Annotated in this window: 48 protein-coding genes and 1 riboswitch (2 of these 49 cut by a window edge); of the genes, 33 read left to right on the top strand and 15 right to left on the bottom strand. The window is 57.8% G+C overall.

From position 1 onward, the window contains the following. From CWM52_RS11740 to benD, 7 genes are all read left to right on the top strand, one after another. Positions 1–585: the 3' portion of a muconate cycloisomerase family protein gene (locus CWM52_RS11740; protein ID WP_165785385.1), read on the top strand. The gene continues 582 nt to the left of window position 1, outside the view; the window shows 585 of its 1,167 coding nt (coding positions 583–1,167); its start codon lies off the left edge, out of view; the stop codon is at positions 583–585. Between the two features lie 19 nt (positions 586–604). Next, positions 605–895 (top strand): muconolactone Delta-isomerase, encoded by a 291-nt coding sequence (gene catC / locus CWM52_RS11735; RefSeq protein ID WP_100684273.1) that lies wholly within the window; start codon positions 605–607, stop codon positions 893–895. Positions 896–971: 76 nt separating this feature from the next. Beyond that, positions 972–1,901 carry a catechol 1,2-dioxygenase gene (catA, locus tag CWM52_RS11730; RefSeq protein WP_100684272.1) on the top strand — a complete coding sequence of 310 codons (930 nt, stop codon included), beginning with the start codon at positions 972–974 and terminating at the stop codon, positions 1,899–1,901. 139 nt (positions 1,902–2,040) lie between these two features. Continuing rightward, positions 2,041–3,423, top strand: a complete 1,383-nt coding sequence (locus CWM52_RS11725; RefSeq protein WP_100684271.1) for a Rieske 2Fe-2S domain-containing protein — start codon at positions 2,041–2,043, stop codon at positions 3,421–3,423. After that, entirely contained in the window at positions 3,423–3,908 is a 486-nt protein-coding gene (gene benB / locus CWM52_RS11720) for a benzoate 1,2-dioxygenase small subunit (protein WP_100684270.1), read from the top strand. The genes CWM52_RS11725 and benB overlap by 1 nt, the downstream gene beginning before the upstream one ends. A 9-nt stretch (positions 3,909–3,917) precedes the next feature. Continuing rightward, positions 3,918–4,931 (top strand): benzoate 1,2-dioxygenase electron transfer component BenC, encoded by a 1,014-nt coding sequence (benC, locus tag CWM52_RS11715; protein WP_100684269.1) that lies wholly within the window; start codon positions 3,918–3,920, stop codon positions 4,929–4,931. A gap of 9 nt (positions 4,932–4,940) precedes the next feature. Next, positions 4,941–5,714, top strand: coding sequence for a benzoate diol dehydrogenase BenD (gene benD, locus CWM52_RS11710; protein ID WP_100684268.1), 774 nt, complete (start codon positions 4,941–4,943; stop codon positions 5,712–5,714). Here the strand turns inward: benD and yddG are convergent. Beyond that, entirely contained in the window at positions 5,711–6,589 is an 879-nt protein-coding gene (yddG, locus tag CWM52_RS11705; RefSeq protein ID WP_100684267.1) for an aromatic amino acid DMT transporter YddG, read from the bottom strand. The genes benD and yddG overlap by 4 nt on opposite strands. A 223-nt stretch (positions 6,590–6,812) precedes the next feature. Between yddG and fdnG the strand changes: the two genes are divergently transcribed. Genes fdnG through fdnI form a run of 3 tightly spaced genes read left to right on the top strand, consistent with a single transcriptional unit; the run spans position 6,813 to position 11,417 of the window. Next, the gene (fdnG, locus tag CWM52_RS11700; protein WP_100684266.1) at positions 6,813–9,860 is read left to right on the top strand and encodes a formate dehydrogenase-N subunit alpha; all 3,048 of its coding nucleotides are present in this window, start codon (positions 6,813–6,815) and stop codon (positions 9,858–9,860) included. Positions 9,861–9,871: 11 nt separating this feature from the next. Next, positions 9,872–10,756 (top strand): formate dehydrogenase subunit beta, encoded by an 885-nt coding sequence (gene fdxH / locus CWM52_RS11695; protein ID WP_100684265.1) that lies wholly within the window; start codon positions 9,872–9,874, stop codon positions 10,754–10,756. Next, entirely contained in the window at positions 10,749–11,417 is a 669-nt protein-coding gene (gene fdnI, locus CWM52_RS11690) for a formate dehydrogenase-N subunit gamma (protein WP_100684264.1), read from the top strand. Before fdxH ends, fdnI begins: the two co-directional genes overlap by 8 nt. Before the next feature lie 38 nt (positions 11,418–11,455). On the opposite strand, the gene CWM52_RS11685 is transcribed toward fdnI, so the two are convergent. Further along, positions 11,456–11,887 (bottom strand): VOC family protein, encoded by a 432-nt coding sequence (locus tag CWM52_RS11685; RefSeq protein WP_100684263.1) that lies wholly within the window; start codon positions 11,885–11,887, stop codon positions 11,456–11,458. 352 nt (positions 11,888–12,239) lie between these two features. On the opposite strand from CWM52_RS11685, the gene araJ reads away from it, so the two are divergent. After that, on the top strand, positions 12,240–13,409 hold the full coding sequence (gene araJ, locus CWM52_RS11680; protein ID WP_100684262.1) for an MFS transporter AraJ: 1,170 nt from the start codon (positions 12,240–12,242) through the stop codon (positions 13,407–13,409). Here the strand turns inward: araJ and CWM52_RS11675 are convergent. The 7 genes from CWM52_RS11675 to adhP all read right to left on the bottom strand — a co-directional run bounded on the left by CWM52_RS11675 (position 13,406) and on the right by adhP (position 21,728). Then, a complete protein-coding gene (locus tag CWM52_RS11675; protein WP_100684261.1) occupies positions 13,406–14,500 on the bottom strand; it encodes an alkylhydroperoxidase domain protein in 1,095 nt (364 codons plus the stop codon). The two genes, araJ and CWM52_RS11675, sit on opposite strands and share 4 nt — an antisense overlap. A gap of 8 nt (positions 14,501–14,508) precedes the next feature. Beyond that, the gene (locus tag CWM52_RS11670) at positions 14,509–15,498 is read right to left on the bottom strand and encodes a putative FMN-dependent luciferase-like monooxygenase (protein WP_100684260.1); all 990 of its coding nucleotides are present in this window, start codon (positions 15,496–15,498) and stop codon (positions 14,509–14,511) included. Then, the gene (locus CWM52_RS11665; RefSeq protein ID WP_100684259.1) at positions 15,495–17,099 is read right to left on the bottom strand and encodes an ABC transporter ATP-binding protein; all 1,605 of its coding nucleotides are present in this window, start codon (positions 17,097–17,099) and stop codon (positions 15,495–15,497) included. The genes CWM52_RS11670 and CWM52_RS11665 overlap by 4 nt, the downstream gene beginning before the upstream one ends. Further along, positions 17,096–17,938, bottom strand: coding sequence for an ABC transporter permease (locus CWM52_RS11660; protein ID WP_100684258.1), 843 nt, complete (start codon positions 17,936–17,938; stop codon positions 17,096–17,098). Before CWM52_RS11660 ends, CWM52_RS11665 begins: the two co-directional genes overlap by 4 nt. Continuing rightward, the gene (locus CWM52_RS11655) at positions 17,935–18,879 is read right to left on the bottom strand and encodes an ABC transporter permease (RefSeq protein ID WP_100684257.1); all 945 of its coding nucleotides are present in this window, start codon (positions 18,877–18,879) and stop codon (positions 17,935–17,937) included. The genes CWM52_RS11660 and CWM52_RS11655 overlap by 4 nt, the downstream gene beginning before the upstream one ends. 10 nt (positions 18,880–18,889) lie before the next feature. Next, the gene (locus tag CWM52_RS11650; protein ID WP_100684256.1) at positions 18,890–20,512 is read right to left on the bottom strand and encodes a TIGR04028 family ABC transporter substrate-binding protein; all 1,623 of its coding nucleotides are present in this window, start codon (positions 20,510–20,512) and stop codon (positions 18,890–18,892) included. A 205-nt stretch (positions 20,513–20,717) separates the two neighbouring features. Beyond that, positions 20,718–21,728 (bottom strand): alcohol dehydrogenase AdhP, encoded by a 1,011-nt coding sequence (gene adhP, locus CWM52_RS11645; RefSeq protein ID WP_004861757.1) that lies wholly within the window; start codon positions 21,726–21,728, stop codon positions 20,718–20,720. A gap of 255 nt (positions 21,729–21,983) precedes the next feature. On the opposite strand from adhP, the gene CWM52_RS11640 reads away from it, so the two are divergent. Both CWM52_RS11640 and CWM52_RS11635 read left to right on the top strand, forming a co-directional pair. After that, positions 21,984–22,583 (top strand): inorganic diphosphatase, encoded by a 600-nt coding sequence (locus CWM52_RS11640; RefSeq protein ID WP_004861761.1) that lies wholly within the window; start codon positions 21,984–21,986, stop codon positions 22,581–22,583. 201 nt (positions 22,584–22,784) lie between these two features. Then, on the top strand, positions 22,785–23,762 hold the full coding sequence (locus tag CWM52_RS11635; protein ID WP_100684255.1) for a bifunctional helix-turn-helix transcriptional regulator/GNAT family N-acetyltransferase: 978 nt from the start codon (positions 22,785–22,787) through the stop codon (positions 23,760–23,762). Positions 23,763–23,822: 60 nt separating this feature from the next. On the opposite strand, the gene CWM52_RS11630 is transcribed toward CWM52_RS11635, so the two are convergent. From CWM52_RS11630 to CWM52_RS11615, 4 genes are all read right to left on the bottom strand, one after another. Next, positions 23,823–25,535: an ATP-binding cassette domain-containing protein gene (locus CWM52_RS11630; RefSeq protein WP_100684254.1), complete on the bottom strand. Its 1,713-nt coding sequence runs from the start codon at positions 25,533–25,535 to the stop codon at positions 23,823–23,825. A 339-nt stretch (positions 25,536–25,874) separates the two neighbouring features. After that, positions 25,875–27,572, bottom strand: a complete 1,698-nt coding sequence (locus CWM52_RS11625) for an NAD-dependent malic enzyme (RefSeq protein WP_100684253.1) — start codon at positions 27,570–27,572, stop codon at positions 25,875–25,877. 172 nt (positions 27,573–27,744) lie between these two features. Beyond that, on the bottom strand, positions 27,745–27,885 hold the full coding sequence (sra, locus tag CWM52_RS11620; RefSeq protein ID WP_100684252.1) for a stationary-phase-induced ribosome-associated protein: 141 nt from the start codon (positions 27,883–27,885) through the stop codon (positions 27,745–27,747). A gap of 161 nt (positions 27,886–28,046) precedes the next feature. Next, a complete protein-coding gene (locus tag CWM52_RS11615; protein WP_100684251.1) occupies positions 28,047–28,898 on the bottom strand; it encodes a Vmh family MBL fold metallo-hydrolase in 852 nt (283 codons plus the stop codon). A gap of 113 nt (positions 28,899–29,011) precedes the next feature. On the opposite strand from CWM52_RS11615, the gene CWM52_RS11610 reads away from it, so the two are divergent. The 6 genes from CWM52_RS11610 (at position 29,012) to CWM52_RS11585 (ending at position 36,483) form a co-directional block, all read left to right on the top strand. Beyond that, positions 29,012–29,896, top strand: a complete 885-nt coding sequence (locus tag CWM52_RS11610) for a LysR family transcriptional regulator (RefSeq protein ID WP_100684250.1) — start codon at positions 29,012–29,014, stop codon at positions 29,894–29,896. A 175-nt stretch (positions 29,897–30,071) separates the two neighbouring features. Further along, the gene (locus tag CWM52_RS11605) at positions 30,072–30,503 is read left to right on the top strand and encodes an OsmC family protein (RefSeq protein WP_100684249.1); all 432 of its coding nucleotides are present in this window, start codon (positions 30,072–30,074) and stop codon (positions 30,501–30,503) included. 128 nt (positions 30,504–30,631) lie between these two features. After that, complete coding sequence (locus CWM52_RS11600; protein WP_100684248.1) at positions 30,632–31,501, top strand: oxygenase MpaB family protein; 870 nt, start codon at positions 30,632–30,634, stop codon at positions 31,499–31,501. A 401-nt stretch (positions 31,502–31,902) separates the two neighbouring features. After that, positions 31,903–32,820, top strand: coding sequence for a bestrophin family protein (locus CWM52_RS11595; RefSeq protein WP_100684247.1), 918 nt, complete (start codon positions 31,903–31,905; stop codon positions 32,818–32,820). A gap of 214 nt (positions 32,821–33,034) precedes the next feature. After that, positions 33,035–35,335 carry an FdhF/YdeP family oxidoreductase gene (locus CWM52_RS11590; RefSeq protein ID WP_100684246.1) on the top strand — a complete coding sequence of 767 codons (2,301 nt, stop codon included), beginning with the start codon at positions 33,035–33,037 and terminating at the stop codon, positions 35,333–35,335. A gap of 266 nt (positions 35,336–35,601) precedes the next feature. Then, on the top strand, positions 35,602–36,483 hold the full coding sequence (locus CWM52_RS11585) for a LysR family transcriptional regulator (protein WP_100684245.1): 882 nt from the start codon (positions 35,602–35,604) through the stop codon (positions 36,481–36,483). A gap of 176 nt (positions 36,484–36,659) precedes the next feature. On the opposite strand, the gene CWM52_RS27125 is transcribed toward CWM52_RS11585, so the two are convergent. Then, complete coding sequence (locus CWM52_RS27125) at positions 36,660–36,935, bottom strand: PAAR domain-containing protein (RefSeq protein ID WP_165785383.1); 276 nt, start codon at positions 36,933–36,935, stop codon at positions 36,660–36,662. A gap of 160 nt (positions 36,936–37,095) precedes the next feature. On the opposite strand from CWM52_RS27125, the gene CWM52_RS11575 reads away from it, so the two are divergent. From CWM52_RS11575 to CWM52_RS11550, 6 genes are all read left to right on the top strand, one after another. Continuing rightward, on the top strand, positions 37,096–39,660 hold the full coding sequence (locus CWM52_RS11575) for a type VI secretion system Vgr family protein (RefSeq protein WP_100684243.1): 2,565 nt from the start codon (positions 37,096–37,098) through the stop codon (positions 39,658–39,660). Further along, complete coding sequence (locus tag CWM52_RS11570; RefSeq protein WP_100684242.1) at positions 39,657–41,924, top strand: effector protein Tle3 domain-containing protein; 2,268 nt, start codon at positions 39,657–39,659, stop codon at positions 41,922–41,924. Before CWM52_RS11575 ends, CWM52_RS11570 begins: the two co-directional genes overlap by 4 nt. Next, complete coding sequence (locus CWM52_RS11565; protein ID WP_227521290.1) at positions 41,921–42,637, top strand: hypothetical protein; 717 nt, start codon at positions 41,921–41,923, stop codon at positions 42,635–42,637. Before CWM52_RS11570 ends, CWM52_RS11565 begins: the two co-directional genes overlap by 4 nt. Positions 42,638–42,756: 119 nt before the next feature. After that, positions 42,757–43,473 (top strand): hypothetical protein, encoded by a 717-nt coding sequence (locus CWM52_RS11560; RefSeq protein ID WP_227521289.1) that lies wholly within the window; start codon positions 42,757–42,759, stop codon positions 43,471–43,473. Next, positions 43,470–43,709, top strand: a complete 240-nt coding sequence (locus CWM52_RS11555; RefSeq protein ID WP_100684240.1) for a YceK/YidQ family lipoprotein — start codon at positions 43,470–43,472, stop codon at positions 43,707–43,709. The genes CWM52_RS11560 and CWM52_RS11555 overlap by 4 nt, the downstream gene beginning before the upstream one ends. 51 nt (positions 43,710–43,760) lie before the next feature. Further along, positions 43,761–44,165, top strand: a complete 405-nt coding sequence (locus CWM52_RS11550; protein ID WP_133121744.1) for a hypothetical protein — start codon at positions 43,761–43,763, stop codon at positions 44,163–44,165. 243 nt (positions 44,166–44,408) lie between these two features. Here the strand turns inward: CWM52_RS11550 and katG are convergent, their stop codons facing one another. Next, positions 44,409–46,586, bottom strand: coding sequence for a catalase/peroxidase HPI (katG, locus tag CWM52_RS11545; protein ID WP_100684238.1), 2,178 nt, complete (start codon positions 46,584–46,586; stop codon positions 44,409–44,411). A 565-nt stretch (positions 46,587–47,151) separates the two neighbouring features. Beyond that, positions 47,152–47,250, top strand: a riboswitch (guanidine-I (ykkC/yxkD leader). Positions 47,251–47,306: 56 nt separating this feature from the next. Here katG and CWM52_RS11540 point away from each other — a divergent pair. From CWM52_RS11540 to mrdA, 8 genes are all read left to right on the top strand, one after another. Further along, complete coding sequence (locus tag CWM52_RS11540; RefSeq protein ID WP_100684237.1) at positions 47,307–48,365, top strand: putative urea ABC transporter substrate-binding protein; 1,059 nt, start codon at positions 47,307–47,309, stop codon at positions 48,363–48,365. 24 nt (positions 48,366–48,389) lie between these two features. Next, positions 48,390–49,205 carry an ABC transporter permease gene (locus CWM52_RS11535; protein ID WP_100684236.1) on the top strand — a complete coding sequence of 272 codons (816 nt, stop codon included), beginning with the start codon at positions 48,390–48,392 and terminating at the stop codon, positions 49,203–49,205. Beyond that, positions 49,202–49,981 (top strand): ABC transporter ATP-binding protein, encoded by a 780-nt coding sequence (locus CWM52_RS11530; protein WP_100684235.1) that lies wholly within the window; start codon positions 49,202–49,204, stop codon positions 49,979–49,981. The genes CWM52_RS11535 and CWM52_RS11530 overlap by 4 nt, the downstream gene beginning before the upstream one ends. A gap of 4 nt (positions 49,982–49,985) precedes the next feature. After that, complete coding sequence (locus CWM52_RS11525; RefSeq protein ID WP_100684234.1) at positions 49,986–50,714, top strand: urea amidolyase associated protein UAAP1; 729 nt, start codon at positions 49,986–49,988, stop codon at positions 50,712–50,714. A 10-nt stretch (positions 50,715–50,724) separates the two neighbouring features. Next, positions 50,725–51,360, top strand: a complete 636-nt coding sequence (locus CWM52_RS11520) for an urea amidolyase associated protein UAAP2 (protein WP_100684233.1) — start codon at positions 50,725–50,727, stop codon at positions 51,358–51,360. Positions 51,361–51,528: 168 nt separating this feature from the next. Further along, positions 51,529–55,134 carry an urea carboxylase gene (gene uca, locus CWM52_RS11515; protein ID WP_100684232.1) on the top strand — a complete coding sequence of 1,202 codons (3,606 nt, stop codon included), beginning with the start codon at positions 51,529–51,531 and terminating at the stop codon, positions 55,132–55,134. Further along, complete coding sequence (gene atzF / locus CWM52_RS11510) at positions 55,131–56,930, top strand: allophanate hydrolase (protein WP_100684231.1); 1,800 nt, start codon at positions 55,131–55,133, stop codon at positions 56,928–56,930. The genes uca and atzF overlap by 4 nt, the downstream gene beginning before the upstream one ends. 221 nt (positions 56,931–57,151) lie before the next feature. Beyond that, positions 57,152–57,671, top strand: the start of a protein-coding gene (gene mrdA, locus CWM52_RS11505; RefSeq protein WP_165785382.1) for a penicillin-binding protein 2. The gene runs 1,403 nt beyond the window's last position; 520 of the gene's 1,923 nt are visible here — the first part of the coding sequence; the start codon lies at positions 57,152–57,154; its stop codon lies off the right edge, out of view.

Here is a 57,671-nt window from a genome sequence, read left to right as displayed (position 1 = left end):
CGCCACACCCGGGCGATTGTCGAGGCGCTGGGCGATCGGGCGAGTATTCGCGTCGACGTTAACCAGGCCTGGGACGCCACCGCGGCGGCCAAAGGCTGTCGTGAACTGGCGGCAATGGGCATCGACTTAATTGAGCAACCGGTTAGCGCGCAGGACAGCGCGGCGCTGGTTCGCCTCAGTCAGCATATTGAAACCGCGATTCTGGCGGATGAAGCGGTGGCGACGCATTACGATGGTTATCGCCTGGCGCAGCAGGGCTTTAGCGGTGCCTATGCGCTGAAAATCGCCAAAGCGGGCGGCCCGGCCAGCGTTTTAGCCCTGGCGCATGTCGCGCAGGCGGCGGGTATCGGGTTGTATGGCGGAACCATGCTGGAAGGCACCGTCGGCACCGTCGCATCGCTGCACGCCTGGTCGACGCTGCCGCTGCAATGGGGCACGGAAATGTTCGGCCCGTTGCTGCTCAAAGATGACATCGTCAGCGTGCCGCTGACCTTCGCCAACGGCAGCGTCGTTGTGCCTCAGACCCCGGGCTTAGGTGTCGAACTTGATGAAGATAAATTGCACTTCTATGCCCGCAAAGCGTAGGGCATGACAGGAGAAAAATATGCTGTTTAAAGTGGATATGACCGTCAAGATCCCGCTGGGCTATCCCGCCGCCGAGCTTGAAGACATTAAACAACGAGAAAAAGCCTATTCGCAGCAATTACAACGAGCAGGCACCTGGCGACATATCTGGCGCGTCGCCGGACTGTACGCCAATGTCAGTATTTTTGATGTGCGTGATGCTGATGAGTTGCACCAGATATTAATGGGGTTGCCATTATACCCGTTTATGGAAATCCGCGTGGAGGCCTTGTGCCGCCATCCCTCCTCGATTCGTGAAGACGATAGCTAAAAATAATAAAAACCTCGCGCCGGACAGGCCGGCGTAAACCCTACAAGCCACCTGCAAGCAATAAGTGAGAATCACAATGAAAAATTCTTTCGTACAACAAGAAGCCGTGCAGAAATTATTACGTGAAAGTGCCGGGTTAACCGTTCCCGGCGGTAATGAGCGTTTTAAAGTCATTGTCCATCGTGTACTGGAAGATATATGCACCCTGATCGACGATTATAATATTACCCAGGAAGAGTTCTGGCATGCGGTGAACTATCTGCACGAACTGGGCGGACGTCAGGAAGCGGCGCTGCTGGCGGCAGGTCTCGGACTGGAACATTTCCTCGATCTGCGTCAGGATGCGATCGACGCCGCAGCGCATCGCGAAACCGGCACGCCGCGTACCATTGAAGGGCCGCTGTACGTTGCCAATGCGCCGCTTGTCGAAGGGCACGCGCGGATGGATGACGGTCTCGATGCAGGGGAGGTCATGTGGTTGCACGGTCAGGTTTGCGATACCCAGGGCCGTCCGGTCGCCAACGCGATTGTGGATATCTGGCATGCCAACACCCTCGGGAACTACTCGTTCTTCGACCAGAGCCAGAGTGAATACAACCTGCGCCGCCGCATCCGTACCGGCGCAGATGGCCGCTACAGCGTGCGCAGTATCATGCCTTCCGGTTACGGTTGCCCGCCGGATGGTCCGACGCAAAAGCTGCTTAACCAGTTGGGTCGTCACGGCAACCGTCCGGCGCATATTCACTTCTTTGTCTCCGCGCCGGGCCACAAGCATTTAACCAGCCAGATTAACCTCAACGGCGATAAGTATCTGTGGGACGACTTTGCCTTCGCCACCCGCGATGGCCTGATTGCCGACCCGGTTAAAATTACCGATCGTGAGCTGATTGCGCAGCGTAAGCTCGACGGCGAGCACACCGAAGTTCGCTTCGACTTTACCTTGTGCCCGGCCCTCAACGCCGAAGAAGAGCAGCGTATTTCCCGCCTGCGCGCACAAGAGTCATGACCGGTACACCTCCCGGGCCGGTGCGCCCGGGGCGGTGAGTCATACTATTGCCCGGCCTGCCGCGCGGCCGGGGATATTCCTGAATTGATTATTCTCTCTGACTTTATTAATTCCTGAATTCTGCAGGAGGGCGAAGCTCATGCAAAAAACACTCTCGCTATTAAAAGATAAAATCAGCAATGCATTAATTGTTGACCGGCAAAAACATATTTACCGCTGCCATCGTTCTATTTTCACCGATGCTCAGTTATTTGAACTGGAGATGAAACATATATTTGAAGGTAACTGGGTATTCCTCGCCCACGAAAGTCAAATCCCTGAGCCTGGCGATTATTTTACCCTGACCCTCGGGCGCCAGCCGGTTATTATCACCCGCGATAAAAATAATGCCTTGCATGCTTTAATTAACAGCTGCGCCCACCGCGGCGCGATGCTCTGCCGCCGTAAAACCGGCAATAAAAACGCGTTTACCTGTCCGTTCCACGGCTGGACCTTCGCTAACAACGGTAAATTACTCAAAGCCAAAGATGAAAGCAGCGGCGGATATCCGCAGACCTTTAAACATGAAGGGTCGCACGACCTGAAAAAGCTGCCGCGCTTTGCCGCTTATCGCGGTTTCTTATTCGGCAGCCTCAACGAGGACGTGCAGCCGCTGGAAACCTACCTCGGCGAAACCTGCAAAATTATCGATCTGATGGTCGATCAGGCGCCGCAGGGGCTGGAGGTGTTGAAAGGCTCCTCCAGCTATGTCTACGAGGGCAACTGGAAGCTGGGCGCGGAAAACGGTGCCGACGGCTATCATGTCAGCGTGGTGCACTGGAACTACGCCTCCACAATGTCGCGGCGCAACTACGAGGCTGAAGGGACGCATTCCGTCGATGCCAACGGCTGGTCGAAAAGTCTCGGCGGCGGTTACGGTTTCGAAAACGGCCATATGCTGCTGTGGACCCGGGCGCTGAACCCGGAAGTGCGCCCGGTCTACGCCCATCAGGCCCGCTTACAGGCCGAGTTTGGTGAGCGGCGCGCCGACCAGATGGTCAATGAAACGCGTAATCTGTGCCTCTATCCCAATGTCTATTTGATGGACCAGTTCTCCACGCAGATCCGCGTCATTCGCCCGCTCGCCGTGGACAAAACCGAAGTCACTATCTGGTGCTTTGCCCCGAAAGGCGAGCCGGACCAGGCCCGCGCGCTGCGGATTCGTCAGTATGAGGATTTTTTTAACGTCAGCGGCATGGGAACGCCGGACGATCTGGAAGAGTTCAGCGCCTGTCAGCGCGGTTATCTCGGTGAGAACCTGGCGTGGAGCGATCTCAGCCGCGGTGCGCTGCACTGGGTTGATGGCCCGGATGAGCACGCGCGGCATGCCGGATTCACGCCGCTGCTCAGCGGGGTGAAATCGGAGGATGAAGCGCTGTACATCGCCCATCACCATCACTGGCAAAAGACCATGCTGGCGGCGCTGGAAAAAGAGCAACAGCGCTATGAACAGTCGATAACCCAACGCGTGGAGGTGGTGTAATGCTGACGCTTGCACAGATTCGCCAGTTTCTCTATTACGAAGCCCGCCTGCTCGACGACCGCCAGTGGGATGAATGGCTGACGTGCTACAGCCCAAAAGTGGTGTTCTGGATGCCGGCGTGGGGGGATGACGACAAGCTGACCCGCGACCCGCAGCGCGAAATATCGCTGATCTATTACCCGAACCGCGAGGGGCTTGAAGACCGCGTCTACCGCATCAAAACGGAACGTTCCGGCGCCAGCACGCCGGAGCCGCGCACCACCCACATGATCAGCAACGTTGAGCTGCTCGGCGAACATGAGCAAGGGGTGGAGGCGCGCTACAACTGGGTGACTTACAGCCACCGCTATCAGCACACCGACGCATGGTTTGGCTCGACCTGCGTGGCTTTGACGCTCTGCGACGGCAAACCGCAAATCCTGCGTAAAACGGTGCGCCTGAACAACGATTATATCCGTCAGGTGATTGACGTTTACCATATTTAAGAGGTGGTCATGTTTACTATCGCACTCAATTTTGAGGATGGCATTACCCGTTTTATCCAGTGCAATGCGGGAGAAAAAGTGTTGGACGCCGCCTACCGGCAGAAGATCAACTTGCCGATGGACTGCGCGGACGGCGTCTGCGGCACCTGCAAATGTCACTGCGCCAGCGGCGATTATGGCATGGGGGAAGAGTATCTGGAGGAGGCATTGAGCGAAGCAGAGGCCGACGCCCGTCAGGTGCTGACCTGTCAGATGATCCCGACCAGCGATTGCGTGATTGATGTCCCGGTGGCGGCGGCGCAGTGCAAAACCGCGTTGGCCAGCACCGGCGCGGCGGTGATGCAGGTCAATCATCTGTCGCAGACCGCCATTGAACTTGTGCTCCGCCTGGATGAGCCGCTGGCATTTCTGCCCGGACAATACATCAACATTCAGGTACCGGGCACCCCGCAGGTACGCGCTTACTCTTTCAGCTCGCTTCCGGGCGAGCGCGAGGGGCGCTTCCTGATCCGTAATGTGCCCGGCGGTATAATGAGTCAGTGGCTGACGCGCCAGGCGGCGGCGGGCGATCGTCTCATCCTCAGCGGTCCGATGGGCAGCTTCTACCTGCGTAACGGAGAACGCCCGCTGTTGATGCTGGCGGGCGGGACCGGGCTGGCGCCGCTGCTGTCGATGCTGCACACCCTTGCCCGGCAGGGCAGCACCCGGTCAATCACGCTGCTTTACGGCGTCACCCGCGACGATGATCTGGTGAAAGCCGAGGCGCTGGATGCCTTCGTCGGTCAGCTTTCCGGCTTCCGCTGGCTGCCGGTCGTTGCCGATGAACAGAGCGCCTGCCCGCAGCGTGGGTTTGTCACCGGGCATCTTGATGAGGCGATGCTTAACGATGGCGATGTCGACATCTATCTGTGCGGCCCGCCGCCGATGGTCAACGCGGTCTCCGGCGCGCTTCGCGAGCGGGGAATTAATCCGGCCGGTTTCTGGTATGAAAAATTTCTCGCCAGCCAAAGTGCGGCGGCATAAGGAGGAGCGATGCGTTTTCAACATCACGTGGTGGCTATTACCGGCGCGGCCCAGGGCATTGGCCGTCAGACGGCAGAGCAGGCCGCCCGCGAGGGCGCCCGTTTGCTGCTGATCGACCGTTCGCACTATGTTCACCAACTGGCGGCGACGCTGGCCGAGAGCGGCAGCGAGGTGCTGGCGCTGGAAGCGGACCTCGAACAGTGGGAGAGCACCGAGCAGGCTTTTGCCGCCGGGGTCGCCCGTTTTGGCCGTCTGGACGTGGCGATCAATAACATCGGCGGGACAATCTGGGCGCGCCCGTTTGCCGAATATCAGCCGGATCAGATTGAACAAGAGATTCGTCGCTCGCTGTTTCCGACGCTGTGGGGCTGCCGCGCGGCGCTGCCGTGGATGCTGAAACAGGGCAAGGGTAGCATCGTTAACGTCTCATCCGTCGCCACGGCGGGGATTAACCGGGTGCCTTACTCGGCGGCGAAAGGCGGGGTCAATGCGTTGACCCGTTCGATTGCCATGGAGTACAGCGGCAGCGGGATTCGCATCAACGCCGTGGCACCGGGCGGGACCGAAGCGCCAGCGCGCTTAACCCCGCGCAATCCGCAAACGCCCACGGCGCAGGAGCAGGAGTGGTATCAACAGGTGGTCAGTCAAACCGTGGAGAGCAGCCTGATGCATCGCTACGGCACGCTGGCGGAACAGGCGAACGCTATCCTGTTTCTCGCCAGCGATGAGGCCAGTTATATCACCGGCGTCACGCTGCCGGTGGCCGGAGGCGACCTCGGTTAGCGTCGGGTGGCATACCAGCAGAGCAGGGAGCCGGCGCAAACCATACCGGCGCCCTGCCAGAACGGCCAGGAGAGGGCCGCGCTGAGCAGCACCGCCGCCAGCGCCGAAGAGAGCACCGGGGTAAAGTAAGAGGCGGCCGCTAGCAGGCTGACGTTGCCGTGCAGAATACCGACGTTCCAGGCCGCATAGCCAAATCCCAGCGCCACCGCGCACATCACCAGCTTAATGACCACCGGCCAGCTGAAAATCATCGGCGGTTGATCGCTGAGCATAAACTTCAGCCACAGGGTCAGGGCGGTTAATAAAACAAACAGGGTAATGCCGTTTTTGCCGCGCGCATATTTCGCGGTGACCGTGCAGTAGGTCGCCCAGATAAATGCGCCGACAAAAGCCAGAATATAGCTCAGGGGGCTGGAGACGACGTTGCGGGTAATTTCATCACTATTCAGTCCGTGCTCGCCGCCTAATACCCAGGTGACGCCAAGCAGCGCGAGAAATAAGCCGGGTACGACCAGCCAGCTGGTTTTCTGCCCATTAAAGAGAATGGCAAAGAGTATCGTCAGGCTAGGCCACAGATAATTGACCATCCCGACTTCAATCGCCTGCTGACGGCTGCCGGCAAAGCCCAGCGACAGCGCCAGACATATTTCATAGCTGACGAACAGCAGACTGCCGGCCAGCAGATAGGCGCGCGGCATCTGCCGCAGCCGGGGAAACCCGACGGTGGTCAGCAGCAACAAGCCGCTCAGCGTATAGATCATTGCCGCGCCGCCGACCGGGCCTAACCCTTCGCTGACGCCGCGGATTAATCCGACCATCGTGCTCCACAGTACAATGGCGGCCAGACCGGTCAACGTCGCTTTTTTCTTTTCCATGTCAAACCTGACACCGATATTTATCAAGAGCCGATTTATAACACTTTTTCATTCCGTCTGGCCCCTGTTTTCCTTCGCGCTTAATACCAAGGGGGTAATGAAATCCGCTGACCTTGACTATTAAGGGGGCGACGGTTTTCGACATTGATTTGACGCAAAAAAATCAGGGGCATTGCTGGTAGTTTCCCCCGCGATGAACACGCATCCTGCATGGAGAAAATCAATGGACGTCAGCCGCAGAAAGTTTTTTAAAATCTGCGCAGGCGGTATGGCCGGAACAACAGCTGCTGCCCTGGGTTTCGCACCCAAAATGGCGCTGGCTCAGGCGCGTAATTACAAATTATTGCGCGCCAAAGAGATCCGCAACACCTGCACATACTGCTCCGTGGGCTGCGGGCTATTAATGTATAGCCTCGGCGACGGCGCGAAGAACGCGAAAGAAGCCATCTATCATATTGAAGGGGATCCCGATCATCCGGTCAGCCGGGGCGCTCTATGCCCGAAAGGCGCGGGGCTGCTGGATTATGTTCATAGCGACAACCGACTGCGCTACCCGGAATACCGCGCGCCGGGGTCTGACAAATGGCAGCGTATCTCCTGGGACGACGCCTTCAACCGGATCGCCAGGCTGATGAAAGCCGACCGTGATGCCAACTTTATTGAGAAAAACGAGCAGGGCACCGTGGTTAACCGCTGGCTTTCAACCGGGATGCTGTGCGCCTCGGCGGCCAGTAACGAAACCGGGATGCTGACGCAGAAATTTGCGCGCTCGCTCGGCATGCTGGCAGTGGATAACCAGGCGCGCGTCTGACACGGACCAACGGTAGCAAGTCTTGCTCCAACATTTGGTCGCGGTGCGATGACCAACCACTGGGTTGATATCAAAAACGCTAATGTCGTGATGGTGATGGGCGGCAACGCCGCTGAAGCCCATCCGGTGGGATTCCGCTGGGCGATGGAGGCGAAAAACAACAACGATGCTCTGCTTATCGTCGTCGACCCGCGCTTTACGCGCACGGCATCGGTGGCCGATATCTATGCGCCGATTCGTTCCGGCACCGACATTACCTTCCTGTCGGGGGTGCTGTTGTACCTGATTGAAAACGGCAAAATTAACGCGGAATACGTTAAACACTACACCAACGCCAACCTGCTGGTGCGCGACGATTTTGCCTTTGATGACGGGCTGTTCAGCGGCTATGACGCTGAAAAACGGCAGTATGACAAAACATCGTGGAACTATCAGTTCGACGAAAATGGCTACGCCCTGCGCGATGAGACCCTGCAACATCCGCGCTGCGTATGGAACCTGCTGAAACAGCATGTCTCGCGCTACACGCCGGAAGTGGTGGAGAACATCTGCGGGACGCCGAAAGCCGACTTCCTGAAAGTGTGCGAAGTGCTGGCGTCGACCAGCGCCGCGGACCGGACCACCACTTTCCTGTACGCATTGGGCTGGACGCAGCATACCGTCGGGGCGCAGAACATCCGCACCATGGCGATGATCCAACTGCTGCTCGGCAACATGGGGATGGCGGGCGGTGGGGTGAATGCCCTGCGCGGTCACTCCAACATTCAGGGCTTAACCGACTTAGGTCTGCTCTCTACCAGCCTGCCGGGTTATCTGACGCTGCCATCAGAAAAACAGAGCGACTGGCAGACCTGGCTGAACGCCAACACGCCAAAAGCCACGCTTGCGGATCAGGTGAACTACTGGAGCAACTATCCGAAGTTTGCGGTCAGCCTGATGAAAGCGTTTTACGGCGATGCGGCGCAGAAAGAGAACGACTGGGGCTTTAACTGGCTGCCGAAGTGGGACCAGGCTTACGACGTCATCAAGTATTTCAACATGATGGATAAAGGTCAGGTCACGGGCTATATCTGCCAGGGCTTTAACCCGGTGGCCTCGTTCCCGGACAAAAACAAGGTGGTCCGCAGCCTGAGCAAGCTGAAGTACATGGTGGTTATCGACCCGCTGGTGACCGAAACCTCGACCTTCTGGCAAAACCACGGCGAGTCGAACGATGTCGACCCGGCGGCGATTCAGACCGAAGTGTTCCGTCTGCCGTCCACCTGCTTTGCGGAAGAGGACGGGTCGATTGCCAACTCCGGACGCTGGCTACAATGGCACTGGAAAGGCCAGGATGCGCCGGGCGAAGCGCGTAACGACGGCGAAATTCTGGCTGGGATTTACCATCGCCTGCGCGAAATGTATCGCACCGAAGGTGGGAAAGGCGCCGAGCCGCTGCTGAAGATGAGCTGGAGCTACAAACAGCCGGATCATCCGGAATCGGAAGAGGTGGCGAAAGAGAACAACGGCTATGCGCTGGCGGATCTGTATGACGGCAACGGCGTCCTGCTGGCGAAAAAAGGCCAGCTGTTGAGCAGCTTCGCGCTGCTGCGCGATGACGGCACCACGGCATCGTCCTGCTGGATCTACGCCGGGAGCTGGACGGAGCAGGGTAACCAGATGGCCAACCGCGATAACGCCGATCCGTCAGGACTGGGCAATACGCTGGGCTGGGCCTGGGCGTGGCCGCTCAACCGCCGCGTGCTGTATAACCGCGCTTCGGCGGATATTAACGGCAAACCGTGGGATGCGAAACGGATGCTGGTCCAGTGGAACGGAACGAAGTGGACGGGGAACGATATCCCTGACTTCAATACCGCCGCGCCGGGCAGCAACACCGGGCCGTTTATCATGCAGCCGGAGGGGCTGGGGCGTCTGTTTGCCCTCAATAAGCTGGCGGAAGGTCCGTTCCCGGAACATTACGAGCCGATGGAAACGCCGCTGGGTACCAACCCGCTGCACCCGAACGTGATCTCCAGTCCGGTGGTGCGTCTGTATGAAGACGACGCCCTGCGCTTAGGGAAGAAAGATAAGTTCCCGTACGTCGGGACCACCTATCGTCTGACCGAGCATTTCCATACCTGGACCAAGCATGCGCGGCTCAACGCCATTGCCCAGCCGGAACAGTTTGTGGAAATCAGCGAAGGTCTGGCGCAGGCGAAAGGGATTGCCAACGGCGATCGGGTGACGGTGAGCAGCCAGCGCGGCTTTATCCGCGCGGTGGCGGTGGTGACCCGCCGTCTGCGGACGCTCAACGTTCACGGCCAGCAGGTAGAAACCGTCGGCATCCCGCTGCACTGGGGCTTTGAAGGGGTGGCGCGGAAGGGCTACATCGCCAACACCCTGACGCCAAACGTCGGCGATTCCAATTCGCAAACGCCGGAGTACAAAGCGTTTCTGGTCAACATCGAGAAAGCGTAAGGAGCGATTCAATGGCGATGGAAACACAGGACATTATTCAGCGCTCCGCAACCAACCCGATTACCCCCGCGCCGCGTGCGCGGGACTACAAGGCGGAAGTGGCCAAGCTGATTGATGTCTCCACCTGCGTGGGCTGCAAAGCCTGCCAGGTGGCCTGTTCCGAGTGGAACGATATCCGCGACGAGGTGGGGCACTGCGTCGGGGTGTACGATAACCCGGCGGACCTGAGCGCAAAATCGTGGACGGTGATGCGCTTTAGCGAAACCGAGCAGAACGGCAAGCTGGAGTGGCTGATCCGCAAAGATGGCTGCATGCACTGCGAGCAGCCCGGCTGTCTGAAAGCCTGTCCTTCCGCCGGAGCGATTATTCAGTACGCCAACGGCATCGTCGATTTTCAGCAGGAGAACTGTATCGGCTGCGGCTACTGCATTGCCGGCTGTCCATTTAATGTCCCGCGGCTCAATAAAGAGGATAACCGGGTCTATAAATGTACTCTCTGCGTGGATCGCGTCAGCGTCGGCCAGGAGCCGGCCTGCGTGAAGACCTGCCCAACCGGAGCGATTCATTTTGGTACTAAGAAAGAGATGCTGGAGGTGGCGCACGAGCGCGTGGAAAAGCTGAAGAAGCGCGGCTATCCACAGGCCGGGGTCTACAACCCGCCGGGGGTGGGGGGTACCCACGTGATGTACGTCCTGCACCATGCCGACCAGCCTGAGCTGTACCACAATTTGCCGAAGCAGCCGCAGATAGATACCAGTATTAATCTGTGGAAGGGGGCGCTTAAACCGCTGTCGGCGGTCGGCTTTATCGCCACCTTTGCTGGCCTGATTTACCACTACATCGGCATCGGGCCGAATAAAGAAGTGGATGACGACGAGGAGGAGCATGATGCATAAATCGAAAATGATTGTGCGCACCAGGTTTATCGATCGCGCCTGTCACTGGACGGTGGTTATCTGTTTCTTTCTGGTGGCGCTCTCCGGGATCTCGTTCTTTTTCCCGACGCTGCAGTGGCTGACGGAAACCTTCGGTACGCCGCAGATGGGGCGCATTTTGCATCCGTTCTTCGGCGTGGCTATCTTCATGGCGCTGATGTTGATGTTTGTGCGTTTTGTCCAGCATAACATTCCGGACAAGCAGGACATCCCGTGGCTGAAGGGCATTGTTGAAGTGCTGAAGGGCAATGAACATAAAGTGGCCCGCGTCGGCAAATATAACGCCGGGCAGAAGATGATGTTCTGGACCATCATGAGCATGATTTTTGTGCTGCTGGTGACCGGAGTGATCATCTGGCGTCCCTGGTTTGCCCCTTTCTTCCCGATCGAGGTCATTCGCTACAGCCTGCTGCTTCACGCCACCTCGGCGATTATTTTGATTCACGCCATCCTTATCCATATGTATATGGCATTCTGGGTGAAAGGGTCGATTAAGGGGATGGTCGAAGGGAAAGTGAGCCGCCGCTGGGCGCAGAAGCATCACCCGCGCTGGTATCGCGACGTTGAGCGTCTGGAGGCGAAAAAAGAGAGTGAGGAAGGCATCGCCACGCGCCGTTCCTGATGGTTCTTCATGGCGCGACCGGGTCGCGCCATGTGCTTTCAGCTCTCGCTACGCAGGACTTCCAGCCCGACGCGCTGGCCGTAAGAGAGTTCCAGCGTATTGCCATCCGGGTCGCTGAAAAAGACGTAATAGCCCACCGGCTCCCCGAGCTGCTCCGGCTCCTTTCGCAGCACGCCTTCCCGCCGCGCCATCGCGGTTTTCGTGTCGATCTCCTCTTTGGTCGCGCAGGCGACGCCTAAATGGCCAAACGGCCCCAGCGGGGTATCGGTCGGTTCATCCGCCTGCACCAGCACCAGGGCGAATAAGCGGGTACGATCGCTTAACCACGCCACGTGGCGAGCGGAGGGAAGATCCGGCGAGCGCCGGTGGATCACCTGCATGGCGGTGTAGCGGGTATAAAAATCGATGCTCTTGTCGAGATCCCGCACCATAAAGGCCACATGGGTAAAACCGCTGTCAATCTCATGCATATCATGTCCTTATCGTTATCTGACGGTATGCGTTAAGCGTAAGACCTGAAGTTAAGTTGAGGTAAACGGCGGATTTATCGATTTGAGCTCACCAGAAAAGGGGGGGGATAACCTTTCCCGCCCCGGCAGAAAAGCATGAAGCGGGCAAGGCGGAGTCAGCGCTTTTTCATACTCTTTCTCGCCAGGCGGCTTCAATTTACTCGAACCCACCTTCTTCTCTGCCAGACCATGACTCGCATGAATGGATCGCGTTATTTTATGGACAAACGGGTCAGCGCACGTTTTTGTCTGGTTTGCCGATCCTGAATGGTCAATAATGCCGGCCGAAAAGGCAAAATACGTGATTAACTGAATGAAAAAGACGATTTTTTCGCTCGCGCTGGGCACGTTCGGCCTGGGCATGGCGGAATTTGGCATTATGGGCGTGTTGCCGGAGATCGCTCGCGATGTCGGGATCTCGATTCCTGTCGCCGGCAATATGATAGCCTGGTATGCCTTTGGCGTGGTGATTGGCGCGCCGGTGATGGCGCTGTTTTCCAGCCGCTTTTCATTAAAGTCGGTGATGCTGTTCCTGGCCGCGCTGTGTATTCTCGGGAATACCCTGTTTACCTTTTCCTCCAGCTACCCCATGTTGGCAGCAGGCCGCCTGCTGTCCGGCTTCCCGCATGGCGCCTTTTTCGGCGTCGGGGCGATTATTCTGTCGAAGGTGGCGCCGCCGGGCAAAGTGACCGCCGCAGTGGCCGGGATGATTGCCGGTATGACGGTGGCTAACCTGATCGGCGTTCCCGCCGGAACCTGGCTGGGGCATCAGTTAAGCTGGCGCTATACCTTTCTGGGCATCGCGCTTTTCAACGTTGCGGTGCTGATGGCGATTCTGTGGTGGGTTCCGACGGTCTATGATCGAGCCACGACGCGACTGCGGGAACAGTTTCATTTCTTATCGTCGCCTGCGCCGTGGCTTATTTTCGCTGCGACCCTGTTTGGCAATGCCGGGGTATTTACGTGGTTCAGCTATATCAAACCGTTTATGCTCCATGTCTCCGGGTTTTCCGAAAGCGCGATGATCGCCATCATGATGCTGGTGGGGCTGGGGATGGTTATCGGTAATCTGCTGAGCGGGAAAATCTCCGCTCGCTACAGCCCGCTGCGCATCGCGGCCACCACCGACGGCGCTATTGTGGCGGTGATGTTGCTGATCTTTCTCTTTGGCGACCATAAAACGGCGTCGCTGCTGCTGGCGTTTTTGTGCTGTGCCGGACTCTTTGCGCTGGCGGCGCCGCTGCAAATCTTATTGCTGCAAAATGCGCGGGGCGGAGAGATGCTGGGGGCGGCTGGCGGGCAGATAGCCTTCAACCTTGGCAGCGCGCTCGGCGCATTTTGCGGCGGGATGATGATTACCTCCGGCTTTGGCTGGAATACGATCGCGCTCCCGGCGGCGTTCCTCTCCTTCCTCGCGATGACATCGCTGTTGCTTTACGCCCGCGGCCAGCGGAACCGCCCGATCGCGGGCGCGATGGATTAATCGATTTCCCACGGCTCGCCGAGGGTTAACATCAGCCGGTTGGCCCATGCGAAAAAGGCCGCCGATTGCAGTAAATCAAGCTGAGCCAGGGTATCCAGCCCCTGCTCTTGCAGGCCATGGAGATGCGCGGCGGTCAGGGCCGGCGGCGTGACGGAAAGGGCGGCGGCGAAATCTATTTCCGCCCGCCAGCGCGGCGACTGGCCGTCGCTCAATGTTTCCCCCGGCGTCACCGCCAGCAGCGTTTCTATCGCGCTCTCATCTTTTGCCAACTGCGCCGCCTTGCGGGCATGCACCGATGCGCAGTAAATACAGCCGTTAACCTTACTGGCGACGGTGGCGGCCAGTTCCCGTTCCGCGCGCGGCAGACCGCCGGGCGTATAGAAGATGCCTTTGTCGGTTAGCGTGCGCTGCTCCAGCACCGGCTGATTGCGCGCCAGCAGGCGAAAATAGGGGGAGTCCGTATGGCCAAATTTCGCCAGAATCGCCTGTTCATCATCGCTGAAGGCTTCCAGCGGTTTGGCCTCCAGCCAGGGCTCCCAGTTGAGTTCATCGCGGGTGAAATGTCCTGGGGCCCGCTTGCCGCTGACGGTTTGCCGGGTGGTATGCCAGAAACCGGCCGCCACCGGCGTATCGGCGCTGGCGAAGGGTTTACCGTTCAATAAGCGCAGGCCGTTGAGTAACCGGCTCTGGAAGCTGACGAAGGCGATTAGCTGGGCGAGGGTGACTATCCCACGCGGGGTCCAGCCGGCGCGGGTGAGCGCCTGCAGTGCCGAAGGCGTGGCCTCCAGCGGGCTGAAGGTTAGCAGGCGGGCAAACGCCAGCGCCGGGGTCAGCCGCGCGGAGGTCGGGTCGGCAAGGCCAAAACCGGCATAGTGGGCGGCCAGCGCATCGGCCTGATGCAGCTTCGCCACTCTGGCGGCGACGGCAAAACGCTCATCGGGTGGAAAATCCTCATCCTGCTGGCTGAACAGCACCTCGTAGCTGCCCTGCGCGTGGCGGGTCGCCGCGTCGCGCACGGCCCGGGCCTCGGCTAATGGGGAACCCGGGGAAATCTCTGCCAGCTCTGCCAAAATATCCTGACTCAGTGTCATGGTGACTCCTACCTTAGTTGCGGGGCGATATGTTGAGCGATCAGCTCAAGGGAACGCAGCGTGTCACGGTGCGAGGGCTCAACGGAGTGCACCTGGAACGAAATATCGGTGACGCGGGCCAGCACGCTGTCCCGCGCCAGAGATGCCTGCACATGTTCAACATCGCCGACGTGGGCGTCCAGCTGCGACAAACAATCAGTGACAGTGTCACCGATTGTCTCATGTCCGGCAGCGCGATGTGCCGCCGCCTGTTGGCGTAATCCCGGTTCCGCGACCTGTAGGGCGTACTGCTGGCTGTCGGCAATGAAGGCGGTGCGCGAGGCGAGGATCCTTGGCGCTCTGCCAGCGGGCAGCGCCGCGAGGTAGGCATCGATCAGGGGATTCTGGATAGCATCAAGCGCTAAATCCGGCTGCCCGAGCGGGCGCGGCTGTGTACGGGAGAGCATCAGGCCGTGACCGGCCTTACCGGCGCGAACGGCGCCGTCAATTGAAAAGGTCGCAATCCAGATCCGTTCAGCCAGCTGCGGCGCCGGTGGATAGAGATGATTTTCCGGATGGCCCAGTGAATCACCGCGCCAGGCGCTGTGGATCAGATGCAGGTTTTCGGCGAACACGGCTCCCCGCTGCTCGCTGGTTAAGCCAAACGGCAGAAACGAGGTTGGCGTACCGCCGGAGCCAAAGCCGACCTCAAGACGTCCGTTGGCCAGGAGATCCAGCACCGCCGCGTCTTCGGCGACCCGCAGCGCGTTCTCCATCGGCAGGGTAATAATGGCGGTACCAAGACGAATATGTGCGGTCTGCGCCGCGACATGGGCGAGAAAGACCAGCGGCGAAGGCAGGCCGCCTTCATGCTCGTGGAAGTGATGCTGGGCAATCCACGCACTGTCAAAGCCGAGGCGCTCGGCGTGGCGAATCTGTTCGGTTGCCAACCGGTAGCGCTGTTGCGCGGGGGCAGAGTCCAGCAGGCGGGTGAAAAAACCCAGGCGTTTACGCGTCATGCGATCTCCTTGCTCAGGGTGGATACGTGGGGAATGGCGGCGATGAGCTCGCGGGTATAGGGGTGCAGTGGCTGGCTAAACAGGCGGTTGACCTCGCCGTATTCCACGACCTGACCGGCGCGCAGTACCGTAACGCTCTGCGCGATGCGCCGCACCGTCGCCAGGTCGTGGGTGATAAACAGATAGGTCAGCCCCAGCTGTTGCTGGAGCTGCTGAAGCAGGGCGAGAATCTGCGCCTGTACGGTAACATCCAGCGCGGAAGTGGCTTCGTCGAGAACCAGAATCGTCGGCTCCAGCACCAGCGCCCGCGCAATGGCGACCCGCTGGCGCTGGCCGCCGGAGAGCTCGCGAGCGGTTCGCGTCAGCAACTCCGGTGCCAGCGCGACCCGGGCGGCAACTGCTTCGACGCGGGCGCGGCGGCTGGCCGGGCTCAGCGGGTCGAAATTTTTCAGCGGCTCTTCGATAATCTCAAACAGGGTCTGACGCGGGTCGAGCGAGGCGAACGGGTTCTGATAAACGAACTGAATTTTACGCCGCAGCTGGCGCTGCGCCTCGCGGCTTAAATGACCGGCATCAATACCATCAATGGCGATGTGGCCGCTATCGGCCTGTTCAAAGCCGAGCAGAATCCGCGCCAGCGTGGTTTTGCCCGAACCCGACTCGCCAACTAACGCATGGGTCGTGCCGCGTTTGACCTCAAAGCTGACGGCGTCCAGCGCCTGTAGCCCGGCATCGCCCAGCGAAAAACGTTTACTGATATCGGCGACGCGGATAGCGGGCGTCGCCACAGGGTGGCGCGGCGCTGTCCCGATGGTAGGCTGGATTCCCTGCAGATCGCTCAACAGCTGGCGGGTGTAGGCGTGTTGCGGCGCGCGGATGACATCCGCGGTGAGGCCCTGTTCCTGAACTTCTCCGTGGCGAAAAACCAGCAGCCGGTCGGCGCGTTGCGCCGCCAGCGCCAGATCGTGGGTGACGAGCAGCACCGCCGTCCCGGACTCCCGGCGCAGGGTATCGAGGAGGTCGAGAATGCGTTTCTGGACGGTAACATCGAGGGCGCTGGTTGGCTCATCGGCAATGATCAAGTCCGGTTTCAGAGCAATAGCGATGGCAATTAACACCCGCTGCTTCATGCCACCGGAGAGCTGATGCGGATACTGATAAAAGCGCTGTTCGGGATGGCTGAGGCCAACTTTGCTTAACAGGGCCAGCACCTGCTGCTTACGCACGGCGGCGGGCTCTTTCTGGTGCAGACGAAGTATTTCGCCAACCTGCGCGCCGATCGTTTGTACCGGGTTCAGGGAGTTGCCCGGATCCTGCGGGACCAGACTGATTCGCGCGCCGCGCAGACTATCAAGTCGTTTCCCCGACCAGCCGCTGATATCCTCGCCGTTAATTTCCACTCGTCCGCTGTCGCGCCGGGCATTGTTCGCCAGCAGACCGATAATGGCCTGGGCGGTGGTGGTTTTACCGGACCCGGACTCCCCGACAAAGGCCAGCATTTCGCCGCGTTGCAGGCTGAAGCTGACGTTGTGCACCACTTCCTGCCAGCGGTGCTGCGAGCGGTAGCTGATGCGCAGATTTTCCACGCGTAAGACGTTCATGAGCGCTCTCCGCTAAATTGACGGCTGATACGGTTGGCGGCCAGCACCACGGCAACCACCGCCACGCCGGGGAAGGTGGTCAGCCACCAGGCGGTCGAGAGATAGTTGCGTCCTTCGGCAATCAACAGCCCCCACTCCGGTACCGGCGGCGGCGTACCGTAGCCGAGAAAGCTCAGGGTCGAGAGGGCGAGGATCGCCTGACCAAACTGCAGCGTGGCGAAGGCCAGTACGGCGATCAGTGAGTTGGGTAAAATATGCCGCCAGAACACGGCAAAGAAGGTGCCGCCGCTGCCAAAGGCTGCTTCGATATAGTCGCTACGGCGCACGCGGACCACTTCCGCGCGCGCCAGGCGGGCAAAGCTGGCAATAGCGGCGACGCCCACGGCCACCGCAGCGTTCACGGTGCCGAAGCCGAGCAGAATAATCACCGTTAACGACAGCAGCAGCGACGGGATGGCCAGCAGGACATCAACCAGCCGCATCACCAGCGACTCGACGCGCCCGGCAACGGCACCGGCCAGCGCACCGAGCGCGGTACCGACCAGCAGGCCGATAGCGACAGCCGCCAGCGCGGCGGAAAGCGAGTGCGCCGCGCCATAGACGATCCGCGTCCACAGGTCGCGACCCAGTTGGTCGGTTCCCAGCCAGTGGCCCGCCTGCGGCGCCAGACGCGGCGCGCCGGAGGTGCCATCAAGCGGGTTATAGTCGCTGAACAGCTGCGGGGCGATCGCCATCAACAGCGCGATGAACATGATGCTCCAGGCGAGCCATAGCCCCGGCTGGAAACGACGGCCAGGCGCTCGTCGGCGGGCGGCGGTAGCGTAATCAACGAGGCTCATACCACGCCTCCGGTTACGGTTTTCAGGCGGGGATCGAACAGCGGCATCAGCAGATCCACCAGCAGATTAATCAACACAAATGCGAGGGCGGAGATCATCACCACCGCCTGTAAGACGGCAATATCCTGGTTGTTGACCGCCTGCTGGGTCAACTGACCCAGACCGCCGCGGCCGAAGACGGTTTCGGTAATCAATGCCCCGGCGATCAGCTCCCCCAGCAGCAGCCCGGCGATATTCAACGCCGGTAGCAGGGCGTTGCCGGTGACGTGTCGCCACAGCACGCCGGTTTCACTCATCCCTTTGGCGCGGGCGACGGCGACAAACGGCAGGGCGGCCACCTGGTCCATGCTGCGCATCAGGATCTGCGCCAGCGGGGCGGAAATGGGCACCGCGACGGCGATGATCGGCAGTATCAGCCCCTGTAGCGGGCCAGGATTAATCACCGGGATCCAGCGCAACTGGAAGGAGAAAAGTTGAATCAGCGCAATCCCCAACCAGAAGGTCGGCAGCGAGATAAACAGCACCGGCAAAGACTGTAAGGTATTGCTCAGCCAGCGCAGCCCCGGCAGACGGGAGGCGAAGGCCAGGCTAAAGGCCAGCGCGATAGCCAGTATAAACGCCGGGATTGCCAGACTGAGGGTGTCCGGCAGGTTGCTGGCCAGCAGGGTACTGACCGCAATACCGGCCTGTAACGAGTAGCCAAAATCCCCCTGCAGCATCGCCGCTAAGGTATGGAAATACTGCTTCCAGACCGGGCTGTCGGCGCCGTAGGCGATGCGCATGTCGGCGATTTGCGCCGGGCTGAGACCGAGATCCGGGTTCTGAAACTTGATCAATACCGCATCCCCCGGCAGCACCTGCAGCAGCACGAAGGAGAGGGTAAAGGCCGCCCACAGCACCAGCAAACTCTGGCCCAGACGTCGCAGAAGGTTATGGCTCATCCCAGACTCCTTAGTGTTTTTCCAGCCAGCTGCCGTAGAACGACGGTCGGCCGACGGCTTCAAAGCTTACGCCCTTCACCCAAGGCGCACCGGCAAAGACCTGCGGCTCTTCAAATATCGGGATCACGTAGGCGTTATCCAGCAGATAGCGCTGGGCATCGCCGGTCAGCTGCAGGCGCTTTTGCGCATCGACTTCGGCGGAAATGGCGGTCAGCAGAGTGTTAAGCTTATCGTCGCGAAAGCGCTGTACTTTGTCGCTGGAGCCGCCCTGTTGCAGCAGAGCATCGCGGTTGGTCGGGAAGAACATGCTTTTCACCACGTCCGGGTCGGCGCGACCCACTTCCGAAACGGTCAGCGGGGTCTTCAGCGGATCGAGGTTATCAATAACCCGGCTACCGGCATCGCCGGCTTTTACGCTCAGCGCCACCCCTACCTGGCGCCACTGTTGGGCAATCAGCTGGAGCACCTCTTTGTTTTGCGGCTGCGGCAGAGATTCATAAACCGTCAGCGCCAGGCGCTGGCCATCTTTCTCTCTGATCCCGTCGGCGGCCGGTTTCCAGCCGGCTTCATCGAGCAGCTGCCGGGCCCTGGCCTGATCGAAGGTCAGCTTGTCGCTGAGATTGACGTAGCCTGCCGCTGAACGGGCCAGCACTGACGTCGCCTGTGGATAGTTAGCCGAGAACAGCGTCTCGACCACCTGTCTGGCGTTGGTGGCGTGCAGCAGTGCCTGGCGGACGCTCAGGTCGGAAACCAGCGGGTTATCCGGGCGGAAACTCAGGCTGTCATTGACGCCGCGGGTGGGGGCGGCATAAATCCTGAATCCCTGGTCGGTCGCCTGCTTTTCATCGTAGGCCTGGACCTGGCGGATAAAGTCGGCCTGACCCGCCAGTAACGCCCCGATACGCACGCTGTCTTCCGGGGTGACGATAAAGGTAATGCCGTCGAGGTTGGCCGGCCCCTGTTGAGCCAGGTTTTTCGGCCCCCACTGATAGTCTTTGCGGGCGACCAGCGTTAGCTCGCGACCCGGTTTTTCATCTTTAACGATAAAGGGTCCGGAGCCGATAATATTGCGCGCGTCGCCGAGCTCGTCGAAATTACGCTGCAAGGTGCTGAGAGAGACCAGTCCGGAGCCGATGGTGGCGGTGCCCTGCAGGAAGCCGGGCGACGGCTTTTTGAAGTAGAACTTCACCGTCAGCGGATTGATGACTTCGCTATGGTCGTAGTTGTTGATCACTTCAGAAACCGGCAGCCGCTGGGTTTTATTGCCAAGGCCGTAGGTATCAAAATTTTTGGCCACCGCGTTGGCATCCAGCGGGGTACCGTCGGAGAAGGTGATGCCCGGACGCAGCGTAAAGGTGTATTCGGTTTTGTCGGCGTTCGTGACCCAGCTCTCGGCAATCCACGGTTCAACCGCCAGCGTCTTCGGGTTTTGCCAGGTGAGCTTATCGGTTATCTGATTGAGAATGCCGCCGTTGGGGTAGAAGCCTCCGGCCGGTGGATAGAGATTGGTGTGCGGCTGCTGCTCCAGATAGATTAATGTCCCGCCTTTGACCGGCGTATCGGCGGCCCAGGCGGAAAAAGCGCCGGATAAAAAGAGGGCTGCCAACGCGGGCAGACGAAAACGGCTTTGCATGGTGAATTCCTTTGTTATCTATTGTGTTGCCATCATCGGGCGCGGATATAAACAAAGGAACCAACGAATTGCGCTAAGCATTTGCGGAAAAGGCATTTACCGCGTTGGAGAAATATTCTATGTGGGTAACAGCCGGAGGAATGCGTTCATGCCGGATGGCCAGCGTCATGAAATGGCCTCTCCCTGAGCGGGAGAGGCGCGAGGCTTAGCGGCGGAAATCGATAACCATACGGCCGCGAATTTGCCCCTGTTCCATCTCTTTAAAGATGGCGTTGATGTCGCCCAGCGGACGCAGCGTCACTTTAGGAACGACTTTCCCTTCGGCTGCGAACTGGAAGGCTTCGGTCAGATCCTGACGGGTGCCGACCAGCGAGCCCACCACTTCGATACCATCCAGTACCAGACGGGGAATATCGAGGCTCATGGCTTCCGGAGGCAGGCCAACGGCCACCACGCGGCCTCCGGCGCGAACGGCGTCAACGGCGGAGTTAAACGCCGCTTTGGCGACAGCGGTGACGACGGCCGCGTGAGCGCCGCCGGTTTTTTCCTGAATCACCTTCGCCGCATCTTCATTGCGGGAGTTAATGGTCAGATCCGCGCCCATCTCGGCCGCCAGCGCCAGCTGCGCATCGTTAACGTCGATGGCGATGACTTTGGCATTGAACACGTTTTTCGCATATTGCAGCGCCAGGTTGCCGAGGCCACCAAGACCGTAGATGGCAATCCATTGGCCCGGTTTAATATGGGAAACTTTCACCGCTTTATAGGTGGTAACACCCGCGCAGGTAATGCTGCTGGCGGCAGCAGAGTCGAGGCCGTCCGGCACTTTGACCGCATAGTTAGCGGTGACGATGCACTCTTCAGCCATGCCGCCGTCTACGCTGTAACCGGCATTTTTTACCGAACGGCAGAGCGTTTCGTTGCCGCTGTTACAGTAATCGCAGTGCCCACAGCCTTCGAAGAACCACGCCACGCTTGCGCGGTCGCCCGGTTTCAGGGAGGTGACGCCCGGACCAACCTGCTGTACAACGCCCACGCCTTCATGGCCCAGAATCACGCCGGTTTTATCGCCAAAATCGCCGTTTTTCACGTGCAGGTCGGTATGGCATACGCCACAGCACTCCATTTTCAACAACGCCTCTCCATGTTGCAGGGGACGCAGTGTTTTTTCCGTCACATCAACCTGATGATCGTGGGTAACAACGGCTGCCTTCATGTTTACTCCTTGAATTTTGAAGAAAAAATGGGTGTTTACTCTTAAATAATACTCATTAAGGATTAACCCTTATAGTCAGGAATGCAAGGGAGCTAGTGAAATATGTGGTCTAGAGCAGCGCTAATAGCGCAAAATTCGAGCATGTGTGTGAATTTTGGCTGTTAATAATTATGCAATGAGGTCGTCATATTCTGTTCATGGCTAAGCGGCAGGCTGTTACAGGCAAATTTCTTATAACAACAGAGTGATACTACAATGCATCTGGTAAAAACTATCCTCGCCGCATCGCTGTTCCTGTCTGCCGCCGCTCAGGCCCACAACGTACTGGACTTTCCGCAGCCGGAGAACAACCCGGAAGAGTTTTACGCGGTCACGGAAATTCCGACGGGCGGTATCATCAAATATGAGACCGACGCGAAGACGGGATTTATTATAGCCGATCGTTTCCAGTCGATGCCGGTCGCCTATCCGGCTAACTACGGTTCACTGACCCAGTCGCTGGCGGGAGACGGCGATCCGCTGGACGTGGTGTTCTACACGCGTGCACCGATGGCGCCGGGGACGCTGATTAAGCTGCGGGCAATCGGCGTCCTGAAGATGATCGATGGTGGGGAAAAGGACGATAAGATTATTGCCGTGCCGGCGAGCAAAATCGATCCGACCTATGATGACATCAAGAATATCAGCGACCTGCCTGCCATTGAGCAGGAGCGGCTGCAGGCCTTTTTCCGCGTCTATAAGCAGCTGCCTGACGGGCGTAAAAAGGTGGAGCTGAACGGCTTTAACGATGCCGCTGCGGCAAAACAAGAGATTAAGCAGGCATGGGATGCGTGGAAAGCCAAAAATCCACAATAAGATAAAAACAGGCACCGCACGGTGCCTGTACTTTTTTAGCCGGGCAATGACCCGTTGCGACCGTGTTTAATCCTGACAAAGAGCCGATGAGCCGGTAGGAAATACCGTTCGTGTGCGCGGGCCGAATGGCGGCGTGGATTGACAGGGAGAACGCAACAATGGTTGTATTGTGCAACTATTAACTCACCTGCACCCATCGCCATGACGCATCCATCGCTTATTAACGAATCGCTCATCACTGAAATACGCCGCTCTTCCCGTCTGATGGTTCGTGAACTCGGCTTCATGAATTCAACGCTGGCGGCCACCGACTATTCTCCCTCCGCCGTGCATACGCTGCTGGAAATTTCCGCACACGGGGCGATGACCGCCGCGCAGCTGGTTCAGATCCTCGGCCTGGAGAAATCAAGCGTCAGTCGGATGTTGTCCCGTCTGCTGGCCGCCGGCGAGCTGCAGGAAAAACCCGACGGCGAAGATGCCCGCTTCAAGCAACTCGAACTGACGGAACAGGGACGAGGGACGGTCGGACGGATTAACGATTACGGGGCGATGCGGGTCATTGATGCGCTGATGCATCTCGATGCCGGACAACAGCAAAACGTGGCGCTGGGGCTGACCGCGTACGCGCAGGCGCTGGCGAAATGCCGCGAAGTACAGCGGCCTGCGGCGACTGATAAGGTGACGATTGTCAGCGGATATCGACCCGGGATGATTGGCCGTATCGCGCAGATGCACGGCGAATATTACGCCCGGCACCACGGTTTCGGCCACTTCTTCGAAGGTAAGGTTGCCTGCGGGCTGGCGGAATTTTCCGCCCGACTTAACGCGCAGTGCAATCACATCTGGCTGGCGGTGCAGGAGGGTAACATCGTCGGTTCTGTGGCTATCGATGGCGAAGATCTGGGCAACAACCAGGCGCATTTACGCTGGTTTATTCTCGACGACAGCTGTCGGGGCCGCGGCGTTGGCCGACGTCTGCTGATGGAGGCGATGGCTTTTTGCGACCGCCGCGCTTTTGCTGCCGTCCAGCTGTGGACCTTCAGCGGACTTGACGCTGCGCGCTCGCTGTACGAAAAATTCGGCTTTACGCTACATAAACAGTGGCAGGGCGATCAGTGGGGGATGATGATGACCGAACAGCAGTTCAGCCGCAACAAGACCGATTCTGCTTCGGCCTGACTGCCGTGCGCCGTGACCCCGGCTAAAGTGTCTCCACCTTAGCCGGGGATTTAGCCTCCGTTAACTCAGTCTGGCGGTAATGACCGCTATCTCGTCACGCCACTGGGCCTGCAGGTGCGGCTTCTGGTGCTTAGGTTTACGCGATATATCATCCGCCAGCCGCTGTTCGAGATCGATTAACCGTTCCAGCAGGGCGTCATGGTCGTCGGCGACGATGGCCGTCGTATCCGCTTCGACACGCCTGTCGACCAGGGGCGCCCCCTCGCGCAGGCGGGCATAGACTTCGTCGGCGGTATGCCACTCGCTGAGCCCGTTATCATCAATCAGCCAGAAGCGGTTACAGCTGCTATCAATCAACTGGCGGTCATGACTGACCAGCAGCAGACCGCCGGAATACTCGCGCAGCGAGGCGGCCAGCGCCTCTTTGCCCTCCATGTCCAGATGGTTGGTGGGCTCATCCAGCAGCAGCAGGCTATAGCTGGCCAGCGACAGACCGACAAACAGCAACCGGGAACGTTCGCCGCCGCTGAGGGTGCTGACCTTTTGCCCATGACGGCTCCAGCCGAAACCGGCGGAAATCAGCGCCCGCTTACGGCGTTCGCCAGCGGGTTCAAAGCCCTCCAGCGCTTCCAGCAGCGTGGCGTTATCCGCCAGTTGATGCAGCGTCTGGTCGTAGTAACCCGGATGCAATCGCGGATGCAGACGCAGTCCGGCATCCGGCGCCGCCTGCTGCATTTGCCGCCACAGCAGGCGTAGCAACGACGATTTCCCGCCGCCGTTACGCCCCATAATCGCCACCCGGTCGCCGCTGCGCAGGCGCGCCAGCCCGGCGGTGAACAGGGCGGGCAATCCCGGAGCCGGGGGGACCGGCAATTGCTCCATCTCAAGTAAACGATCGGCCCGCAGGGCGTCGCCGTTGAGCGCCAGACGCCACGGCGTACCGGCGGTCAGCTCGGTTTGACTCTCTTTCAGGCGCGCGACCTGTTTTTCCATCTGTTTGGCTTTACGCGACAGATCTTCGTTGTCGTACACCTGTCCCCAGGTAGCCAGCCGTTTAGCGCTGGCGGTGACGCGGTCGATTTCTCGCTGCTCGGCTTTATGACGCAGGGCATCGCTTTCGTCGCGTTCCGCCAACGCCTGGCGCGCCGCGCTACAGGGAAGAGAGAAGGCGTGCAGGGTTCTGTCGCGCAGGATCCAACTGCTATTAGTTACAGCATCCAGTAAGATGGGGTCATGGGACACCAGCACGAAGCTCCCCGGCCAGGTTTGCAAGAAGCTTTCCAGCCACAACAGGGTCGGCAGGTCGAGATGGTTGCCGGGCTCGTCCAGCAGCAGGAGATCCGGCTGCAGAATTAACGCTCTGGCCAGCAGCAGCCGGGTATGTTGCCCGCCGCTCAGCGTTGCCGCTTGCTGCGTGAACTCCGCCGTCGCGAACCCCATTTCCGCCAGCAGACGTTCTGCCTGCCAGCGCTGTTGTTCACGTCCGCTGGCGGGGAGCCGCGCCAGAACCCCCTCGATCAGCGATTGCTGGAGCAGGGCATCCGGCAGGTGTTGTTCAACCCGCGCCAGCAGGCAATGATGGGCCAGCGCCACGCTACCGGTAGCGGGCGTCAGCGTGCCGTCCAGTACCTGGAGCAGCGTACTTTTGCCGCAGCCGTTATGGCCTATCAGGCCGATACGATCGCCTTTTTTCAGGGTAAAGGAGAGGTCGGTGAAAAGCGGGCCGAATGCCGTTTCAACATGCAGAGACTGCGCGGTAAATAATGTGCTCATAGTGAACTTACTCAAGAGTTACAGGCGTAAAAACGCCTCGTCAAACATCGCTGACGATAACCCGGTAAGCCCGAGGGAAGGGAATTGGTCTAAGTGTCTTCGCTCAAGCTGAAGTTATCGCAGCACGATACCGATAACGCTTGAGTGGGTACGATCGCCAAAGGTCAGTGAAAAAATAAACATTTCACAAGACAGCATGGGGATCCTCCTTTTAAGTTCAGTCAGTTGATGGGTAAAGGCAGTCTAGACGGGAAGAGGATATTTGGCTAGTGACTAAAGATGGTGGGGCGGCGACAGAAAAAACGGGCCGTTGTCAGGCCCGTTGGTGAGTCGCTTAAATCAGATCGAGGTCCGGCGATAGTTGCGATACTCCGGCAGCCAGAAGTTATCGCTAATCGCCTGCAACAGCGCTTCGGCGGAGGTCTTCACCGCTACCCCTTGCTCCTGAGCCGTTTTACCGACGGCAAAGGCGATTGCGCGCGATACGGTCTGGATATCTTTTAGCTCCGGCAGAACCGGACCCTCGCCGTTGTTGACCAGAGGCGAGTGCTTCGCCAGCGTCTCACTGGCCGCCATCAGCATGTCGTCGGTGACCCGCGATGCGCCAGAGGCGATGACGCCAAGACCAATACCGGGGAAGATATAGGAGTTGTTGCACTGGGCAATGACATACTGCTTACCTTTCAGCGTGACCGGCGCGAACGGGCTGCCGGTGGCAACCAGCGCTTCGCCGTCGGTCCAACTGAGGATATTCTGCGGCGTAGCTTCCACGCGAGAAGTCGGGTTCGACAGCGGCATGACGATCGGCCGCGGGCAGTGCTTATGCATCTCACGAATAATCTCTTCGGTGAACAGACCCGGCTGGCCGGAAACGCCGATCAGAATATTCGGTTTAACGTTGCGCACCACATCGAGCAGAGAAAGCACTTCGTTGGTGGTATCCCACTGCTGCAGATTCTCGCGTTTTTGCACCAGTTTGTTCTGGAACGGCAGCAGGTTCGGCATGGCGTCGGTCAGCAGGCCGAAGCGGTCAACCATAAACACACGCTGACGCGCTTCTTGTTCGCTTAATCCTTCACGCTGGATCTGGGCGATAATCTGCTCGGCAATCCCGCAACCGGCGGAACCGGCGCCGAGGAAGACGATTTTCTGCTCGCTCAGCTGGCTGCCCGCACCGCGGCTGGCGGCAATCAGCGTACCTACGGTCACCGAGGCGGTGCCCTGGATATCGTCATTGAAGGAGCAAATCTCATTGCGATAGCGGTTGAGCAACGGCATGGCGTTTTTCTGCGCGAAGTCTTCGAACTGCAGCAGAACGTCCGGCCAGCGGTGCTTAATCGCCTGGATAACGTCATCGACAAACTGATAATACTCATCGTCGGTAATACGCGGATGGCGCCAGCCCATATACAGCGGATCGTCGAGCAGCTGCTGGTTGTTGGTCCCCACGTCCAGCACGATAGGCAGCGTGTAGGCCGGGCTGATACCGCCGCAGGTGGTGTACAGCGAGAGTTTACCGATAGGGATCCCCATCCCGCCGATGCCCTGATCGCCGAGACCGAGAATACGTTCCCCGTCGGTCACGACGATCACTTTGACGTTGTGGTTCGGCACGTTTTGCAGGATGTCGTCGAGGTTGTGCCGGTTCTGGTAGGAGATAAACACCCCGCGTGAGCGGCGGTAGATCTCAGAGAAGCGTTCGCAGGCGGCGCCGACGGTCGGCGTATAAATGACCGGCATCATCTCATCGAGATGATTGCCAATCAGGCGATAGAAGAGGGTTTCGTTGGTGTCCTGAATGTTGCGCAGGTAAATGTGTTTGTCGATCTCGGTTTTAAACCCCTGGTACTGGATCCATGCGCGTTCCGCTTGTTCCTCGATTGTTTCAACAACTTCCGGTAGCAGGCCGAGCAGGTTAAAGCTGCTGCGCTCTTCCATGCTGAAGGCGCTACCTTTGTTGAGAAGGGGGAATTCGAGCAGAACGGGGCCAGCGTAGGGGATATACAGAGAACGGTTTTTCTTATGGGTGAATTGCATCGCACTAACTCCTTGATGTTCACTTCAGACCGTGCGCGGCGATAAGCGTGCGGGCTGGCAGGGAAAGCAGCGCAAGCAGTATAGAGCAGATGTTATCAAAGAGGGGAAATTGAATTAAAAAAACACCATCCTGACCAAAGGACGGTGTTTTTATCATCACTCCGCTGAGAAATTAACCCGCGCGGCGCTTACGCCCGGTGGCATGAGCGTGGTTAATTGTCATTTCTACATCGCCGTCCAGCACCACTTTTTTCTGCTGGGACAGTTTATAGTTCAGACCGAGAAGATGACGTGCCTGATGGTTCGATTTCATTCTTACTCCTTAATCCAGTTCTGTTTCAAGGACAAGCCCGGCGCGGCCGGACGAAATATAACCCTAAGAGCGGCGCGCTGCTAACGCGACCGCGCTATCTATCGTGGTCTATTTTTTCGCCCCTGGCAACTTCATCGCCTGGAATCAGGAATAATCTGCGCTTACCACTTCATCTCGCCGGTGTTTACTTTCGCACTCAGCTCCAGCGAACTGACTTCCGCCAGCTGCGGCCAGCGTTGCTTCATGTCGGCGATCACGCCAGCGGAATCTTTGTGCGTTTTCAGCGCCTGCTCAAACTGCTGCAGATAGTCGCGGGTAAAGACGATCGCGCGATCTGCGGCCGGCGGAGTCCCGAGATAGTGACCGGGAATGACCTGCTGCGGGTGGAGCGCGGCCATATCGTCGAGCGTTTTACGCCACTGCAAGCGGCTTTCGGCGCTCTGGGTATCGGCGGTCCATACGTGCATACCCCAGGCGACGCCGGTACCCCCGAGGATGGTCTTGTTCGCCGGGATCCAGACGAACGCCGCATAGTTCTGGGGTTGCCGAATCTCCACTTTTTCACCGTCAATGGTGAACGAGCTGGCTTCAATCTGCTGCGGTACGTACAGCTGCTTTGGCGCGCCGTCTTTCATCTGTGGGCCCCAGAATGCCAGCTTCGCGGAGTGGGTTGCTTCGATGTGCTTAACCACCTCGGCCGTGGCGACAACTTTTGCCTCAGGGAACGCCTTCACCAGCGGTTCGAGGCCGAAATAGAAATCCGGGTCGCCGGAGGTGATAACAATACGGCTCAGTTTCTTGCCGCTTTGACGGATCATATCAACCAGCTTTTCGCCATCTTTAACGCTAAATTGCGCATCAAACAGCACCGCTTCATGCGGGCCGGAAACCAGCGTCGAGTTCACGGCGAAGATACCTTTATCCTGCGGGTTATAGGTCTGCAAGGTTAAAGGCGCGGCGAACGCAGCGGAGCTGAACAGCGCGGCGGCAACGGCAAGGGCGGATAATTTCATGTCGGTTTTCTCTGTGTCAGGTGAATAACGCTATTTTACGGATTTCCTGATTTGCGAAAATTCCTGAAAAAAGAGATGCTGAGTTTCATAAAACGTGCAGATGGAAGTGAAAGATGGACAGAATTATTGCCGCGCAGGTCTACATGCGGATCTGCGAACTGGGGAGCCTGAGCGCCGCAGCCCGCGCGCTGGGGATGTCGCGCCCGATGGTCAGTCGCTATCTGGAACAGATGGAGCACTGGGCGGGCACCCGCCTGATCCACCGTTCGACGCGCAAATTAACCTTAACCACCGCCGGGGAGAAGGTGCTGCAAAAAACCCGCAGTCTGACGCAGTTGTCGGACGAAATTGCCGGGCAGACCGAGCGGGCGGTACCCAGCGGAACGCTGCGCGTCGCCTGCGCCCACTTTACGGCGATGCACTTAATTTCGCCGTTGTTACCCGATTTTCTCGCCCGTTACCCCCAGTTGCGCCTCGAACTGGATATCAATAACCATCCGGTGAGTCTGATTGGCGAGCGCATTGATGTGGCGATTCGGATAACCGATAACCCGGAGCCTGGCGCGATTGCCCGGCGGCTGGGGGTCTGTCGTTCGGTGCTGTGCGCGTCGCCGCGCTGGCTACAGCTCCATGGCCAGCCGCAGACGCCGGCCGAACTCAGCGAACATAACTGCCTGCACTACAGCCATTTTGTCGCGCCGACCTGGCAGCTTACCGACCCGCAGGGCGAGGCCGTTGCCGTGGCGGTTTCCGGGAACCTCAGCGCCGGGATCTCCTCATTATTGCTGGAAGCGGCGGTAGCCGGATGCGGCATCGCGATGCTGCCGGAACTGGAAGCCCAGCGCGCCCTTAATAGCGGGGCGCTGAAGCCGGTGTTGCCGGGCTGGACGCCGAAAGCCCTCAGCGTCTACGGCATCTATTTATCGCGTGACTACCAGCCCAGCGCGCTACCGCTGTTTCTCGATGAGATTCAACAGCAGCTGACGCAGCTTAGCTAGTCCACGCGCGTCTGTCCCCCCGGCGGTCATGAATTATGGTTATGATGGTGTAAAAAATAACGACACACTGCGCCACTTGATATTTTTTTGTTTTATAAGGAATTTTCTTAATCCACATCCAGGATCCGTCTCACCGTCTATACTGTGGGTTCGACATAGCAACAGGAGCGAATTCATGGCAATCCATAAGAAAGGTCAGGCGCACTGGGAAGGCGATTTAAAAAGCGGCAAGGGGACCGTTTCGACAGAAAGCGGGGCGTTGAGCCAGCAGCCGTATGGTTTCAACACCCGTTTTGAGGGGGTGAAAGGGACCAATCCGGAAGAGCTGATCGGCGCTGCGCACGCGGCTTGCTTCTCCATGGCGCTGTCGCTGATGCTCAGTGAAGCAGGCTACACGGCCACGACGATTGATACGGTGGCGGTGGTGACGCTGGATAAATCCGGCGGCGGTTTTGCGATTACCGAGGTCGCGTTGCAGAGTCAGATTGTCCTGCCGGGTATTGAAGCCGATGTTTTTGACGGCATTATCCAGAAAGCGAAAGCCGGCTGCCCGGTATCACAGGTGTTAAACGCCGAGATTAGCCTCGACTACCAGCTGAATCCTTGACTCTTTGCTGCCCGTTTGTAACGGGCACGCCCTGCGTCTGTCCGCAGTGGATAACGTCACGGCCTGCGCATGAGTCTCGCGCCGAATAGTGGTATGTTTTGCTGTCACGGAGAACATCAGGCAAAACAATGACCAGTATACGCGGAATGATAGAGGCTCAGGTTCTGGGCTTAACCGGCATGGCGCTGAAAGAGATTGATTTTGAGCACCCGAAAGGGGAGCCGGGGCTGTTTGGCCCCCAATCCGCTATCTGGCAGGTACACGGCGACTTTACGTCGATGCTTTGCGGAGGCGTGAGCGCACTATTGTTGCAAATGCTGCATCCGCTGGCGCTGGCCGGCGTCTGGGATCACTCCAATTTCCGTGACGATATCTTCGGCCGCCTGCGGCGCACCAGCCAGTTTATCTCGGCCACCACCTTTAGCACCACCGTCGATGCGCAAAGGCTGATTGCCAAAGTGCAGGGGATTCACCTGCGGGTCAGCGGTCAGGATAAAGACGGGACGCCTTATGAGGCCAGCGATCCGGCGCTGCTGACCTGGGTACACGTGGCTGAATGCAGCAGCTTTATGGCATCGCATTTGCGCTATAAGCGCACGGTGGTAAGCCAGGACCGCCAGACGCAATATTTCCACGAAGCGGCAGAAATTGCCCGCCGTCTGGGTGCCCGCGATATCCCGCTGACGCCGCAGCAGGTGGCGGAATATCTGCAGGATATGCGCCCGCGTCTGCGCTGCGATGAACGTACGCGGGAGGTGGCGAATGTGCTGCTGACCACCCGGTTACCCGGCCGCCTGAGCCAGTTACCTGGTCAGTTGATGATGCGCGCCGGGATTGATCTGCTCCCGCCCTGGGCGCAGGAGATGCTCTCCCTGACGCTGACCCCCTGGCAGCGGCATAGCGCCCGGATCGCGGTGCACGGTATTGCCAGAGTGCTTCGCGCATCGGTACGCAACGGCGCCTATCATTGCGCGATGCGCAGAATGGCGGTGAATTAACGTTTTCACCGGGGATATCGCGCGTCGGCTATTATTTCAGGAGATAAAGGTCGGCGGGATTTATATTTTATGCGCGTTATCTACTCTGCGTGAATTAAATTATCGACAATATCTGCCCCCTGGCATCGCGGGCGCCTCAACGCCCTGCAGGATGCGGATGATGGCAGACGTTATGTAGCCACATTAATGGCAGGGGTGATTTACCGACGTTATACCCCGCATCCCCACAGTGGTTTTCATATTGCCCGATAAATAAAAAGGGACCATAATTCTTCAGCCATTATTCCATCGCATATTAATGGCCAATAACAAACGCACTGTCGTGTTTATGTTCAATAAAATAATCCAATCGGTTAATAGATATTATCTATAGCCAGGCTGGGCATTCAGGAAGTCATACAATGATCATCCGACCAGAACAACACTGGTTCCTTCGTCTGTTTGACTGGCACGGATCCGTGCTGTCAAAAATCATTTTCCGCCTGCTGCTTAACGTTCTGATGTCGGTTGTCGCCATCATCAGCTATCAGTGGTACGAACAGCTGGGTATCCATCTGACCGTGGCGCCCTTTAGTTTGCTGGGGATAGCCATCGCGATTTTCCTCGGTTTTCGCAACAGCGCCAGCTACAACCGCTTTGTTGAAGCGCGCAATCTTTGGGGGACGGTACTGATTGCCGAACGTACCCTGATGCGTCAGCTGAAAAATATTCTTCCGACGGAGCACGCAACGCATCGAAAAATCGCCAGCTATCTGATCGCTTTTAGCTGGAGTCTGAAACACCAGTTACGTAAAACCCACCCCGGGGCCGACCTTAACCGGCTGCTGCCTCCCGATACCGTCGCGGAGATCCTCGGCAGCTCGATGCCGACCAACCGTATCCTGTTGCTGGTCGGCCATGAGCTGGGCCAGCTGCGCGAAGCGGGGAAGGTGAGCGATATCACCTATGGTCTGATGGACAATAAGCTCGATGAGCTGGCCCACGTGCTGGGCGGATGCGAACGCCTGGCCAGCACGCCGGTGCCCTTTGCGTATACCCTGATTCTGCAGCGTACGGTCTATCTGTTCTGCACCCTGCTGCCCTTTGCGCTGGTCGGCGATCTGCACTACATGACGCCGTTTGTGTCGGTCTTTATCTCCTACACCTTCTTGTCCTGGGATTCGCTGGCGGAAGAGCTGGAAGATCCGTTTGGCACCGCGGCGAACGATTTGCCCCTCAACGCCATGTGCAACACCATCGAACGCAACCTGCTGGATATGACCGGGCAGCACCCGCTGCCGGAAACGCTGCAGCCCGACCGCTACTACAATCTGACCTGATCTTTCCCCCGGCGTAACTGTTAAATAAGTTAAATCTAACGCGTGATAGATAACATTGATTATACAGTTACGATCCTGATTGTTATGCTTTCGTTAACAAAAAACGTCCGCCGCGGTGTTCTCCGGCGGACGAACTGTTTTCACGTTGCAAATTGCTCCTTCAGGGCGATTTGCACGTTGTTCTCGCTTATCGACGGCGCATTCTGGAGTAGATATGAATATGAAAAGACGCTCAGTACCTGGCGTGCATCCTTATGATGGCCCGGCTGGCGGCTGGGGCGCGTTGAAAGCAACGGCCATCGCCGTGCGCACACAAATGGATGCTCTGGAGGCGCCCGCCACTCTGCTGCGCACCAACCAGCCTGACGGCTTTGATTGTCCCGGCTGCGCATGGCCGGATAAAGAACACAAGTCCACCTTCCAGTTTTGCGAAAATGGCGCCAAAGCGGTGACCTGGGAAGCGACCAGCAAGCGCGTCACGGCGGAATTTCTGGCGGCGAATACGGTTACCTCGCTACTGGCTAAAAGCGATTTTGAACTCGAAGGGTATGGTCGCTTAACCCATCCGCTGGTCTACGATCGCGCCAGCGACACACTGCGCCCGACCAGCTGGGAAAGCGCCTTTGCGCGTATCGGCGAGGTGGTCAGCGGCATGCAGCCGGACGCCGTCGAGTTCTATACTTCCGGTCGCGCCTCCAACGAAGCGGCCTGGTTGTTCCAGCTGTTTGCCCGTGAACTGGGTACTAACAACTTCCCGGACTGTTCGAATATGTGCCATGAATCGACCAGTGTCGGGCTGCCGCAGTCGATCGGCATCGGGAAGGGAACCGTGTCGCTGGATGATTTTGACAAAACCGAACTGGTGATTTCCATCGGCCATAATCCGGGAACCAACCACCCGCGTATGATGGGGACACTGCACGAACTGGCTCGTCGCGGCGTACCGATTATCGTGTTTAACCCTTTGAAAGAACGCGCGCTGGAGCGTTTCGCCGACCCACAGAATGTTATCGAGATGGCGACCCTGGGCTCGACAAATATCGCCTCAACCTATTTTCAGGTGAAGGCGGGGGGCGATGCCGCGGCGCTGAAAGGCATTGCTAAAGCGCTGCTTCAGATGGAAGAAGAGCAGGGTAATGTTCTCGATCGCGCCTTTATCTCCGAGCATACGCAGAATTTCCCGGCGTTTGCCGATGACTTACTGAAGACCGCCTGGCAAGATATCGAACGTGAATCGGGCCTCACCCGCGCTGACCTGCAGCGGGTTGCCGACGCTTACGCCAAATCGAACGCCACGATCGTGACCTATGGTATGGGGATCACCCAGCACAATAAGGGCACGTCAAATGTGCGGCTGATCGCCGACCTGCTGCTGATGCGCGGGAATATCGGCAAACCCGGCGCCGGGATCTGTCCGCTGCGCGGACACTCCAACGTCCAGGGCAACCGCACCGTGGGAATTACCGAAAAGCCGGGCGCCGCCTTCCTGGCGAAGCTGGAAGAGGTGTTTGGTTTCGTACCGCCGCAGGAACATGGTCACGACGCGGTGAAAGCGCTGCAGGCGATGATCGAGGGCAAATCGAAGGTTCTGCTGTGTCTTGGCGGTAACTTTGCGGTGGCGATGCCCGACCACGAACGTGCGTTTCCGGCCATGCGCGGGCTGGATCTCAGCGTGCACGTCGGGACGAAACTGAACCGCTCGCATCTGCTGGTGGCGAAAGAGACGTTCATTCTGCCGTGTCTGGGCCGCACCGAGCTGGATATGCAAGAGACCGGGCGTCAGTCAATTACCGTGGAAGATTCCATGTCGATGGTGCACGCCTCGTCGGGAAAACTAAAGCCGGCCTCGCCGCTGCTGCGTTCAGAACCGGCGATTGTCGCCGGAATGGCGATGGCGACCCTGGCAAACACCAAAGTCGACTGGCTCTCCCTGGTGGCGAATTACGACCGTATCCGCGATCTGATTGAGCGCACCATTCCCGGCTTTGACAACTACAACGAGCGCATTCGTCACCCGGGCGGTTTTCGCATGCCGCTGCCGCCAACCGAGCGCATCTGGCCAACGCCAGGCGGTAAAGCCATGTTCTCGGTATTCCGCGGTGTACATGAGAACGTTCATGTTGCCGGCGAGGAGGTGCTGCGGCTGGTCACGCTGCGCAGTCACGATCAGTACAACACCACCATCTACGCCATGGATGACCGCTATCGCGGTATTTTTGGCCGCCGCGACGTGCTGTTTATGAACGAGCAGGATATGGCCAGTCAGGGATTCGAGCACGGTGACCGGGTGGATATCACCACCGCGTTGCCGGGCAGCGACCTGCGTCTGCAGGATATTACGCTGGTAGCCTACAACATCGCGCCAGGCACCGTCGCCGCCTATTATCCGGAAGCCAACGTCCTGGTTCCGCTGGACTATCTTGATGAAGAGAGCGGCACGCCTTCTTATAAATCCGTGCCGATTCGTCTGACCCTGCGCTCGAAAGAGATACTGCCGGTCCCTGGCCTGGGCTAATCTGCCCGCGACCGCTGCCGACCGCAGAGTCGGCAGCGAACTCTCGCTATTCTGGCGCCAGCATCAGCTTGATGCCAGGGCCGACGCAACCCCGTAGCCCCCCTCGGATGGCCCTACACCTTGCCGCGACAAATCGCCGCTTTCGCAAATGCCTGAGCGGCTTGTATTTGGCGGATGCTGAACGTAACATTTAAATAACATATTTTTGACCGGGCGAGGGGAGTCTGCATCGCGCCGGCGTTCGCGTATCACGCACTGGATTAACCATGGATATTAAACAGCTCAAATATCTGATCGCACTCGATCAAACGCGTCATTTTGGCCAGGCCGCGGCGCTGTGTCATATCACGCAGCCGACGCTTTCGATGCGCATTCGCAATCTGGAAGAGGAACTCAATCTGGTTCTGATTCAGCGCGGCCAGCGGTTTGAGGGGTTTACCGCGGAAGGCGAGCGTATTCTGGCCTGGGCGCGGGCGCTGCTGGCGGCCCATGACGGGCTGGAGGCGGAAGCGGCGATTTGTCGCGGCCAGATGGTGGGGCAACTGCGGGTCGGCATGGTGCCGCTGGCGAGCCTTAATCCGATGCAGTTGATTAAACCGCTGGCCGGGAAGTATCCGGAGCTGCAGTTCAGCCTGCTGTCTCTCACCTCGGAACAGATAATCGATGGCGTCAGCCGTAATCAGCTCGATCTGGGCATCTGCTACCTCCAGCACGTCGATAGCCTGCTTTTCAACGTCAAATGGCTGCCCGCAACGCGAATGGGGCTGCTGCATGATAAACGCCATTTTCAGTTTGCCGAAGGCGCGCCGGACTGGGAAACGCTGGCCGCATTACCGCTGGGTTTTCTCAGCAAAGGGATGCATTACCGTGAATCCATTGAGATGAGTTTTAAGAGCAAAGGGTTAACGCCGAAATATGTTTTTGAGAGCGATTCTACCTTCCAGATTATCCAGGCGGTACAGGCGGGAATTTGCTGCGCCATTATGCCGCTCAACAATGGTCTGGAGGCGTTAAGCGATAATCTGGAGATTATGCCCATTGCCGACACCGAAGTGGATTCAAAGCTGGCGCTGATCATGCGCAGCCAGCAGCCGGTCTCGTCGCTGGCGGAAAAATGTTTTGCCGATGCGCAGGTGATTTTTAATTAACATGGCCTGGGGATGGGGGGCAAGTCACTCCTCTTTTTTGTCGGATAATGGCTGGCTGCGCCGCCGGTAATACGCCGGGGCGCAGCTTTTCCAGCTCGATACCGTGCGTAAATACCCACGGAGAGCAAACCTGGCAAAGGGGTGTGTACTGATTAATGGATTAGGTCGCGGTATCCCTACACTTTCGCTCCCGTTTCTGACACGCTGCTGTTATACCGACTGATCACCTCTGCCCCGCAAGTTGTTTTATCTCCATGCAGAACGCGACGTTGACCATTTACAGTGACATGGCTCGACCCAATTAACATGGCCTCTCTACCGCATTGAGGGCAATTGAACTTATGGCCGGTAACGACCATCGGTGCATGGTCAACGGTATGCGTGTATATACCCTGTACAATTGTGCCGCCGTGAGTCGTGGTATCTCCCACTAAAATGAATCGCTGATTCATCCGAATCCCTCCTTCAGTGAAATGTCCTAAATGAAGCATATCTATGCAAATAACCATTCAAAATGCGTGGTCTTGGGTTGTATAGTTTGTCACCTGTCGTGAACTTAATGCAAATTTGCTATTGCTAAAAGATCGGTCATGTGACTGTAAAAGGACGCTTATGAATGGACGCGAAACACGGTTATCTACCGCAACGGGGATTTTCAATCCAGAAGAAAGTCTGAATAAATACCTCCTGAACATCAGCCGTTCTGACTTGATTGCCGATGTAGAATCATTCACCGGCGAAGAAGCGCTGAGTTCTCCCTATCGCTACACCATCCGTTTTACATCTACCACTGATGATGCTGAAGCCTTTCATATCGTCCAGAAAGAAGCATCATTTATTCTTCGAGCCAACAATCCTGCATGGTCAAAGTATTTTCCTGATCGTGAAAAATGGGTGGCTTTGCGTAAAATTCCTGGTGTCATCACGGAAATCAGCAGGATCAGTAGCAGCGCTGACGAAACACTGTACGAAGCCGTGCTGGAACATCCTCTGGCACTGCTTAACGCCCGCTATCGCAGTGCTATCTATCAGAAGGTATCAGTACCCGAACTGGTTAAGCGCATCCTCAAAGAACACGGCTTTGAGGGGTATGAAATCAATTTTGATCTGCTTCACTGGCAATATCCGCAGCGGGAAATGATTGTTCAGTGGAAGGAAAGCGACCTGGCTTTCATCCGGCGCTTGCTGTCTGAAGTGGGTATATGGTTCCGGTTTGAGCTACATCCCGACCATGATCATATTGTTGTTATCGTGTTCGGAGATTCCGGGGCGCACTATGTACGCAACCATAAGATAGCAGCAATCCACCCGGCTGGAACCGTAGGCAATATCTACAGCCTGCGCGCAATGACAACCAGGCATACCATCGTACCCGGCTCGGTCGATGTGCGTAACTATAACTACCGTGAGAGCCGAAGTTACAGGACGCTTGAAACTCAGGCAGACAAATCACGCCTGCCGGAACTGGTTTACGGTAGAGAATATCACTACGCGGATAATCATCTGGCTTCTGGTGATCGCTACGCAATAGGCAAAGGCCAACACGCCGAAACCAGTTGGCACTTTGCCCGAATTCGTCATGAATGCCTGCTCACCAATATGATTACGCTGGAAGCCATCGCCGACGATCCGTCCATTGTGCCTGGCTTCGATCTCGATATCACCGGCCATAAACCAGCAGCCTTCGACGAAGGGATGGTTGTTACCAGCATCCACTCCACAGGTTCACGCAAGAGCAGTTTTCAAAGTAAAATTAAAGGGATTCCATTCAGCGAAATCTGGTGTTATCGCCCTGAGCGTCTGCCTCGGCCAATCATCACCGGCACAATCCCTGCGAGAGTGTCGGGGATAAGTCTTAACGATCAGCTTTCGCGGATAGATAATCAGGGTCGTTATCGGGTGCGGTTTAACTTTGACCAGGCCGAATGGAAAAAGGGCCTGGAGAGTATGCCTGTCAGGTCAGGAAGGCAGTACGCCGGTGATACCTATGGAATCCATTTCCCTCTGCTCGATAATACTGAGGTCGGTATTGCGTTTGAAAATGGCGACCCGGAACGTCCGTTCATTGCACATGCCTTCCATGATGAAATAAATCCTGATTTAGTCACTGACCGCAACAGCACACGCAACGTCATCAGGACTCCACGAAATAACAAACTTCGGATGGAGGATAAGAAAGGACACGAGCACATCAAAGTTGCGACGGAGTACGGCAAGTCACAACTGAATCTGGGGCATCTGGTCGATGCTTCTGGCAAGCAGCGCGGTGAAGGGGTTGAGTTACGCACAGACAAGCAGGCTTCACTTCGCTCTGCGGAAGGTTTTCATATCACCACGGAAGCAAAACCAAAAGCGACCGGCCATCAAAATGACATGGCCGCAACCATAGCGCAGCTTGAATCCGCTTTGCAGCTGGCCCGTTCTCTGCAGGCCAGTTCGGAAATCGCTGATACGCCAGCCGCCGATCTGTCGCCAGTGACTGAACTTAGGCAGCGGGTAGCAAAACCAGAAGATGCCACACTCTCCCTGCATGGTGAAACCGGTATAGCTCTCACATCCCCTCAATCAGTCTTGCTGCATGCCGGGGAGAATATGACTACAACGGCCAGGCAGGACATGAATGCCAATGCCTTCCGGCGTATGACTCTGGCCGCAGGGGAACTGTTCTCCGTTTTCGTCCGTAAAGCGGGGATGGTGTTTACCGCGGCAAAAGGTTCGATTCGCCTGACTGCGCAGAAAGGTGAAATTAACGCCGTCGCGCATCAGAACATTAATCTGACCAGTTCACAGGGCAAAATTGTCCTGAATGCACAAGATGAATTGTTGCTGATGTGCGCAGGCGCAGGCATCCGTCTAAAGCATGGTGAAATCGAGTTCATTGCCCCGCATTACGTCCGTATAAAAGCACCTGCCGTCGATTACATGGCGAAAGCAAGTCTTGACCAGCTGAAACCTACCTTTGCAGAAGGCGAGTTGGCTCAGCAGTTCCGGCTTCATGCCCCCGACGACCCGGATCATATTCTGAAAGGTCAACGTTTCAGGCTCCATAAAAAGGGGGAGGTCATTGAGGGGATCACCGATGATAACGGCGAATCGCCACTACTGAACACGTCTGAACTTGATACCTGGTCACTCGAATTAGTCCATGAGTCAGCAGCCCCGGAGGGAACCGTATGAGTGAGTCATCTGATGCGCAGAGCACCAACCCATTTGATGAGGCTCCAGAGTCTCAAGATCCGCAAAGTTTCGGCGCACACAATAAGCGTTACCTGGCACAGCAGTGCATCGGTGTTCCGGTCAATGCTGGTAAACCGATGTACACCACGAACTGCCCTGTTCACCGTCCAATGCCAGGAATTGTGATACTGGTTCATGGTGTGAATGATGTGGGGGAAGCCTATCAGAACCAGGAACGCGGCATCATCGAAGGGCTTAAGAAGCGACTGGGCCGCGATGATTTATGGCCGCATCAGTGGGAAGAAAAAACCTACAAAATCCGTAATGCGGAAGGGGTCATGGAGGATTGTACCGACTCGCAGAAAAAGCAGATGGTCTGCACCAATATTCCCGTGCGCTCGCCGGTCATCCCGTTTTATTGGGGCTATCGTCCGGTCGATAAGCCTGTGTGGGAAGATGACCAGAGCCAGTACCGCGAAGCCATGCGCAATAGCGGCAATAGCTCAGAAACGCCTTTACCGTATGATGCATATCGCGAAAATGACCCGGCTATCCTGAAGCGATTCGGTGGTCAGTATGCGATGGACTGCTTTCACAATACGCTGGACTTAAGTGGAGTCTGGGGAGGTGGAACGTTCGCCAATGCGACTACTAACATCCCAGATATGCTTGGGCCGGGAGCCGGCGGCCCCTCTTTGGGTTTTGTCGGATTTCTGAGCCGCACTGAACTGGTAAACGGCGGTGACTTTACCCATCCGGTATACGGCAACCCACATCGTATTTATCAGTTCTATGCGGCGCAGCGGCTGGCAAACCTGATAATAAAAATTCGGCGTACCACGGCAACTCGCAACGATGCGATTAACATTGTTGCACACAGCCAGGGAACCATTATCACGATGCTGGCAAACATGCTGGTCAAGCAAGCAGGACTGGCTCCGGCTGACTGCGTGATCCTCAATCACTCCCCGTATTCGCTTGAAAATCGCTGGCTGGAGAACGGCCAGCCTGGCCACCACCAGACAGACGCCGCCCGGCAGCAAACCTTTGTGAATTTTTGCCGCTTGATGGCGACGAATGAAAAATTTGCGGCCAGTGGCGACGGCCTAATGACTGCCGCAGATCAAAAGACGTTGCTGGACACAATGGCACTCCCGCGTAAGGAGTTCAGCAGCAACTGGTATAACTCTCCTTTAAATCAGCGCAATAACTTCGGCAAGGTCTATAACTATTTCTGCCCGAATGATGGAACCGTATCACTGCTTCCCATTCAGGGTTTCGGCTGGCGCGGTGTTCCCCAAAAGCTGGCCGACACCATCCCCAATTTACGCCAGCGCGTATTTTTCCAGAACAGTAGCGTCGGCCATACGCCTGATGGGGAGCCGTTTCGTAAGCCTGCTGCGGGAAAGGGGGATTTCGCTTATTCAGCGCTGACGAACGCAAGCTGGGATTTTAGCGATGTGGTTCCGAACGGTGAAACCCTGCCTGAGCCGTTTATTTTCACGTTAATGGGGCAATTAAACCCGCTTGATACCAATGCTGATAAAGACAACGCCTATAAAGCCCCAGTAGGGGGGAATGACGTTATGGTTTCGTATAACGCCAAAGCAGGGGCCTCCCGGCGCACTAAGGAGGAAGTTTTCGACTGCCCTCCGTTTGCACCGTTCAAACATCTACAGCCCGGCCATGTACTGACGAAAAACGAAATCAGAACGCTTAAGTATTGGCACGATATGGATATTATCAGCGGTGAAATCACCGGCGTTAACGACGCTAACAAAAAGATAGTCGTTCGCCGTAATCTGAGCGAAGCTGAGCTGCACAAGCTATTCAGTTCTTCAGACGATGTGATGTTCAGTCAGCATTCATCCATCGTCATGTCCCCTAAAGTACCTGAACTGGCAATGGCCTATGACCTGGCTATCGGCCCCTGCAAGTCGTTTGATTTTGAGCATGGTGCATTCTGGAAGGAGCTATTATGCCTCGCAGACTGGAGAGAGTGGTCGTCAGATACTTATGCAAGAAACTATTACCGAACGGGGCAACTGCCGGAGCCAGAAACCAAAATTTTCATGAACAAACCCGATAAGATCTTGCCGAAAGGTGAATTTGGCGTGGTGAACCAGTTTATGAATGCAACCCGGGTGATCCCGGCTCGCTACCCGGAGGTGCATAACCGGGAAGTGGCCAACCTGCAATGGCCGATGCCTCCCGTTGAAGGGTTTAACACAGTACCCTCTGAGCCGAGAAGGAAAGTCGGATGATGAATAATCAAAGGCGCTATGTAATGTGGGCCTGGCTGATGCTGATGGCGGGATGCACACAGGCACAGGACGCGCCGACGCAGGTGATTTACCGCTTTGACGCTCACCGCTATCTGGAGCTGAAGGGCTGGAACTGCCAGGGCGCGTTGTACTACGTAGACCCGCAGCGCGGAATACATTCAGAAGTTGCCAGCCAGTTTTACCGGGCATTTGCTGACAAGTATGTGCATCCCTCTGAGCGATATATCGCTATCCCATCATGGCAAACCAGTGCATTTCTGGTATCTAAAGACTATGGGTCTACATGGCAAGTTGCGCCGTTTAACACCGGTTTTCATACGGTCGAACCGGACGGCTCATCCAGCCCCTCCAGAGAAAACATGCTCTCGTTCACGGTCGTTAACGATCAGGGATTCTTGCTTACCCGCCAGGGCAATCTCTACATGAGTTCAAAACCCTTCGATGACCCGCGAATTTTGCCCGGTGGCTCCGGCGTTGATTATGTCGATGAAGACGGTGATAAGCATCATATGAAACCTGGTTCTGCCGGACCAAAATGGGGTCTGTCGTATATCCCGCCCAAAACCATCGACCAACTGACTGACCAGTTTCTGACTAACTGGCAGGACTTGCCGACCCGCGTACCTGAAGTCAAAAACTATAAGGGCTGGGATCATATGCAGTGCAACCCCGATAAAGGGGTCAAGCAATGAGCGCCCTGATTCGGGCAAGCCTGCTGCTTGCTATGGGGATGATATTGAGTGGATGTGGAACAACTTTTTTATGAACAAGCCCGATAAGGTCTTGCCTCTGAGCCGAGAAGGAAAGTCGGATGATGAATAAGCAAAGGAACTATGTAATGTGGGCCGGGCTGATGCTGATGACGGGATGCACACCGGCACAGGACGCGCCGACGCAGGTGATTTATCGCTTTGATGCTCACCGCTATCTGGAACTGAAGGGCTGGAACTGCCAGGGCGCGTTGTACTACGTAGACCCGCAGCGCGGAATACGTTCAGAAGTTGCCAGCCAGTTTTACCGGGCATTTGCGAACAAGTATGTGCATCCCTCCGAGCGCTATATTGCCATTCCTGGGTGGGAAACCGACGCCTTCCTTGTTTCAAAAAATTACGGTGAAACGTGGCAAGTTGCGCCGTTTAACACCGGTTTTCATACGGTCGAACCGGACGGCTCATCCAGCCCCTCCAGAGAAAACATGCTCTCGTTCACGGTCGTTAACGATCAGGGATTCTTGCTTACCCGCCAGGGCAATCTCTACATGAGTTCAAAACCCTTCGATGACCCACGGATTTTGCCCGGCGGCTCCGGCGTTGATTATGTCGATGAAGACGGTGATAAGCATCATATGAAACCTGGTTCTGCCGGGCCAAAATGGGGTCTGTCGTATATCCCGCCCAAAACCATCGACCAACTGACTGACCAGTTTCTGACTAACTGGCAGGACTTGCCGACCCGCGTACCCGAAGTCAGAAACTACAAGGGCTGGGATCATATGCAATGCAACCCGGATAAAGGAGTCAAGCAATGAGCGTCCTGATTCGGGCAAGCCTGCCGCTTGCTATGGGGATGGTATTGAGCGGATGTGGAACAACAATGGCGCATATTTCCGCGCCTCATCCCACGGTTTATATGGGTGTGCTACTGGATGCGGGAATGGCAAAAGAAGGTTATCCCCTGATGCTGCTGGATTTACCTCTTTCACTGGTTGGTGACACGTTGATGCTGCCTGTGGATTTAATGCTGATGGCAACAGATAACAGGTGATCAAACACGCTGGAATTATTTCCGGCGTATGTTCGTGCAACGGGAGTCGATTTGGAAAGTAATGAAAATTCACAGTTGTTTATTGACTGGTGTCATGGGGTGGCCGGGGATGTTATGCATTTATCCGGGCAGGACAATCTGCTATGCCGGAAAATTGATCGTGTTGAGATATGCCAGGCACAGCAAGCAGCGGAATTATCGCTAAGCCTCGATGACGCAGGCAATCTTGTTACAGAGGTTTTCTATGCCCCGGCCAACAATCACCAGCCCTGGTGCATGGTCAGTATGCGCAACGAGGATGATCAGCCATTACTGCTGGTCGCTAGCCAGTGTGTTCTAACGATGCGGCTGCATGACGGGCTGAATGAACTGGTTATCAGCCCTGATTACGGCTGGGAAGATGAGCAAACTGCCGAGCTGCCTTTGGTCGCGGAAATGCTCCAACGCTTGAGATAGTACAAGAGTATGTTGCCAGAAAGCTCAGAAATCAGAGGGAAAGCGTTGCCTGAGCTTTCTGGCAACATATAGGGTGTGGAAATCCCCGCTTGTGGCAGGGTCGGTTCTTCTGCTCGGTCTATGGCCCAGGCATGCTAACAGGAAGATATTCAGCGTACCTACAGCCGGTTATTGCAGCTGGGGCAGACAGAGAGGGGAAGGGGGAAAAGCCCCGGCGGGCGTGGCGCCAGCCGGGGAGGGAGATTACAGATCGTAACGGTCGAGGTTCATCACCTTGGTCCAGGCCGCCACAAAGTCCTTAACCAGTTTCTCCTGCGCATCCTGGCTGGCGTAAACTTCCGCCAGCGCCCGCAGGACTGAGTTCGAGCCGAAGACCAGGTCGGCGCGGGTTGCGGTGTACTTGCTCTCACCGCTCTGACGATCGCGGCCTGCGAACAGTTCGCCCTGCTCGTCGGTGGCGTTCCAGACGGTGGCCATGCTGAGCAAGTTGACGAAGAAGTCATTGCTCAGTACGCCGACGCGGTCGGTAAAGACCCCGTGCTGGCTGCCGTCATAGTTGGCGCCCAGTACCCGCAGGCCACCCACCAGCACCGTCATTTCCGGCGCGGTCAGCGTCAGCTGCTGGGCTTTATCCAGCAGCAGCGTTTCTGTCGAGACGCCACCTTCGATACGGCGATAGTTACGGAAACCATCCGCCAGCGGTTCCAGCAGTTCGAAAGAGGCAATATCCGTCTGATCCTGACGGGCATCCACCCGGCCCGGAGCGAACGGTACGCTGACCCGCACGCCGGCAGCCGCAGCGGCCTGTTCGACACCCACCACGCCTGCCAGCACGATGATATCGGCCAGCGACGCTTTCCCCGAGGCTTTCTGAATGGCCTGCAGCGTCGGCAGTACTTTCGCGGCAACGGCGTTCACCGGCCACGATTTCTGCGGCTCCAGCGCCAGACGGGCACCGTTAGCCCCGCCACGTTTGTCACCGCCGCGGAAGGTGGAGGCAGAAGCCCAGGCCACCGACACCAGCTCGCTGACCGACAGGCCGGCATCGGCGATGGCAGTCTTCAGGGTGGCAATATCCGCCGACGTTGGGTGGTGGATGGCGGCGGGTAACGGATCCTGCCAGATCAGGTCTTCTTTCGGCACTTCCGGCCCGAGGTAGCGGGATTTCGGCCCCATATCGCGGTGGATCAGTTTGAACCAGGCGCGGGCAAAGGCTTCGTTAAAGGCCTGCGGATCGTTGAGGAAGCGACGGGAAATTTTGCCAAATTCCGGGTCGAAGCGCAGCGTCAGGTCGGTAACCAGCATGGTCGGCTTGCGTTTTTTCTCCGGATCGAACGGATCGGGGATCAGATCCGGGGCGTCTTTGGCTTCGAACTGAATAGCGCCTGCCGGGCTGCGGGTCTGGACCCATTCGTATTTGAACAGGTTCTCGAAGAAGTAGTTGCTCCACTGGGTCGGAGTCTGTGTCCAGACCACTTCCAGACCTGAGGTGATGGCATCGGAACCGGCGCCGCTGCCAAAGCTGTTAGCCCAGCCGAGGCCCTGCGCTTCAATCGGAGCAGCTTCAGGTTCTGCGCCGACGTGAGTCGTCACCGCTGCGCCGTGCGTTTTACCGAGGGTATGCCCCCCGGCGATCAGCGCGACGATCTCTTCATCGTCCATCGCCATATTGCCGAAGGTGGCGCGAATGGCAGCGGCAGCGGAGAGCGGGTCGCCGCTGGCGTTCGGGCCTTCAGGGTTTACGTAGATCAGACCCATTTCGGTGGCGCCCAGCGGTTGTTGCGCCAGGCTTTCCGGGTGACGATGTTCGAGCCAGGCTTTTTCATGGCCCCAGTCTACGTCCAGATCCGGTTCCCAGACATCTTCACGACCGGCGCCAAAACCGAAGGTCCGGAAACCGGCGTTTTCCAGCGCGACGTTACCGGCCAGCATATAGAGGTCCGCCCAGGAGATTTTCTGACCGTATTTTTGTTTTATTGGCCACAGCAGGCGGCGGGCTTTATCGAGGCTGACGTTATCCGGCCAGGAGTTCAGCGGCGCAAAGCGCTGCTGTCCGCGGCCTGCGCCGCCGCGACCGTCAACGGTACGGTAGGTGCCCGCACCATGCCAGGCCATACGAATAAACAGCCCGATATAGCTGCCCCAGTCTGCCGGCCACCACTCTTGCGAATCGGTCAGCAGCGATCTCAGATCTGCCTTCAGCGCGGCATAGTCGAGTTTTTTAAACTCTTCACGATAGTTAAAGTTTTCGCCGAGGGGATTTGAGCGGTTGGAATGCTGGTTCAGCAGGTCCACGCGAAGTTGATTAGGCCACCAGTCGCGGTTGGCGGTGCCGCCACCGGCACTTTGTGTGGGCTTCCCTGTGTGAAAAGGGCACTTCCCGGCGGATGCGTTGTTAGATGAATCGTTAGACGTGCTCATATCAGGCTCCGTTTGCTTTTGTGAATGCCATTACGATATACACTGCAACCAATAAGTGATACTTGAAAGAATCTACGGAATTAATAGTTATATCCTTTTAACAACAGGCAATAAAGAAATCCATGAAATATTTGTGGGTTAAAGCCAAAATACGTAAAGCCGCTTACGTAGGCTGCCGTTTGCTAATCAGTATAGGACACTGTCGCGAGGCGTCTGGCGATAAAATCAGCGGTTGAAAAAATGCTAAGCGGGTGAATTCTGGCCATTTACTGGCCGCTGTCGTTACCGCGATAAATAAGGTTATCGCGGTTGATCGCCTGCGTTTCTGTCACCCGGCGGTGGTTGCAAAATGTGCCCGGCTCCAGTTTTCGCTTTATTGCCTGCGGCGGCTTGTCCGCCGCACAGGTTGCCTGCACTAAATCTACACATTGCCCTAAAACCACTCCCCATTATGGTGTGATGTCACGCCGCATCCAGCTATCTTACTGAATTAAAGATAATAATTTCCTGGCATGCACTTTGCAAAAACAAGCAAGAAGGCAGCGCAACAGACAATTAAGATGATCCAATAGCTGGCTAGGGTTCCGGTTCACGCAGGTGAATGTCTGGTCCGAGAGCTGGCGACCTCTGCGAGGTTACACGGCGGGACAAAAGCCCGGGAGACAGCAGCACCGTCAGGTGTCGCGCTGCTCCTGTTTTTGTGCCAACCAGAGGTTCATAATGAAGACATCCCGCGTAATCCGCTCTTTCATGCTGTCGCTGGCGCTACTGGCCAGTTTCCCTTCCTTTGCCGCCGTAAAAAAAGAGTTCAACGTCTGCTGGACTATCTATGCCGGCTGGATGCCCTGGGGCGCCATCAGCAATGAAAAAATCATTGATAAATGGGCCGCGAAATACGGCATCAAAATCAATATCGTCCAGCTCAACGACTATATCGAGTCAATCAATCAGTACACCGCCGGCCAGTTTGATGGCTGCACCATGACCAACATGGACGCGCTGACGATCCCCGCAGCGGGTGGCGTCGATACCACCGCACTCATTACCGGCAGCTATTCCGACGGCAATGACGGCGTAGTACTCAAAGGTACCGGTAAAACGTTGGCCGATCTGAAAGGCATGCAGGTCTATCTCCCTGAGTTGTCGGTTTCTCACTATCTGCTGGTTCGCGGTCTGGAGAAGGCTGGTCTGCAGGAGAAAGATGTCAAAGTGGTGAATACCTCCGATGCCGATATTGTCTCCGCTTTTGGCACCCGCAGCGTCCGCGCTGCGGTGGCGTGGAACCCGCAGCTGTCGGCGATTAAAAAGACGCCGCAGACCAGCGAAGTCTTTAGCTCGGCGCAGGTTCCCGGTGAGCTTATCGACATGATGGTGGTCAACACGCAAACCCTAAAAGATAACCCCGCGCTGGGCAAAGCCCTGACCGGAGCCTGGTTTGAAATGATGGACAAAATGCATGCCGGAGACGTCCAGGTGTTGAACGCGATGGCGGCAGATTCCGGCACCGATCTTGCGGGCTACCAGGCGCAGTTGAAAACGACCCACCTGTTCTGGACTCCAGGCGAAACCCTGACGTTCATCTCCAGCCCGGAGCTGGCAAAAACTATGCAGCGGGTGGCGCAGTTTTCGTTTGATAAAGGGCTGTTGGGTGAAGGGGCACAAAGCGCCGACTTTATTGGCATGCGCTTCCCCGGTAACGTCACCGTCGGCGATAGCGCGAATACCCGACTGCGCTTCGACGATAGCTACCTGAAAATGGCCGCTGCCGGCCAGCTGTAATCATTGATGACGGGAGTGAATGCCATGCGCCAAATTAACCGCCATCCACAGCAGGGCATGCGGCTGATGCTATTGCTGTTGCCCTTTGTGTTGCTGATCGCCGCCTGGTTTATTGGCTCCGCTATTCGCCTTGAAGCTAACCCGCAGGACAAGCTGTTGCCCGGCCTGTCGCAGATGGCGGCGGCCGTCGAACGGATGGCGTTTACGCCGGACAAACGCAGCGGCGAATACCTGCTGTGGGGCGATACGCTGATCAGCCTGACCCGCCTGCTCATCGGGCTGGCAGTGTCGGCGCTGCTTGGCCTGAGCATCGGGATCGTTGCAGGGGTGTTTCCGCTTTATCGCGCGGCGCTGTCGCCATTGATGACCGTGGTCTCAATGGTGCCGCCGCTGGCGATCCTGCCGGTGCTGTTTATCGTCTTCGGTCTCGATGAGCTCTCTAAGGTGATGCTGATTGTGATTGGCATCACGCCGATGCTGGCACGTGACCTTGAACAGCGGGCGCGGGAAATCCCGGCGGAGCTGTTTATCAAAGCCCAAACCCTCGGCGCCAACAGCTGGACGGTGGTCCTGCGGGTGGTGCTGCCTCAGTTGCTGTCTCGCCTGATTACCTCGCTGCGTTTGCTGCTCGGATCGGCATGGCTGTTCCTTATTTCGGCGGAGGCCATTTCCGCCACCGCCGGACTGGGTTACCGCATCTTCCTCGTACGGCGCTATATGGCGATGGACGTGATCATCCCCTATGTGATCTGGATAACCCTGCTCGCCTGGCTGATGGATCTGGGGCTGCGCCAGCTACATAAAGTCTGCTTCCCGTGGGCCGAAGGAGGCCGGACATGAGTTTTATCCGCATCAACAATATCTGGCAGGAGTATGGCGACCATGTGGTGCTGGAACGTATCAACTTAGAGGTTAAAGAGGGGGAGTTCTGTTCGATGGTGGGGGCCTCCGGCTGCGGGAAATCCACCTTCTTGCGTCTGCTGCTCGGGCAGGAGAAACCGACCCGGGGCGCAATTACGCTCGATGGTCAGCCGCTGGCAGCTGAGCCGGATCGCAGCCGTGGCGTGGTGTTTCAACGTTATTCAGTCTTTCCGCACCTCAGCGTGCTGGATAACGTGATCGTCGGCCTGGAACTGCCGTCTTCGCCGTGCCTCGGTCGTCTGTTCGGTGCCCGTAAACGCGCTATCCGCGAGCAGGCGGCGCAGATGCTGGACAAAGTCGGGCTCTCCCACGCCCTTGACCGCTACCCGGCGCAGTTGTCCGGCGGCATGCAGCAGCGGCTGGCAATCGCCCAGGCCTTTGTGATGCAACCGCGGGTTCTGCTGCTTGACGAACCTTTCGGCGCACTCGATCCCGGTATTCGCAAAGATATGCACGCGCTGCTGCTCCAGTTGTGGAGCGAGACGCGGATGACGGTCTTTATGGTCACTCACGATCTGGCCGAAGGGTTCAACCTCGGCACTCGTCTGCTGGTCTTCGATAAGGTACGCCACGACCCGCAGGCCCCTTACGCCTACGGTGCACGCATTACTTACGATATTCCGCTGAATGAGACCCGGATGTCGCAAATGCTCGGCACCGGCACCGATAACAATGTTTACCCCTTAAGGAGATAGTCCGATGACAGCGCTTTTTCATACCTCACCGAGTCTGCGTGAAGAACTTTTGCCGGGCGGGGGGCATACCTCGTTTGTGCTGCGCCGTGGTCAGATTTTGCGTCTGAGTGATATCGACGGCGGAGCGAACGTCAGCTTGATGATGCTCAACCCGCACGAGAAAAGCGAGCGCCTGAACCTGCCGGATACTCTCAAGGGGCAACACACCGCGCGGCTGACGACCGGACACTGTTTCTATTCCGATATGGGACGAGTGCTGGCGGGCATCATCGCCGATAGCTGCGGCTGGCACGATCCGTTCGGCGGCGTACTGAATGCGCAAGAGACGGAGGAAAAATATGGCGCGGGCCGCTACCAGGAGCTGCGCAACGCCTTCCATCGTAACGGCACCGATAATCTGCTGGTCGAAATGGGCAAATGGGATCTCGGTCTGGAGGATCTGCTGATGGTGGTTAACTTGTTCAGCAAAGTCACCGTCGACAGCGAAGGACGCTTTCAGTTTTGTACAGAGCACGCCGCTCCTGGGCGCTACGTCGAACTGTTCGCGCCGATGGACGTGCTGATGGTCCTGACTGCATTGCCGCATCCGATGGATCCGTCGACCGAATATGCCCCGCACCCGGTTCAACTGAGCTGGTATCTGGCCGACGATGAACAGGCGGCGATTGAATCGCTGTTTACGCGCGATGAAAACCAGCGCGCCTTCACCAACACCCAACTGTTCACCCTTTGAGGAGTCCACGATGAGCCTTGTGACCAGTACCCGTAACCCCGACGATGCCGTCTATCGCCACGTGATTCCTGCGGGCGAACCCTGGCTGTTTGAAATCAAAGCCGGGCAGACCCTGCGTCTGCTCGACCTTGAAGGCAATCAGGCGATCGATACTCTGTTTTACTGCGCTGACAGCCCGCGCGAACGTTACGATGCGCAGCGCACGCTGCGCCGCCAGGGGAATGCCTACCTGACAACCGGCAGCGTACTGTACTCGAACCTTGGGAACCCACTGTTGACCATTGTGGCCGATACCTGCGGGCGGCACGACACCCTCGGCGGAGCCTGCGCGCAGGAGAGCAACACCGTGCGCTATGCGCTGGATAAACGCTACATGCACAGCTGCCGGGATAATTTTCTCTGCGCCTGCCTGCATGACGGCCGGCTGCATAAGCGTGACATCGGCGCCAATATCAACTTTTTTATGAACGTCCCGGTGACGGAAGCTGGCGGCCTGACCTTTGAAGACGGGATCTCGGGCGCCGGGAAGTACGTCGAGCTGCGCGCAGAGCGCAATGTTATCGTGCTGATTTCCAACTGCCCGCAGCTCAATAACCCCTGCAATGGCTGGAATCCGACCCCGGCGGAGGTGCTGGTATGGGACTGACCCGTTGGCAGCGCTGGCGTCTGCTGGTCTGGCGCCTGTTTGCCGTTCGCGCCGACCGCCTGTTAAGCACACCATCGCGCAAGCCCTGAATACTTGCGCGCCTCGGGGACGGCCCCGGGGACGTCGAATTTTTTTGCGGGACGACCCGCCACGACGTGAGTCCCTTGTATGTTCAAAACCTTACTGATTGCTAACCGCGGCGCCATCGCCTGTCGGATTCTGCGTACCCTGCGCGCGATGCAGGTGAAAGGCGTGGCGGTCTATTCCGATGCGGACCTCAGCAGCCTGCATATTCGTGAAGCCGATGAAGCGATCGGTCTCGGTGACGGTCCGGCGGCGCAAACCTACCTGATGACAGAAAAAATCATCGCCGCCGCCTTAAAAAGCGGGGCTGAGGCCATCCATCCCGGTTACGGTTTTTTATCGGAAAATGCTGTCTTCGCCGAGGCCTGCGAAGCCGCCGGGCTGGTGTTTGTTGGCCCGACGCCGGAGCAACTGCGCACGTTTGGCCTGAAACACACCGCCCGGGCGCTGGCAAAAGCGCAGGGCGTGCCGTTGCTGGAGGGGACCGGTCTGCTGGCCGACAGTATCGAAGCGTGCCGGGCGGCGGATACCATCGGCTACCCGGTGATGTTAAAAAGCACCGCCGGGGGCGGCGGCATCGGGATGCGCATCTGTCGCGACGCCCACGAGCTGGCGGATGCTTTTGACGTCGTCCAGCGACTGGGGCGGAACAACTTTAGCGACGCGGGCGTGTTTGTTGAGAAATACATTGAGCGCGCGCGCCATCTGGAAGTGCAGATATTTGGCGACGGGCAGGGCGACGTCATTGCGCTTGGAGTTCGCGACTGCTCGATACAGCGCCGCAATCAGAAAGTGATTGAAGAGACGCCGGCGCCCAATTTACCCGTCGGAATGGCGGAAGCCCTGTGTGCGGCGGCAGTCGCGCTGGGCAAAGCGGTCAGCTACCGCAGCGCCGGGACAGTCGAATTTGTCTATGACAGCGCCGCGCGGCGCTTCTATTTTCTCGAGGTGAATACCCGGCTCCAGGTGGAACACGGTGTTACCGAGCAGGTGTGGGGCGTCGATCTGGTTCATTGGATGGTGGCGTTGGCGGCCGGTGATTTACCGCCGCTCACCACGCTGCTGGCCGACCTGAAACCACAGGGGCACGCCATCCAGGCGCGTATTTATGCCGAGGATCCGGGTCGACAGTTTCAGCCATCTCCGGGGCTGCTGACTGAGGTGGTTTTTCCGCCTGCGGATGGCGAGACGCTCCGTGTCGATCGTTGGGTGGAGGCCGGCTGCGATGTACCGCCATTTTTTGATCCACTGCTGGCCAAAATGATCGCCTGGCGGCCAACCCGCGATGAGGCTATCGCCGAACTGGACCGGGCGCTGGCGAACACCCGCCTGTATGGTGTGGAAACCAACCGCATCTATCTCCAGCAGATTCTGACCTTTGATCCCTTTACGCTGGGCGAGCCCTGGACCCGTTGCCTGGAACAGTTGAGCTATCGGACCGCGACCGTCGAGGTGCTCAGTGCCGGGACGCAGACCAGTGTCCAGGATTATCCTGGACGACTGGGCTACTGGGCTGTGGGCGTACCGCCGTCGGGACCGATGGACGATCGCGCGCTGCGTCTCGGCAACCGGCTGCTGGGTAACCTTCCGGGCGCGGCGGCGCTGGAAATCACCCTCAGCGGACCCACGCTAAAGTTTCATTGCGCAGCCCGGGCGGTGGTGAGCGGTGCCTGCGTTTCGCTCACCGTTGACGGTAGAGCGCAAGAGATGAACCGCGTATTCCGTATCCCAGCCGGGGCGACGCTGAAAATCGGTGCCATCGAAGGGGCGGGAGTCAGGAGCTACCTCTGTCTGCGCGGCGGTATCCAGGTGCCGGAATATCTGGGCAGCAAAAGCACCTTTACTCTTGGGCAGTTTGGCGGCCATGGCGGACGGGCGCTGCGCAGCGGAGATGTTCTGCATCTGGCGCCCGATGGCGAGGGGGAAACCGGCGCCGCGCTACCTGTTGCGCTGGTGCCACCGCTGGCAACGGTGCGTACCCTGCGGGTGATTTACGGTCCGCACGGTGCGCCGGAATTTTTTGCCGCAGACTACATCGACACCTTTTTTGCCACCGACTGGGAGGTGCATTTTAACTCCAGCCGTACCGGCGTGCGGCTGATCGGCCCTAAACCGCTGTGGGCTCGCGACAGCGGTGGCGACGCAGGGCTGCATCCGTCAAACATTCACGATAACCCTTACGCCGTCGGCGCGGTCGATTTTACTGGCGATATGCCGGTTATTCTAGGCCCGGATGGCCCGAGTCTCGGCGGTTTCGTCTGCCCGGTGACGGTGATTGAGGCCGATCTCTGGCAACTGGGGCAACTGAAAGCCGGCGACAAGGTGCGGTTTGTCGCCGTGGATCTGTCCACGGCCCGTCGACTGGCTGCAGGCTACCGGGAGGAGCTGGCGACGCTGGAGGCAATGCCCGTGGCGTGGCAACCCGCGCGGCTAACTTCCCCAGTGGTGATGAGCTGCGGAGAGGCGGATAAGCGTCTGGTGGCCCGTCTTTCCGGTGATACCCATCTGCTACTGGAAGCGGGCGAGGCGGAGCTCGATCTGGTGCTGCGCTTTCGTATTCATGCCCTGATGCAGGCGCTGGAGAGCCAGGCCCGACCGGGGGTGATTGACCTGACGCCGGGTATTCGCTCTCTGCAAATTCATTTCCAGCCGGAAACCCTGACGCCTGACGCGCTGTTAAGCTGGGTGAGCGCAGAGTGGGCGGCGGTGTGCGTCAGCGACGATCTGCAGGTACCGACCCGGGTGGTGCATCTGCCGCTGTCGTGGGACGACCCTGCCTGTCGCACCGCTATCGATAAATATATGACCACCGTGCGGCGTGACGCGCCATGGTGCCCGAGCAACCTCGAATTTATCCGCCGGATTAACGACTTACCGGACGAACAGGCGGTATGGCAGACGGTGTTTGACGCCAGCTATCTGGTGATGGGGCTGGGCGATGTTTATCTCGGCGCGCCGGTGGCGACGCCGCTCGATCCGCGTCATCGTCTGGTGACCACTAAATACAATCCGGCACGGACCTGGACGGCGGAAAACTCGGTGGGGATCGGCGGGGCCTATCTGTGCGTCTACGGTATGGAAGGACCTGGGGGCTACCAGTTTGTTGGTCGTACGCTGCAGATGTGGAATCGCTATCATGAGGTTGCCGACTTCGCCGGTAAACCCTGGTTGCTGCGCGTTTTCGACCAGCTGCGTTTTTACCCGGTTTCTGCCGAGGAACTGCTGCAGATCCGCCGCGATTTTCCGCTTGGCCGCTATCCGCTGCGCATTGAGCACAGCACCCTGCGGCTGGCGGAGTATCAACAGTTTCTGCAGCGGGAAGCCGTAAGCATTGACGCATTTCGCCAACATCAGCAGCGGGCCTTCAATGAGGAACGCGAGCGCTGGATAGCCAGCGGCCAGGCGCATTTCGATAGCCAGGAGGTGGCGGCTGAAGTGGATGACGAAGCACCTCTGCAGCGCGGGCAGCAGGGCGTGGAGAGTCCGATCTCCGGCAACCTGTGGCAGGTGCAGGCCGCCGTGGGGAGTCATGTTCGCGCTGGCGACGTTCTGGTGGTGCTGGAGTCAATGAAAATGGAGATCCCGCTACTGGCACCGTGCGACGGCGTGGTGCAACAGATGAATTTTCAGCCTGGGGCGTCGGTACGCGCCGGGCAACGTGTGGCGGTGATCATGGAGGAGAACGTATGAGTCAGCCAACCTTTGATTTACGCCTTGCGACCCTCGCAGAGGCTTACCGACGCGACGAATTGACCCCGCGCACGCTGCTGGCCGAACTCCGCCAGAAGGCGCAGGTGTTGAATCCGGAATATCAGCTGTTTATTCATATCCTGACGGCGGAAGAGCAGGAGCCCTGGCTGGCGGCGCTGGATACGGTTACACCGGAGTCGCTACCACTGTACGGCGTGCCGTTTGCCATCAAAGATAATATCGATCTTGCGGGAATTACCACCACCGCTGCCTGTCCGGCTTTCGCCCGCACCGCGACTGAGGATGCCACTATCGTGGCCCAGTTGATCGCCCTTGGCGCCATCCCGGTCGGCAAAACCAATCTCGATCAGTTCGCCACCGGCCTGAACGGAACGCGTTCGCCCTATGGCCGCTGTCGTAACGCATATCATGCGGACTATCCTTCCGGCGGCTCCAGTGCGGGTTCCGCACTGGCGGTGGCGCTCGGGGTTGCCAGCTTCGCCCTCGGCACTGACACCGCGGGCAGCGGGCGGGTTCCGGCTTCGCTCAATAACCTGACGGGACTGAAGGCCAGTAAGGGGCTTATCTCGACCGCCGGAGTGGTGCCGGCCTGTCGGACCCTTGACTGTACGACATTCTTTACCGCCACGGCCGACGAGGCCAGCCAACTGCTGGCCCTGACCGCACGGCCCGATCCGCGAGATGCCTACAGTCGCCGTAACCCGCAGTGGAACAGCCGTCAGGCGTTTGGCGCCCCGGCGCCTGGGTTTCGCTTCGGCGTGCCGCAGACCCTGAATTTCCTCGGCTGTGTGCAGAGCGAGTCGCTGTTTATGCAGGCGAAAGCACGGCTGATCGCTCTTGGCGGAGTACCGGTCACTCTCGATATGACGCCGTTTCTCGCCGCCGCGCGCTTGCTGTATGACGGCCCGTGGGTCGCAGAACGTTATGCGGTGGTGGGGCCGTTGATTGCGCAGCAGCCTGACGCGGTGCTGCCGGTGATTCGCGACGTGCTGGCGAAAGCGCCGGATACCGATGCCGTGGCCACATTCCGGGCAATGTACCAGTTGCAAGAGTACAAGGCGCAGTGTGATGCGTTGCTGGAGACCCTGGACTGTGTGCTGACGCCAACCTACCCGCGCCCGGTGACGCTGGCTGAACTGGCGGCAGAGCCGGTGCAGCGCAATGCCGATCTGGGCTACTACACCAACTTTATGAACCTGCTGGATTATGCGGCGGTGAATGTGCCGGTCGGTTTTCTGGCAAACGGATTGCCCTCCGGCGTCACCTTGTTTGGCCGGGTTTTCACCGACCAGTACCTTCTCGGTGTGGCCGATGCTTTCCAGCGCGTACAGCCACTACCGCTGGTCGGCGGGAGCCTGCTGACCGCATCTTTGCCTGCCGCCACCGGCAGCCACGATCGCATGGCGCTGGTAGTCTGCGGTGCCCATCTTGACGGCCTGGCACTGAACGGTCAGCTGCGGGAGCGGGGCGGGCATTTGCTGGCGGCCATGCACAGCGCCCCGCATTATCGGCTGTATGCGCTGGCCGACGGGCGCCGTCCGGGGATGGTGCGTGACGAAAACGACGGCGCGGCCATCGCCGTGGAGGTCTGGGATTTGCCCTCGTCTGAGCTGGGTTCGCTGCTGGCGGCCATTCCCGCCCCGTTGGGACTTGGCAAGGTCGAACTGTCCGATGGGCGCTGGCTGAGTGGTTTTATCTGCGAAGGATACGGTCTGCAGGGGGCCACCGACATTACCGGCTACGGAGGCTGGCGGGCCTGGCTGACCCACGGCTAACCCCTGGGCCTCTGTCTAATCCCGGGACAGAGGCCGTTTTGTGACAAGGTCACATCCTTTTTCATCTCCGGGTTTCTGCTATTGTCTTCCGGGCACCTAACATGCTGAAACATTTCTGCTAAATCATTAGCAACCTTTCTGTAGGGCTGGCGCGTCGATAACGCTATTCTGCTCCGCTTTTTATTTTTTCTTTTTATTCAAACTCAAGTGAATTGCCGCTAATGACCCTATTGAGAGATGAAATTCGCGATCACTCAGCGGAAGAGATGCTGTTTATTCGTCGTGCCGCGATCGCGTTTCTACTGGTGGTGGTCTGCTTTGGCGTGCTGGTTTTTAACCTCTATCGTTTACAGGTTGAGCAGCACGATTTCTATCAGACCCGATCGAATCAGAATGACATTAAAATGCTGCCTATCGCGCCAAGTCGTGGGCTTATTTTCGATCGCAACGGTATCCCGCTGGTACAGAACATCACCCTGTACCGCCTGCAGGTGATCCCGAGCAAAATTACCGATATGACCGCGTTGCTGAACGCGTTGACGCCGATCGTCGATTTGACCCCCGATGATATCGCCAGCTTCCGCGACGATATGCATCACAACAGTCGTTACAAGCAGGTGACGCTGAAGTCGGCCCTGAGCGATGTTGAAGTGGCGCGGTTTGCGGTGAACGAGTTTCGTTTTCCTGGCGTCACCGTGGAGAACTACCAGCAGCGTGACTACCCCTATGGCGCCCAGCTGG

The sequence above is a fragment of the Raoultella sp. T31 genome, assembly GCF_002806725.1.
GTDB classification, from domain to species: Bacteria; Pseudomonadota; Gammaproteobacteria; order Enterobacterales; family Enterobacteriaceae; genus Klebsiella; species Klebsiella electrica.
The sequence above is the reverse complement of the archived record's forward strand: the minus strand, read 5'-3'. Positions and strand labels throughout refer to the sequence as shown.

Coding starts and splice junctions, on each gene's coding strand:
- CWM52_RS11590 (WP_100684246.1), top strand. CDS start 33,035: ATGAATATGAAAAGACGCTCAGTACCTGGCGTGCATCCTTATGATGGC.
- CWM52_RS11565 (WP_227521290.1), top strand. CDS start 41,921: ATGATGAATAATCAAAGGCGCTATGTAATGTGGGCCTGGCTGATGCTG.
- CWM52_RS11675 (WP_100684261.1), bottom strand. CDS start 14,500: ATGACACTGAGTCAGGATATTTTGGCAGAGCTGGCAGAGATTTCCCCG.
- CWM52_RS11555 (WP_100684240.1), top strand. CDS start 43,470: ATGAGCGTCCTGATTCGGGCAAGCCTGCCGCTTGCTATGGGGATGGTA.
- CWM52_RS11725 (WP_100684271.1), top strand. CDS start 2,041: ATGCAAAAAACACTCTCGCTATTAAAAGATAAAATCAGCAATGCATTA.
- CWM52_RS11665 (WP_100684259.1), bottom strand. CDS start 17,099: ATGAACGTCTTACGCGTGGAAAATCTGCGCATCAGCTACCGCTCGCAG.
- CWM52_RS11630 (WP_100684254.1), bottom strand. CDS start 25,535: ATGAGCACATTATTTACCGCGCAGTCTCTGCATGTTGAAACGGCATTC.
- CWM52_RS11610 (WP_100684250.1), top strand. CDS start 29,012: ATGGACAGAATTATTGCCGCGCAGGTCTACATGCGGATCTGCGAACTG.
- adhP (WP_004861757.1), bottom strand. CDS start 21,728: ATGAAGGCAGCCGTTGTTACCCACGATCATCAGGTTGATGTGACGGAA.
- CWM52_RS11570 (WP_100684242.1), top strand. CDS start 39,657: ATGAGTGAGTCATCTGATGCGCAGAGCACCAACCCATTTGATGAGGCT.
- fdxH (WP_100684265.1), top strand. CDS start 9,872: ATGGCGATGGAAACACAGGACATTATTCAGCGCTCCGCAACCAACCCG.
- yddG (WP_100684267.1), bottom strand. CDS start 6,589: ATGGAAAAGAAAAAAGCGACGTTGACCGGTCTGGCCGCCATTGTACTG.
- CWM52_RS11540 (WP_100684237.1), top strand. CDS start 47,307: ATGAAGACATCCCGCGTAATCCGCTCTTTCATGCTGTCGCTGGCGCTA.
- benC (WP_100684269.1), top strand. CDS start 3,918: ATGTTTACTATCGCACTCAATTTTGAGGATGGCATTACCCGTTTTATC.
- CWM52_RS11595 (WP_100684247.1), top strand. CDS start 31,903: ATGATCATCCGACCAGAACAACACTGGTTCCTTCGTCTGTTTGACTGG.
- atzF (WP_100684231.1), top strand. CDS start 55,131: ATGAGTCAGCCAACCTTTGATTTACGCCTTGCGACCCTCGCAGAGGCT.
- catC (WP_100684273.1), top strand. CDS start 605: ATGCTGTTTAAAGTGGATATGACCGTCAAGATCCCGCTGGGCTATCCC.
- CWM52_RS11530 (WP_100684235.1), top strand. CDS start 49,202: ATGAGTTTTATCCGCATCAACAATATCTGGCAGGAGTATGGCGACCAT.
- CWM52_RS11650 (WP_100684256.1), bottom strand. CDS start 20,512: ATGCAAAGCCGTTTTCGTCTGCCCGCGTTGGCAGCCCTCTTTTTATCC.
- benD (WP_100684268.1), top strand. CDS start 4,941: ATGCGTTTTCAACATCACGTGGTGGCTATTACCGGCGCGGCCCAGGGC.
- CWM52_RS11640 (WP_004861761.1), top strand. CDS start 21,984: ATGCATCTGGTAAAAACTATCCTCGCCGCATCGCTGTTCCTGTCTGCC.
- CWM52_RS11605 (WP_100684249.1), top strand. CDS start 30,072: ATGGCAATCCATAAGAAAGGTCAGGCGCACTGGGAAGGCGATTTAAAA.
- CWM52_RS11575 (WP_100684243.1), top strand. CDS start 37,096: ATGAATGGACGCGAAACACGGTTATCTACCGCAACGGGGATTTTCAAT.
- CWM52_RS11560 (WP_227521289.1), top strand. CDS start 42,757: ATGATGAATAAGCAAAGGAACTATGTAATGTGGGCCGGGCTGATGCTG.
- CWM52_RS27125 (WP_165785383.1), bottom strand. CDS start 36,935: ATGAATCAGCGATTCATTTTAGTGGGAGATACCACGACTCACGGCGGC.
- CWM52_RS11585 (WP_100684245.1), top strand. CDS start 35,602: ATGGATATTAAACAGCTCAAATATCTGATCGCACTCGATCAAACGCGT.
- CWM52_RS11625 (WP_100684253.1), bottom strand. CDS start 27,572: ATGCAATTCACCCATAAGAAAAACCGTTCTCTGTATATCCCCTACGCT.
- CWM52_RS11660 (WP_100684258.1), bottom strand. CDS start 17,938: ATGAGCCTCGTTGATTACGCTACCGCCGCCCGCCGACGAGCGCCTGGC.
- benB (WP_100684270.1), top strand. CDS start 3,423: ATGCTGACGCTTGCACAGATTCGCCAGTTTCTCTATTACGAAGCCCGC.
- CWM52_RS11655 (WP_100684257.1), bottom strand. CDS start 18,879: ATGAGCCATAACCTTCTGCGACGTCTGGGCCAGAGTTTGCTGGTGCTG.
- katG (WP_100684238.1), bottom strand. CDS start 46,586: ATGAGCACGTCTAACGATTCATCTAACAACGCATCCGCCGGGAAGTGC.
- catA (WP_100684272.1), top strand. CDS start 972: ATGAAAAATTCTTTCGTACAACAAGAAGCCGTGCAGAAATTATTACGT.
- CWM52_RS11535 (WP_100684236.1), top strand. CDS start 48,390: ATGCGCCAAATTAACCGCCATCCACAGCAGGGCATGCGGCTGATGCTA.
- CWM52_RS11635 (WP_100684255.1), top strand. CDS start 22,785: ATGACGCATCCATCGCTTATTAACGAATCGCTCATCACTGAAATACGC.
- CWM52_RS11670 (WP_100684260.1), bottom strand. CDS start 15,498: ATGACGCGTAAACGCCTGGGTTTTTTCACCCGCCTGCTGGACTCTGCC.
- CWM52_RS11520 (WP_100684233.1), top strand. CDS start 50,725: ATGAGCCTTGTGACCAGTACCCGTAACCCCGACGATGCCGTCTATCGC.
- CWM52_RS11525 (WP_100684234.1), top strand. CDS start 49,986: ATGACAGCGCTTTTTCATACCTCACCGAGTCTGCGTGAAGAACTTTTG.
- CWM52_RS11615 (WP_100684251.1), bottom strand. CDS start 28,898: ATGAAATTATCCGCCCTTGCCGTTGCCGCCGCGCTGTTCAGCTCCGCT.
- fdnI (WP_100684264.1), top strand. CDS start 10,749: ATGCATAAATCGAAAATGATTGTGCGCACCAGGTTTATCGATCGCGCC.
- CWM52_RS11685 (WP_100684263.1), bottom strand. CDS start 11,887: ATGCATGAGATTGACAGCGGTTTTACCCATGTGGCCTTTATGGTGCGG.
- uca (WP_100684232.1), top strand. CDS start 51,529: ATGTTCAAAACCTTACTGATTGCTAACCGCGGCGCCATCGCCTGTCGG.
- sra (WP_100684252.1), bottom strand. CDS start 27,885: ATGAAATCGAACCATCAGGCACGTCATCTTCTCGGTCTGAACTATAAA.
- CWM52_RS11600 (WP_100684248.1), top strand. CDS start 30,632: ATGACCAGTATACGCGGAATGATAGAGGCTCAGGTTCTGGGCTTAACC.
- araJ (WP_100684262.1), top strand. CDS start 12,240: ATGAAAAAGACGATTTTTTCGCTCGCGCTGGGCACGTTCGGCCTGGGC.